This window comes from Carboxydothermus ferrireducens DSM 11255 (genome assembly GCF_000427565.1).
Lineage (GTDB): Bacteria > Bacillota > Z-2901 > Carboxydothermales > Carboxydothermaceae > Carboxydothermus > Carboxydothermus hydrogenoformans.
Map to the genome: position 1 here is coordinate 113,603 of NZ_ATYG01000001.1, position 57,671 is coordinate 171,273.

Here is a 57,671-nt window from a genome sequence, read left to right on the forward strand (position 1 = left end):
GATGATCGAGAAAAATTTAAAGAAACTTACTCCCCGGGAGCGAAAGGTGATTGAAGAAAGGTTTGGACTTTCCCAAACCCCCAGGAAAACCCAGCGGGAAATTGCCAAAAAAATGGGGATTTCCCGGTCGTATGTATCAAGGATTGAAAAAAGAGCCATCTTAAAGCTTTTAAACTGTTTTCCCGAAAATAAGTTAAAATTTTAAGCCGCCTTAAATTTTAGGCGGCTTTTTGAAGTATTAGTCAGTTAGGTGGTAAGGAACGCTGGTTACTAAAACATTTTTTCTAAAAAGCAGTAAAGTCTTTAGCTTAAAACCGGTTTGGTTATGAAGAAGAAAATGCCACCATTTATGAGGGACAAATTCGGGAATAACCACCATAATAAAGCGGCCTTTTTCTACCGCTCTGTGCTCCATATGGTTGATAAATCTTAAAAGTGGGCCGTAAACATCCCGGTAAGCAGAAGTAATGACCAGTAGTTTCGCCGGGACTTTAAATTTTTCCCACTTTTCTTCAATTTTTGCTTTGCTTTCCTCATTAAAAGCAATGTTGATAGCTATTACATCCTCCGAGATAGAGCGGGCGTACTTAATAGCGTTTAAAACTACTTTATTAAAACTTGCTACAGGAATAATTACTAAGGGTGATTGGTTTTCAGTTTTCCAGATATCTTCGGGTATCGAAACCACTCTTAATTGTTCGGCTATAGCTAAATAGTGACGTTTAATTTTGGAAAAGAGAAGAATCATAAGCGGGATTAAAATAACAACAATCCAAGCGCCACCCAAAAATTTAGTGGTAGTAATTATTATTGAGGCAATACCGGTGGCAATAGCTCCGAGACTGTTGATTAAAATATTAACTTTCCAACCGCTTTCTTTTGTTTTATACCAGTGCTTAATCAAACCTGCCTGCATTAAGGTAAAGGAAACAAAAACCCCTACAGCGTACAGAGGGATTAAAGCGTGAGTATCGCCTTTAAAAATAATTATTAACAGAGAAGAAATTACTCCTAAGATTACAATACCATGACTGAAAACTAAACGGGTTCCGAGAACCGAAAGGATTCTTGGCAGATAACCATCTCTGGCCATTAAACAGGAAAGACGAGGAAAACCGTTAAAACTGGAGTTTGCTGCCAAAAACAAAATTATAGCTGTGCTGGCTTGTACTAGGTAATAAAAAAGGGTTTTCCCAAAAATTATCCTGGCGATTTGCGAAACAACTGTTTCGCCAACTTTAGGGATAACATTTAAGTTATAGGCGAGGTAGGTTATTCCGAAGAATAACGTTCCCAATAAAAGGGCCATCCAAACCATAGTGATGCGGGCGTTTTTGTCTTCAGGCGGGAAAAAAGCCGGAACGCCGTTAGAAATTGTTTCAACTCCGGTAAGAGCGGTACAACCGGAAGAAAAGGCTTTTAACAATAAAAAAAGAGTTAAGGGGGCAAAACTTTCTGCCGTTGGAGTAACGGGTAATGGAGTAAGTTGACCAGTAATAAGTTTATAAGTTCCCACTCCTATTAAAATAAGAAAAGTAAAAATAAAGGCATAAGTAGGAATAGCAAAAAAGGTACCGGATTCACGTATACCTCTAAGGTTCATAATAGTGATAAATAATACCGTTAACACGCCTAAAATTACCCGATAGGGGTAAAGGGAAGGAAAAGCTGAGGTAATAGCAGCAATACCCGAACTTACACTAACAGCTACAGTTAAAATGTAATCAACTAACAATGATGACCCGGCAATTAATCCCGGAACCTGACCTAAATTTTCTAAAGATACTACATATGCTCCGCCGCCATTGGGATAAGCTAAAATTCCCTGGCGGTAGGATAAGGTTAATATTCCTAAGAGAAATAAAATAGCAATTGAAATGGGAAGAGATAATTTTAATGCTACGGGACCGGCAGCTATTAAAACGAGTAAAATTTCTTCGGTCGCATAAGCAACCGATGATAAAGCATCAGAGGAAAAAATTGCTAAAGCTTTGATTTTGGTTAAACGTTCTTCAGCAATTTTTTCTGTCCTGAGTGGAGAGCCAATTAATAAGTCTTTTATGCGGTAATTCATAAAACCTTCCTCCTGAAAATTTTTTGTTTCGCTACAACAATTAATTAAACTACTTTCATGTTTAAAAATAAATCTTAAAAATTAAGCAAAATGAACGAAAGATTTTTAAATAACCATCATTTTATTAATGATTAAATTAAGGCCTTTTAAACATTGTTATTTTATGAAATTGCGTGATTTTTAAACTACCGCCTTTTTTTAAAGAACTGATTTAGCCATATTTATGTATTTACAAAAAAACGTTTTTTCGATATTCTTAAATCAGAATATCGGAGGTGGAAACTTGCGTTTAAGAAGCAAATTATGGATTGTAACCGATGAGAGGGAAAAATTGTTTGGTGATGGACCGTATCGCCTGTTATTAGGAGTGCAAAAGACTGGTTCTTTAAAGCGGGCTGCCGAAGAACAAAAGATGGCTTACAGTAAAGCGTATATGATGATAAAAGCCTTGGAACAAAGGCTTGGAATAAAACTTTTAAACTTTTACAAAGGCGGAAAAGGGGGCGGAAGGGCTGAATTAACCGGGGACGGACTTAAGCTTTTAGAAAAATATGGGGAATTTCGCAACCGTGCCCAGGATTATCTGGATGAATTGTTTGCGGCTTATTTTAAGGAGGAGTAAGGTAATGCAGTCAATAATTAATTTATTTTTGGCTTTTTTAAAAGTAGGGGCGTTCTCCTTTGGGGGAGCGTACTCTTTAATTCCCATAATTGAAAGGGAAGTGGTGGAACATTACCGGTGGCTGACCAAAGACGAGTTTATGGAAGTACTGGGAATAACCCAGGCTATTCCGGGAGCAATTTCCGCCAAATTTGCTACCTATACCGGTTACAAAGTTGCAGGTATAACAGGAGTGGTTGTTGCCAATATTGGTAATATTCTACCACCGGTTTTATTAATGCTTAGCTTAATCGGGATACTATTTAAAATTGGCAATCATCCGCTAACTAAAAATTTTATAAAGGGAGTAAAATACGGTACCTTTGCGATGGTACTGGGCTTTGGGGTTTCAATGCTTTTAAAGACAAGTTTTGCCGTAAAAGGATATATAATTGCTGCGCTGGTTTTTACCGCGGTAGCTTTTTTTAATTTTGATCCCGCTTTAACCATTGTTGGAGCAGGAATTTTAGGTATAATCTTATTTAAATAGAGGTGGAGATAATGAAAAAAGTTCCGGTGCAGGAAGCGGTAGGGATGGTATTGTGCCACGATATAACCAAAATCGTTCCGGGAGAATTTAAAGGTCCTGCCTTTAAAAAAGGCCATATTATCCGGGAAGAAGACATTCCCGAACTTTTAAAGTTGGGAAAAGATCACATTTACGTCTGGGAAGTAAAAGAGGGAATTCTCCACGAAAACGAGGCAGCCCAGAGAATTGCCCGGGCAGTTGGTGGAGACCGGTTTATTTTTACCGAACCAAAAGAAGGAAAAGTTAATCTTTTAGTAAAGGAACGGGGACTTTTCAAAGTCGATCGCGAGGCTTTATTTGAGATAAATATGTTGGGAGAACTTATGGTTTCTACCCTTCACACCAACCGGGTGGTAGGGCCCGGTCAGTATGTGGCCGGCACCCGGATTATTCCCCTGGTGATTGAAGAGGAAAAGATAAAAAAAGTAGAAGAGATCTGTCGGGATAAAAAGGTTTTAGAGGTAAAACCCTTAGCCCAACCAAAGGTAGGGGTTGTTAATACCGGTAACGAAATTTTTTATGGCCGGATTGAAGACAAGTTTACACCGGTGTTAGCGGAAAAGTTAAAAGCTTTTGGGTTAACAATAGACATGCATCTTAAAGCGCCCGATGATGTCGAGAAAATCGCCGAAGCCATTTTAAAACTAAAAGAAGCGGGTATGGAGCTAATTTTAGCTACCGGTGGAATGTCGGTAGACCCCGATGACCTGACGCCGGGAGGAATTAAGAGAGCCGGTGGCGAAGTAGTAGTATATGGGTCGCCGGTGCTTCCCGGTGCTATGTTCCTGTATGCTCTTTTGGATGGAGTACCGGTTTTAGGACTTCCCGGTTGTGTCATGTACAGTAAAACCACCATCTTTGATTTGGTTCTTCCCCGGATCTTAGCCGGGGAAGTATTAACCAGAAAGGATATTGCGGCCTTAGGACACGGAGGCCTTTGCCTTGAGTGTCCGGTGTGCACCTACCCCCATTGTCCCTTTGGAAAATAAAGGAGGAAATATGTTAAACTATTTTTGGCCGGATTTATACTTAGAAAAGGTTACTGTACTGGATGAAGAGCTCTTAAAAAAATATAATTTAAAAGGAATAATTCTTGACCTTGATAACACCATTTCCCCCTGGGGGGAGAAAACCATTCCCCGGGATGTGGTTAAATGGGTGAAAAAATTGCAGGAGTTTGGGATAAAGTTTTGCCTGGTTTCCAACAACAGCAACGAGCGGGTGCGGGAAGTGGCTGTTTTTCTGGGTATCCCCTATGTAGCCCGGGCCATTAAACCCCGGCGGCGGGCGTTTTTGCAGGGAGTAGAGCTTATGGGGCTTAAACCGTCGGAAGTGGCGGTGATAGGAGATCAGCTTTTAACCGACATAATTGGAGCCAAAAGAGCGGGGTTAATGGCAATCCTGGTAACGCCTATGGCTTCCCGGGAGTTTATCGGAACGAAAATTAACAGGTTTATCGAAAGTTACCTTTTAAAACGACTTTTACAAAAGGGTCTGAAAATATACGGACCTCAGGGGGGATTAAATGGCCATGCGGATAAACGGTGAAACCAAACTAACGGGGATAATCGGTTATCCTTTAAAACATACCCTTTCCCCTCAGATGCATAATGAAGCTTTTAAGGCCTTAAATTTAAATTACCTGTACCTGCCCCTGGAAGTTGTTGAAGAAAGCTTGCCCCAGGCCATCTCTGGCTTAAAAGCTTTTAACTTTCGGGGAATTAACGTAACCATTCCTTACAAAGAAAGGGTTTTTCCTTTTTTAGATGAAGTAGCAATGGAAGCAAAAACCATAGGTGCGGTAAATACCATCGTCCATGACCGGGGAAGGCTTATTGGTTACAATACCGATGCCCCCGGCTTTTTATTAAGTTTGAAGGAACATGGTGTTGAGGTTTTTAGGAAAAAAGTTTTGCTCTTAGGAGCGGGGGGGGCGGCGCGGGCGGTAGCGTATGCGCTTTTAACCGCCGGAGCTGAGCTTATCATTGCTAACCGCACCAAAAGAAAGGCGGAGGAGTTAGCTAAAGACTTCCGGGGAGTCGGGGAAATATCCGAAATTCTTGAACTTGGCGATAAACCCATTTCCCTTGCGCCTTATCATATGGCGGTTAATACTTTGCCCCTGGGAATGCATCCTTTTGAAAACCAGATGCCGGCGGTGGATTTTACCGGCGTTACTTCCGATTTTGTGGCTTACGACCTTATTTATAACCCTACCGAAACTAAATTCCTGAAAGCTTCTAAAGAAAAAGGTGCCAGGACAATAAACGGCCTTTCCATGCTGCTCTGGCAGGGTGTTCTGGCTTTTGAAAAATGGACCGGGGTTAGCCCTCCGGTTGAGGTGATGAAAAAAGCTATCGGGCTTTCTTGTTAAAGAGCCGGGAATCAAGTAAAATAGAGGTAAATTTTACTGATGGGGGTTGTGCGATGTTTCGGTATTTAACTTCGGGGGAATCCCACGGTGAAGGATTATATGTGATTTTGGAAGGAGTGCCGGCAGGACTTAAGGTTGACCTTGATTACATAAACCACGAACTTTCCCGCCGGCAACTGGGCTATGGCCGGGGGGAGCGGATGAAAATAGAAAAGGATGAAGCGCAAATTTTAACAGGCGTCCGGGGAGGCTTTGCTACCGGAGCACCTATTACCATAAAGGTTAAAAATCGGGATTATGAAAACTGGGAGAAGTTTATGCGGACCACCGGAGAAATCGAACCGGGAAGGGAGGTTACCGTGCCTCGCCCGGGTCATGCCGATTTAGCCGGGGGGTTAAAGTACGGTCATAAAGATTTAAGGAACGTTTTGGAAAGGGCTTCGGCCCGGGAGACGGCGGTCCGGGTAGCTGCGGGAGCAGTTGCCAAACTTTTTTTGGCGGAGTTCGGAGTTCGGATTTACAGCCATGTTTTGCGCATTGGTTCGGTGGAAGTGGAGTATCCCGGAGGTCTTCCGGAAGAAGAGCTAAAAAAAGCCGATGAACACCCCCTGCGTTGTCTTGACGCCCAGGTTGAGGGACGGATGCTCAAATGGGTGGATCGGGCCCGGGAAAACGGGGATACTTTGGGTGGCATTTTTGAGGTGGTGGTGTTTGGGCTACCCCCGGGCCTGGGAAGCTATGTTCACTGGGACAGAAAATTAGATGGCCGTCTGGCCGGAGCATTAATGGCCATTCCTTCGGCCAAAGGGGTCGAGATTGGCGATGGTATAGCTCTTGCCAATATTCCCGGACGGATGGCGGTGGATGAGATTTATTACGAAAATGGCCACTTTTACCGGAAAACCAATAGAGCCGGAGGGTTAGAAGGCGGAGTAACCAATGGCATGCCGTTAATAGCCAAAGTTTCCTTAAAACCCATTCCCACTCAGGTGAAGCCCTTAAAATCGGTGGACATCGTTACCAAGGAAACAAAGCCGGCTCAAGTGGAACGGTCGGACATAACAGCCGTTCCGGCGGCGGGAGTAGTAGGGGAAGCAGTTACTGCTCTGGTATTAATGGAAAGCTTTCTTGAAAAATTTGGCGGTGACCGAATTGAGGAAACAAAAAGAAACTATCAAAATTATCTTCAATCTATAGCCAATTATTAGAAGGAAAAGAGAATTTTATAGCGAAAAGTTATTATTATAGAAAGGTGAAAAAATGAACAAGCGCTTTATAGACTGTCTTGGGGAAATGTGCCCCATACCGGTGATAAAAGCCGAAGAAGAGTTTAAAAAGCTTAATCCCGGTGAAAGCTTTGTTTTAGAAACGGATCATAGCTGTGCTCCTTTATTTATAAAAAAACAGTTAAAAAAATATAAATGCAAAATTAAAGTAAAAGAAGTTGATTTTGGCATCTGGCAGGTTACGGTCGAAAAGTGTTAAGGAGGACTAAATCCTTTGCAGACCGAAAAGAGAGCTTATTATTTATCGGTAATACCGGGTTATTTATTATTGATAGGTCTGGGGATAGCGTTATCTATCGTAAATCCTGCTATGCTTTTGTATTATTTTTTGGGTATGGGCATAGGTTTTGCCATGCAAAAAAGTCGGATTTGCGTGGCATCAGCCTTTAATGATTTATTTTTGTTTAAAAATCCTGTCGGTATGAAAAATCTTTTTTTCTTAATTTTATTTACCACTGTAGTATTTGGTAGCCTGCAGTTTTTTTTACCAACGCATTTCGGTAAGGGATCGATTTACTATCCCGGACCCTTTAACCTGTTAGGCGGTATTTTATTTGGTTTTGGCATGGTCTGGGCTGGCGGTTGTGCCGGGAGTACCCTGGTAAGGATGGGGGAAGGCCAATTGGCGGCCTTTTTAACCTTTATTTTCATGTTTTTCGGTACCTTTTTGGGAACATATCTTTTTAACTTTATCTGGGAAATGGTAATTTCCTTTAAACCCGTTTATTTACCGGAAACTTTAGGATGGTTAAACGCTATTTTATTACAGTTGTTTTTAATAGTCTTAATAATCTTAGTGTTTTATTTTTGGGAAAAAAAACAGGAAGATTTGGCAGAAGTCGAGTTAGAATGGGAAGATACTCCCTTTTGGAAAAGACCCTGGCCTTATCTGGTAGGGGCTTTGTTTTTTGCGGTATTTAGTGGACTCATCTTTTATTTTTCGGTGAAAGTGTGGCGGGTTAATACCGTCTTTTCCTTCTGGGGTTTATGGCTCTTAAAAAGTCTCGGAATAAACATTGAAAACTGGAAGTTTCTTGCTTTATCAAGCCACCGGCAAATTTACGAAAATGGTTTTGGGGCACTTGTTTTTAACTTTGTTAATTTTGGTGTTATCGCCGGAGGCTTTTTAGCTTCTTCAATTTCTGGAGAATTTAGGATTCGCAAAATTCGAAAACCAATCCAGTTCTGGGGGAGCATTTTAGGTGGTTTTTTAATGGGTATAGGTGCCCGTTTATCCTTTGGTTGTTCCATCGGAGCTTTTATCGGAGGAATAGCTTCCTTTTCCCTGCACGGTTGGTTATTTTTTGCTGGCTTACTGGTAGGGGCTTTTTTGGGAACCAGGGGATTAAAATATTATTACCTTAAAGCAGGAAAAAATTAAGATAGCTCGAATATTTATAAGCGTTGCGGATAAAGTGGCTTTTGGAGGGATGGGGTAAGATGAAAATAAAGAAAGTAATTGCCCTTTTAGCTGTGATTGTGTTAACGTTAGCTTTTACTCAGGGTTGTGGTTTAAAGAGAGAAAGTAAGCTTGTAAAGATATATAAGGAGCTTGATTTAAAAGATTTTAAAAGCCAGGAGTTAGTGGGGGATAAAAATAAATCGGAGAAGCTGGCACGGGAAGTTTATGTAGAACCCCAGCTATCCAGGGTTTTAAAGTATTTAGAATTCCTACGGAAAAATGACACGAAGTTTATTTTATATAAAGTTGATTATAAAAAAATTGAAATTAAAGAGCAAAAGGATGATATGGCAAAACTGTTAGTGGAAAGTGAAGTTACCGGCGATTTCTTCACCATAAAATATCCCGAGAAAAAGTTAGATTCGTTAGTGGCGAGACCTCTTAAATACGAAATTACTTTAAAAAAGGTCAACGATAAATGGTACATTTCCGATGCCAAACCTTTAAGTTAAGGGCTGAAGGCAAGCGCTTTCAGCCCTTTTTTAACAGAAACCTCGTTCTTTGGGAGAATTAATAAAAGCTAAAAACTTTTTCTCCAAAAGGGAACGTTTTTTATTTTTTAGCGTAATAGCTACAAAAGGATGAAGCAGTGATATATCTTTAACTTTGATAGACTTTAGACTTCCGGTTCTAAGTTCTTTTTTTACCGCAAACCGTGGGAGCAGCGATACACCTTTTCCCGATTCCACCGCTACTTTAATAGCATCGATGCTGTTTACCTCCATTACGATGTTTAAATCGGAAATATTAAGTCCTTTTTCTGCCAGAGCTTTTTCGATAGTCTGCCTGATACCCGATCCTTTTTCGCGAATGATAAAGGGGAGAGTTCTTAGTTCGTCAAGGGTAAGAATTTCTTTGTTCTTATAAGAATTATTATTGGGGACTACTAAGACAAGCTCATCGTAAGTTAAATGAGAAGAGATAAATTCGTTACTTTCAATGTTACTTTCCACTAAACCTATATCAATTTGCCGGTCTAACAGGGCTTCGATAACTTTTTCGGTATTCATAATGGTTAGCTTAATACGGGCGGATTCGTACTTTTCCTGGAAGATGTAAATGCTACAGGGTAAGGCATAACCGCCTATGGTTGAGGCTGCTCCAATCGATAATTCTTCTTCTTCCAGGTTTTTTAAACGCTCGATTTCTTCGTTTAAATTTTTTACCAGATTGCAGATTCGCTTGGCGTAGTAAAGCAGAGTTTCTCCAGCTTCGGTTAATTCAATCCCACGGTTTGTCCGCTCCATCAGTTTAACCTGCAGCTGATTTTCCAAGGCGGCAATTTGCGTGGAAAGGGCAGGTTGGGACAAATGCATTAACTTTGCAGCTTTGGAGATGCTGCCCTGCTCCACGATATTGCAAAAAGCTTCCAATTGGTTTAAATTCACCCGGATACACCCTCCCCTTATTAAGAAGCCAAATAAGTCTTAAAATTCACAAACCTTTTTATAACTTTTTTCGGCATAAGTTTTTAAATTCCTTCTTTTTCATAAGATTTATTTATATAAAACGGTGGGGTTTATCTATAACGTGAAAAGGTGTAAACCGGATAAGGGGTTGTTACGTTCTATCTAAAAAAATATAAAATCAGATTAAGTTTTCTTGGTAATAAAAAAGCAATGATATAGTTCTTTGAGGGGAAATCGCAGTGGATACGGTAGTTCGCAGGGTTAACAATTCACCTCTTTTTTTATGCAAAAGTTGTTGAATTCAGGTTAAAAAAGGCATATAATGAGTTAAAGATGTTGATTTGCCGGATGTTGCTGTGAAGGCGGTAATTGGCAGGATTGGGGGAGCAACTTCCGGCTTTTTTATATATTTTTTAGGAAAGGGTTTTAAAGATGAACATTATCCTGGTAGGACTTCCTGGAGCAGGGAAAACCCATACCGGTAGGATTTTAGCAAGAAAACTTAAAAAAGATTTTGTAGATCTTGACCGGGAGATTGAAAAAGAGACCGGGCTTACCATTAAAGAAATCTTTGCCCGCTATGGTGAGCGTTATTTTCGCCGTTTGGAAGTAAAGAAACTACAGGAACTTTTTAAACTTCATAATGCGGTGATTGCCACCGGTGGGGGAACGGTAGAACGAATGGATGCGAGAAGAAAGTTAAAAAATCTTGGCTTAGTGGTTTATTTGAAAGCGTCCCCGGAAGTTATAATCCGGCGTCTTATTAATTTAGAAAATAGACCAATACTTACCCAGGGAGACCCTTTAGAAAAGCTTTCGGAGCTTTACCGTCGCCGGGACAAGTTTTACCGGGAAGTTTCCGATATTGCAATTAATACCGAAGCTAAGGACTCAAGCGAGGTCGTTGACGAGATCCTAAAATCCTTGACTATTGATGGTTTACGGTTTCCCCGGAAACTTTACATTAATCTGGCTGAAAATGGTTATCCGGTATATTTTGGCGAAAAAGTGGCGTTAAAAGCGGGTGAGTTTTTAAAAGAAAAGGTTACCGGGAAAAAGATTTTAATTGTTTCCCAGGAAAATATCTTTGGTTTATATGGCAAAACTTTAGAAGAAAGTTTAACAAAAGAAGGCTTTAAAACCGACGTTTTTTTTCTTCCCCAGGGGGAAGTTGCAAAATCTATGGAATATATTTTACAGCTTTACGATAAAGCCATAGAGTTTGGACTACGCCGCCATGATACCGTTATGGCCTTTGGGGGAGGAGTAGTAGGAGATGCTACTGGATTTTTTGCTGCCACCTATTTGCGAGGAATCAATTTTGTCCAGGTACCGACAACTCTTCTTTCTATGGTGGATAGCAGTGTAGGGGGGAAAGTGGGGATAAACCTTCCCCAAGGTAAAAACCTGGTAGGGGCCTTTTACCAGCCCAAAGTAGTGTTAATAGATACTACCTACCTAAAAACTCTTCCCAGAAGGGAAGTGCTGGCGGGATTGGCTGAAATTTATAAAGCGTTTTTAATTGCTGAAGAAAGCCTTGCCGGGTGGCTTTCCGGGGTAAACCTGGATAAGCTTCGTTCAAGGGATTGGCAAAGGATTATTAAGGCGGCAGTAAAAATAAAAGCAAAGGTTGTATCCCTCGATGAACGGGAAGAAGGGTTACGGGCGGTATTAAATTTAGGCCACACCATAGGCCATGCGATAGAAGGTGTAAACGGGTTTTCCGGTATTCTTCACGGCGAAGCGGTAGCTCTGGGAATATTATGGGAAGCCAAGCTCTCTAAAGATTTAGGATATTTAAGGGAGGAGGAATGGGAAAAAATACGGGAGTTTATCGAGAAAAATTATGCTTACTTAAAACTATCCTTAAATCCCGATAGCTTACTTGTTTTTATGGATAAAGATAAAAAAAATCGGGAAGATATCGCTTTTATGCTTTTAAAGAAGATTGGTGAATACCCGGAAAATGTTGAAATAAAGAGAGAATGGTTGCAAAAGTGGTTAACGTTGAATTTTTCTTAAAGGATTTTTGTTTTTTTTGACGAACTCTTAAGGTAAAATCCGATGGGAGTGCGGAGCTAAGATGAGTGAAGCGAAAGATGGCAAAAAAACCAAGAGACTGGGTGATTTTTTAGTAGAAAATGGGCTTATTACCGAAGAACAATTACAGAAAGCTTTGGAGTATCAGAAAAGAACGGGAGAGCGCCTGGGACAAGCTTTGATTAAACTTGGCTATGTTTCGGAACAGGATATCATGGGGGTTTTAGAGTTTCAGTTGGGAATTCCCCAGGTTGCTTTATATAATTATTCGTTAGACCCGGCCTTAATTAAAAGCATACCCGAGTCGCTAATTAAAAGGCATAAGGTAATACCCTTAAAACGCGAGGGCAACCGCTTAACCGTTGCCATGGTTGACCCTTTAAATGTTGTTGCCATTGACGACTTAAGGCTTGCCACCAATTTAGATATTATCCCGGTCATTGCTTCGGAAAAAGAAATTGATGCCGTTATTAACCGTTTTTTTGGCGCTATTGATTTAAACGAAACCATTAAGGACATAGAAAAAGCGGGCGAAGAGCCGGAAGTAATAAAAAATGAAGAGACAGAAGAGGTTTTGGTTGATGAAGCGCCGGTGGTGCGACTGGTGAATTCCCTCTTACTGCAGGCGGTAAACCAGAGGGCGTCCGATGTCCATATTGAGCCTTTTGAAGATATGGTAAGAGTACGCTTTAGGGTAGACGGTTTTTTAAGAGAAGTTATGACTTTGCCCCGGGCGATTAGAAGTTCCCTTACTTCCCGGATAAAAATAATGGCCAATATGAACATTACCGAGAAGCGGCTTCCTCAGGATGGGCGGATTAAGATAAAAGTAGCCAATCGCCAGGTGGATATGCGGGTGGCTACAACTCCGACGTTATTTGGGGAAAAGGTGGTCATAAGACTTCTGGATCAGGAAAATGCTCTTTTAACTTTAGATAGACTGGGACTTTCCAGTAAAAACAGCGAAAGATTTAATAAAATCCTGGCCCAACCCCACGGCATGATTTTAATTGCCGGACCTACCGGAAGCGGCAAAACTACCACCCTTTATGCTGCTTTAAACCAAATTCATGACCCTTCCAAAAATATTATTACCATTGAGGACCCAGTTGAGTATGTTATGCCCGGGGTAACCCAAATCCAGGTTAATCCGAAAGTTGGACTCACCTTTGCGGTGGGCTTGCGCTCAATTCTGCGCCTTGATCCCGATATCATTATGGTAGGCGAAATTAGGGACCGTGAAACTGCAGAAATAGCGGTAAAAGCGGCCAATACCGGGCATCTTGTATTATCTACCATTCACACCAATGATGCGGTTTCTACTGTAAGTCGTCTGGTAGAAATGGGTATTGAAACGTACTTGGTTGCTGCTTCGCTTGTGGGAATAGTGGCTCAACGCCTGGTGCGCAAACTTTGCCCGGAATGCAAAGCTTCTACTAAAATTGGTCCCGATGATCCTGCTTATCATGCCTTAAATCTCGGCCAAGGAGAGACGGTAACCGTTTACCGGCCGGTGGGCTGCCCGGCATGTGAAAACACGGGCTATAAAGGGCGGGTTGGCATCCATGAAGTTTTAATAAATTCACGAAAAGTTAGAAATCTTATTGTCAACGGCGGCTCTTATGATGAAATGTTGGCAACCGTGCGGGAAGAAGGAATGGTCTTAATGTTGGAAGACGGCCGGGAAAAAGTTCTGGCAGGTATTACCGCGCCGGAAGAGATTATCCGGGTGGCCAGTACGGTTAACTAAAAGGGGGCAGGTGAAGTTTTTATGATTAATGAGCTTTTACGGTTAATGGTAGAGTTTAAAGCGTCGGACTTGCATTTAACGGTGAACTTTCCCCCGGCTTACCGGATTCACGGCAATATCCGGCCGCTAACGGAGCTCGCCAGGGAAAACCCTGGTATACCGCAAAGCTTAGCAAGGCTTTTAACCATGAGCGATACCGAAACCATGGCCCGGACGATTATGTCGACTGAGCAGTGGGAAAAATTTGCGAAAATGGGGGAACTGGACTTTGCCTACTCTCTACCGGATGTGGGCCGTTTTCGGGTTAACGTCTTTCGCCAGCGAGGAGCGGTAGCTTTAGTTCTCCGGCATATTAATTCGAAAATATTGTCCTTTAAAGAGTTGGGCCTTCCGGAAGTTATTGCCGATCTGTCCCGGAAAAATCGGGGGATTGTCCTGGTAACCGGTCCCACCGGTAGCGGTAAATCAACCACCCTGGCTTCAATGATTGATTTAATCAATAGTGAGCGAGCCTGTCACATCATAACCCTGGAAGACCCGATTGAATATCTGCATACTCATAAAAAAAGTGTGGTAAACCAGCGGGAAATAGGCAGTGATACCGAGAGCTTTGCCAAGGCTTTGCGGGCTGCGATGCGGGAAGATCCGGACGTCATCCTTGTGGGTGAGATGCGGGACTTAGAAACTATTTCTATCGCGATTACGGCGGCAGAAACGGGACACCTGGTTTTTGCGACCCTGCACACTTCCAGCGCTGCGGAAACCATTGACCGGATCATAGACGTTTTCCCCCCTTCCCAGCAGCAGCAAATTCGCGTACAGCTTTCTACCACCCTTCAGGGGATAATTGCCCAGCAGTTAATTCCCCGGCTGGATGGTAAAGGCCGGGTAGTGGCGGTGGAGGTCATGGTGGCAACTCCAGCAATAAGAAACCTTATCCGGGAGGGTAAAACCCACCAAATCCCTGCCCAGATTCAAACCGGGGCTAAATACGGAATGCAGACGTTAGATATGGCATTAGCAAAACTTTATCAAAATCGGCTTATTTCTTATGAAGAAGCTATTTCCCGGGCCCATGATGCCGAAAGTTTAGCCCGAATGTTATACTAAATTTGGGAAAAGTTTTTGTCGAAGAAAATTACAAAATATATTAAAATATTAAACAAAAGGAATAGTTTATGAAGGTTATAAGGAAAGGAGGAGAGTTATGCCCCAGTACCGGTATAAAGCTAAAGACCTTTCGGGACGAGTGGTTAGTGGTTTGGTAGAAGCGGAATCGGAAGTAGGGGCGAGAAATCTCCTCCGGGAAAAACGCTTTTTTGTCCTGGAATTGAAAAAAAGTGATGGAGCTGTAAATTCCGGATTTTCCTTTAGTTTTCAACGAAAGTTAAAAGCCAAGGATTTAGCCTTAATGGCCAAGCAGTTGGGGACGATGATAGCGGCCGGGGTACCCCTTCTGACGGCGGTCAATGTCCTGTCCCGCCAGGTGGAGAATAAAACTTTGAAAAAAAGCCTCATTAGAATTGAAGAAAAACTTCGTAACGGTAATACCCTTTCCGAAAGCTTGCGGGAGGAGAAAATTTTTCCCGAACTTATGTGCAGTATGGTGGAAGTGGGCGAAGTTGGCGGTGTTTTAGACAACGTCCTTGATCGGCTTTCCCTTCACTACGAAAAGGAAGCCCAGTTAAGCGAAAAAATCCGCTCGGCGATGACTTACCCGATGGTGGTTTTATTTGTTGCCATTGCCGCTGTCTTGGTATTGGTTACATACGTACTTCCGCAGTTTACAGGTATCTTGTTGCAGGCAAATATCGAACTTCCTCTGATTACTCAGGTAGTCATAAAAATAACCAATTTTTTCTCCCAGCATGCGGCAACTATTTTTCTCACTTTAGGTGCAATTATTGGAGGACTTCTTTACTGGTTTTCGACCCCTCCAGGGCGAAAAATCCGGGATCAGTTATCCCTTAATATGCCCCTTATTGGTAATCTGGTTTTAAAAGGGATTATTGCCCGCTTTTCCCGAACCATGGCAACTTTAGTCCAGGGCGGGGTTCCGATGCTTCAGTCTTTAAGGGTGGTGCAAAAAACCCTTGGTAATGGGGAACTGCAAAAAGTACTGGAGTTAGCCGAAGATAAGGTTAGAGAAGGAGAAAGCCTGGCCACTTTTTTAGCCCAGAGCCGTTGGTTTCCGCCGCTTCTAACCCAGATGATGTTAGTGGGGGAAGAAACCGGTCAGCTGGATGCAATGCTTACCAAAGCTGCTGATTTCTATGAAGCGGAAGTAGATGCGGCGGTGGGAAGGCTTTCGTCAATAATCGAGCCGGTTTTGATTTTATTTATGGGTGGCATTGTAGGCTTAATCATTGTGTCCATCATGCTGCCGATGTTTAACATGGTAAATGCGGTTAAATAGTTTTTACCCCCTTTTTTTTCGGGGTAAAAATAATGGGTACTTAATGAAAAAGTTTCATAACTTTGCCGAGAGAGGAGGTGAAAGGGATGAAAATAAGACAAGCCCTTAAGAACCAGAAAGGTTTTACTTTGGTGGAACTGATGGTGGTGGTTATCATCATCGGTATCCTTGCAGCTATTGCTCTGCCGAACTTCTACAAGCAGGCGGATAAGGCCAAAGTAGGAAGAGCAAAGTCGGAGTTGGCTCAGATGAGGAGTATTTTAATTACTTATAAGAGTGAGAAGAATGCATTACCTGCTCAAGATCAATTGGATGAGCTACTAAGTGACAATGGTTTTAATGGTATCCCTAATGACCCTTGGGGAGAACCTTATAAGTATTATGTTGAAAACCCAACTTCTTCTTCAGCTTTCTTTGCTGTTTACTCTTTTGGCGCAGATAAGAAATTAAATGGAAACGATGATATAATTGCAAACGTATATGGAGTTTTTTCTGACAAAAATGCTTCAACCGATTGGAATAAAGAAAAGTAAATTATTTATCGGGCGGGGTTGTCCCGCCCTAATCTCCATTTTTTTCGAGGTGAAGAAGTGGAAGTTTTAATAATCTTTCTTTTTGGCCTTATAATTGGAAGCTTTTTAAATGTAGTTATCTATAGACTTCCCAGAGGGCAATCAATACTGTATCCTCCATCGACCTGTCCAAACTGCGGTCAAAGACTAAAACCATGGCACTTAATTCCAGTAGTAAGCTTTCTCTTGCAAAAAGGTCGCTGTGCTTATTGCGGGGGGAAGATATCTTTTAAATACCCTTTGGTGGAGTTAATCACCGCTTTTATCTTTAGCGTTGTGTACATGAAATTTGGCTTAAGTTTCTTAACTCTAAAACATCTACTTTTTTTTATTTTCCTTATCCCGCTATTTTTTCTTGACCTGGAAAACTATCTCCTGCCGGATAAGCTAACTTACCCTTTATTTCTGGCAGGAATTTTGATAAACCTTATTACCCGGGAGCTTTCCTGGAAAAGCTTAATTTTTGGCGTTATTACCGGTTTTGGCTTACTGTTCCTCCTGGCTCTTATCTCCCGCGGAGGTATTGGCGGAGGGGATATTAAGCTTGCTGCAGGGCTCGGGGCGTTTTTGGGTTTTCCCCTTATTTTAGAGACGCTATTTTTAGCGTTTTTCTTTGGCGGACTTACTGGGATAATTTTGCTTTTGACGAAAAAAAAGGCTCGCGGTGATATGGTACCTTTTGGCCCGTTTTTAATAGGGGCAGCATTTATTACCGTTTTATGGGGAGAAAAAATTATAAAATGGTATTTAAAAATATTTTTCCTGTAACCGAAAAAGGCTTTACTTTAATCGAGCTCATTGTGGTAATAACTATAGCCGGTATAATTTTTTTAACGGCGGCAATTAGCTTAGATTATACTTTAGCAAAGATTACTTTGGCCAATGATGCTTATGCTTTAGCTCAAAATTTACGTCAAACAAAAGAATTGGCCTCAGCGCAGGAAAAGGCTTTTACTTTGTACTTTTTTCAGGAGAATAATAGCTACTTAATCTCGGAAAATTATAAAGCTAATAAACTTTATGTTTTATCTCCTCGGTTAAAATTTATTGCTGTACCGTTGGATCCAGTTACAATTGATTATAAAGGAAGCAGCCGGGCCTTTTCGGTGGAAATGGCTAATAGTTATGGAGTAAAGGTTCGGGTTTATACTACTCCCAGAACCGACCGGATTTGGATTACTCCCTTTTATTAGGTGGGTGGGATGATGAAGGAAAAGGGATTTAGCTTAGTTGAAACAATGGTAGCAGTCCTGCTTTTATTGCTAATTTTAATTCCGTTATTAAATCTTCTTACGGCTAGCAGTTTTTCTTATAATGCTGCTGGCAACCAAACTAAAGCCTTAAATGCGGCCCGGGAAATAATTGAAGAGCTTCGGCTTAAAAGTTACGAGCAAATTAACAATACTTCCGGGGTAACTCCGGACGGTTTTAAATACAGCATAAGTGTTGTAAATAAATCCACTAATCTGAATTTTGCTATTCCCTATAAAGAAGTGTCGGTAACCGTTTATTACCCTACTGGTACGGGGGAGAAGATGGTAGTTTTAACTACTGTGTTCACCCCGCGAAACAGGTGATTTTATGAAAGATAAGGGTTTTACGTTAGTAGAGCTGCTGGTGGTTTTAGTTATAGGCAGTATAATTATGCTGGTTGTTTTTAATTTATTTGTCTTTACCTATAACCTGTGGTTTAAGGGCCAGAAAGCCATTGATTACCAGGAACAGCTGCGCTTTGCAATGGATCGGATGGCCCGGGAAATTCGAACAGCCTCGGCGGTATATAATCCGTATGTAAACCCTCCGTCGCCTGGCACTGCTTATACCCAGGTTTATTTAGTAAATACCGTAAACAACGAGACCTACCGGGTTTATTACTATTTAAACTCTCTTAATAAAACTTTATACCGCAAGGTTTACTATCCAAATAACAACCAAACAACGGACCCTCTGATAAGTGATGTCAATTTTACCGTATATTATTTAGGCTATGATGCGGTTACCAACAAAATTTATAACTTAAAACTCAATCTTAGTTTAATTAATAAACCTTCTGCTACCCTTTCCACTTCGGTGGTAACCAGGGTAACGAGATAGGTGGTGAAATTTTGTTAAAAGATGATAAAGGTTATATTTTATTAACGGTTTTAGTTATTGGTATTATTTTTGCTATTTTAGCCACCGGATTGTTTAACTTATCTTTAAACGAAAAAAGTATTTCTAACATAAATTTAGGAAAGGAACAAGCCTACTATTGTGCAGAGGCCGGACTGGAGCTGGCGTTATACGCTTTAGAAAAAGACCCACAAAAGTTTCTTAGGCAAAATTTAACATTAGACGAATTTAGCAATTTGCCGGTAGGGAATGGTAAAATTGAGCAAGTAACTTCCCAAATCAGTTCGGTGAGTGGAAGTGTATATACAATATTGCTAGAAAGTAAGGGTATTGTGCCTAATGGGGCAAAAAAGACCGTTCAAGCAAGGGTAAAGGTAAGTTTAGGTGCAGCGCAAAATTTAAACCTCAACAATTTTACTTTATTCTTAAATAATAATGAGCCTAATTTAAATTTCAACAAAAAATCCGAAGTTATTGGTAATCTTGTTGTTCCGGGAGATATTGTGTTAGAGGCGGATGATATTACCGGCGCGGTTTATGGTCAAAACGTTACCGTGTTAAGGGGAAAAGGCAAAAGTTCTATTACGATTACTAAAATTTATTACACCAATTCCGTTAATACCAACGGTCTTAATATTCCTACGGAAAAAATTAATAATTTATTTTCAACTTTAAACTTAAATTTTGACGATAGTTATCTGCGATCGTTACCCAATATTGTGGTTTTAGAGACTAATAAGTTCACCTTATCTTCAAGCTATAGCGGAAAAATTGTCTATCTTATTCCAGCTGACCCTGATGATGAGGTAGAAATAGATAATAACTCATCTTATCAGTACAACGGAAACTATTTAATTATCTCTCCCAATACAATTGAAATTGAAAGTAGCTATAGTAGAGCGAACAACAATTCAAATCTTACAATAATATCGGTAAATGGGGATATAAAGTTAGAAAAGAAAATAGATGTCACCGCTAATCTGATTGCCTTGAATGGTAGCCTTGAATATCACGACAATAGCGGAAAAGCAACGGTTACCGGGGTTGTGATGGTAAACGATATTAATAAAAAGGAAAATAACAACAATGTGAAAGCAATGCTAACTTACGACCCGTATAATAATTTAACCAATATTTTACAACCATTTTTAAATAAAAATAGTGAAATTAAAATATTAGAGTGGAAAGAGCTTTACCAAGTTTTTTAGAAAAGGATGGAGGGCTAAGTGCAAAGTTTTATCGGGAAATTTATGGGGAAAAACCGGTATATTTTAGCTTTTGACGCGGGAGTGCGGTATTTTAAAGCTGTTTTACTTAAAGCTGACAAAAAGCAGCCGGAATTATTAAAAACGGTAACTTATCAGATGCCAGTGGAATTTCAGGAGAATACGGTTCGGGATTATATTCCCAAATATTTGCTGGCAGCCAAAAAAGAATTTAACATAGGCAAGGCTAAAGTTATAACTACTCTTCCTGGCAATAAAATTATTTCCCGCATCATCAAAGTTCCTTTAATGAACCAAAAAGAGTTAAATGCCTATCTTGACTTAGAAGCAGAGCAGTATTTACCAGTTCCCGTTAAAGATAGCGTTTTGGCTTCGGTAATTTTGGAAAATGCCGAGGCGGATGATGGAACCAGACAGATGAACGTTTTACTTTCCGCCGCTTCCCGGGAAATTATTATGGATCTTTACGATACGGTGGTTTCTACGGGCTTAAACTTGGATGTAGTCGATCTTCCTTTTCTGGCCTTATACCGGGCGGTATTTTCCCAAATAAATCTGGAAATACCGGTAGCGGTAGTGGATATTGGTGCTGGTAATACCTTGCTAATTATCGTTAAAGACGGAATTTTAAAATTTGTCCGTTCAATTAAATGGGGGGCCAATGCCATCACCCAGATGATTGCAACCAATATGAACCTTGACTTTGTCAAAGCGGAACAATTAAAAGAAGAAAAAGGTGAACTTTTGGCAATTGATGAACACGTAGTTGATCAGGAAAAATTAACTATTGATATAAGCATTCGCCAGGCAATATCAGAACTTATTAACGAAATCCGCCGCAGTATAGATTTTTACCGTACCCAGGAGCGGGGGAATAACGTTGAGCGAATTTTAATTACCGGAGGAGGGAGTAAGTTAAAAGGACTAACCGAACTTTTTGAAAGCCAGCTTGACCTTGAAACCTTTACATTTGCCCCGATGGTGGAGGAAAAACTTGACCCGGCTTTTACTTTAGCCTACGGCCTGGGACTCTGGGGGGTGGAAAGGGATGTATAAAGCTAACCTCCTTCCCCCGGAATTGCAGAAAGATGTCGAAATTAACACGAAAAAACTTGCCCTTTTGGCGGGGATTACTGCTTTAGTTACCATTATAATCTTTTCTTTAATTGGTTTTATGGTTCGCGTTTATTATTTAAAAAAAGATTTGGAAGTTAAAAAGGCCAATATAGTCCAACTGCAAAAAATTGCCCAAAAGGTAAACGAAACGAAAAACGAAATTTCGTTATTGAATAAAGAAAAAGAGGCGTTTTTGGAACTAAAACAAAAGCGACTGGTTTTTACGGTTATTTTAACGGATATTAACTTAAACATTCCTAAAAATACCTGGCTTACCGAAATAAAATATGATCCGGCAACCAGGGAATTATCTTTAACCGGTTCTACCCGGGATTCGGAAGAAGCAGGAATATTTGTTTACAATTTAAACAATTTACCGCATTTCTCCAAAGTACTTTTAGTGCAGACGGTAAGAAACAATACGGGAAATTACGACTTTTCCATAAAGGCAATTTTGAAATAAGGGGATGGTTAAATGCCATTTTGGGAAAAACTTGCCCCGCGGGAACGAATATTGGTGGGAATCGCTCTGGGACTTACAGTTTTTTATTTGTTATACAATTACGCTATTATGCCCAACTGGCAAAAATACCAGGAACTGAAAACCGAGCTTAATACCGTTAACGCCGAATGGGAACGCTTGCAGGGAATTGAAAATGTCTTAGCGACTGAGGTGAAAAATAAGGAGCAGCTGGAGAAGGAGCTCAAAAATATTCGAGCGGAGTTTGATTTTAACGTAGAAGATGGGGCGGGTTTTACCAAACTCCTTGCTTCGGCCAAAGAGAAAAATATAAGACTCCTGGAGTTTAAACCTGGATCGGTAGTGGACAAAAGCTATTATTTTGAATTTCCCGTTGAGATTAAAGTTCAAGGATATTATCCACAAGTGCTGGAGTATGTGGAGTCTCTGGAAAACTTTCCGGACCTTGCGGAAATAAAAAATTTAACTATTTCCTCGGTTCCCGGGGATGTAAGGGGAAATGTGGAAGCCGCTTTTACTCTGGCAATTTACTCAGCTAAAAACCCTGCGGGGTCCCTTATCATTCAAAACTACGAAAAGTTATCTACCGGAAAGTATAATCCCTTTAGGCCCATGTATATTCCGCCGGTAGCTACTACCCCGGCAACTAATAATAACCCGCCTGGGAATAATACTGGTTCTGGGGCAACGGTATCCGGAGATATTTACAACAATAATACCGATGAGGAACCTTTAGTAAAATAACCTTGACCTCGCCTTACTGCGGGGTTTTTATTTTATTTCTTGGAAAAAAAGGATATAATGTTAGTTAAGGAGAATTTCTCGGCATTAGAGATAATGAGGGGGAAAGCCAATGGATAACTTCACAATAAACGAAGTGTTACGGGAAGCTGCCCAAAGAGGTGCGCCCTTTGCGGAAATATATTTTGAAGAAAAAAATAACTTTGGCCTTGTTTTAGAAGACGGAAAAATTGAAAAGGTAACTCAGGGAGTTGAAGCTGGTGCCGGTATCCGGGTCATAGATGCTAACGGAAGAACAACTTACGCCTATACCAATGATTTATCTTTGGAAGCTCTTTTAAAGGCCGTTCGGGTAGCCACTCTGGGCTTAAATGGTTTAAAGGACAGTGTGAGCCTGGAAAATCCCGAAGTCACCTCCGGTAACGTGCAGATTAAGCCGGGAGAAGTGGCAGCGGAAGAAAAACTAAACCTTTTAAAAGTTGCCGATGAAGAGATCAGAAGACTCGGTCCTGAAATTCGCCAGGTGCAGGCGAGTTACGGGGAGTTGGAAGCCAAAGTAGTTATTGCCAATACCGAAGGCACTTATGTTGAGATGAACAAAACCCGGGTGCGGTTTGCGGTCCAGGCGGTAGCGGAAAAAGATGGGGTTATTCAGACCGGCTACGATGCCATAGGTACTACCAAAGGTTTTGAGACTTTTAAGGAGCAGCAGGTGGATGTTGCGGCCCGGGCAGCGGGAGAACGGGCCATTAAAATGCTTTCGGCCGAGCCTGCCCCATCGGGGGAAATGCCGGTGGTGATGGCCGGGGAAGCCGGCGGCACCATGATTCACGAAGCTTCGGGGCACGGCCTGGAGGCGGACATAGTCCAGAAGCGAATGAGCGTTTATGCCGGAAAAAAGGGCCAGAAGGTGGCCTCGTCATTGATTACTGTGGTGGATGATGGCACAATCCCCGGAAAATACGGGACCGTACCGTACGATGATGAAGGAAACAAAACGAAGAAAAATGTTCTCATTGACCGGGGGATTTTAACCGGTTATATGTATGACCGGCTAACTGCTAAAAAAGATAACGTTGAGCCTACCGGAAACGGAAGAAGGGAGTCGTATCAGCATAAACCGATTCCCCGGATGACCAACACGTATATAGTTCCCGGCGAAGACGACCCGGAAAAGATTATCCGGGAAGTAAAAGAGGGTTTACTGGTTAAAAAAATGGGTGGCGGACAGGTGGACACCAATACCGGCGATTTTGTTTTTGAGGTATCCGAAGGGTACCTGATTGAAGACGGCCAGGTCACCGTTCCGGTAAGAGGAGCTACTTTAACCGGCAACGGCCCCGAAGTTTTAAACAATGTGCTGGCCGTAGGTAAAGACCTGGGCTGGTCTATTGGTACCTGCGGCAAAGACGGCCAGGGCGTTCCCGTTTCCGACGCCCAGCCTACTCTCTTAATTGGTAACCTGGTGGTAGGTGGCACCGGCCGCATCCGCCGTAAATAGCAAAAAGAGGTATAATTTTTATAATTTTAGGGACTGTCCCCAAATTTATACTTGAGGAGGTAAAAACTGTTTAAAATAAAAGTACAAAATGATATAATTTTGATTGGGTGAATATAGATGTTATTGAGTATCAGCAGAAGTACATTTATAAACTGGGAAAGGGAAGGCTTAATAACCCCGGTTAGAACGCCAAAAGGAAGAAGAAGTAAAAATTTACGGACAAAGAGGAGCTAAAAAAGATGCAAACAATTCAAACCAAGCTAGTCTTTGTGAGTTTTGAAGACAAACAGGAAGTATTAGATTTGATGAGAAGATGGTCTTCCTGTGTAAGATTTGCCTACAACAGGCTTTTAGAAGGTTACGATAGAAACACACTTAAAAGAGAACTTCAAAAGATTTTTAATTTAAACTCAAGATATGTAGATGATGCAATAATGAAAGCAAAAAGTACTTTAGAAGCTAATATAGAACTGGGGACCAATCCGGGGAAAGTTATTTTTGGCGGGAGAGACTTATTTGAGAGACTTAGAAAACGCCATATAAACGGCAAGGCATATGAAAAATTAAAAATTAAATGGCAAGAGAAAAGGAAAGGAAATCTCTATTCCAGGGGAGATAAAAGCAAAAAAGGAAATCTTAACACAAGAATAGAGATAGATAAAAATGGTACTTTCTTGAGAATAAATGCAGGTAAAAGAAAGTACGTATATGCAAAAGTGCAGGCAGGATGGAAAAGAGGTAAAAACAGAGAGGAATTAATACAGGCAATTTGTATTTCTGGTGAACCTTACTCTGTCGAGCTAAAACTTAAAAATGGCAGTATATACGCCAATTTTATTGTTGAAGAAAATTTTCCGGAAACAAAAATAACAGGAGAAAAAGGAGTAATAGGAATAGATGTAAACGCCTGTCCCAGCAACATATCATGGGCAGAAACCGATGAAAAAGGGAATCTAATAAATTATGGAGAAATACCGATGCCAGAGCTTGAAAGTGGCAATTCAGATAAAAGAGAATACTTTAGATGGCAGTACGCCTATGAGATGGTAAAAATAGCAGAACAAAAAGGGAAAGCCCTTGTGATTGAGAAATTAGACCTAAAGCACAAAGGGAAAAGAGGAGATTTTTCAGGTAGAAAATCAAGAAGAATAAGACATAACTTTAGTTATAAATCGCTTTTAGAAAAAATAAAAACTTTAGCAAAAAGGAAAGGAATACAAGTAATAGAAGTAAATCCGAAAAACACATCAATAACAGGGATGCTGAAATACGCACCGCAGTTTATGGTGACAAAAGACGTAGCAGCAGCCTACGTAATAGCACGAAAAGGGCTTGGGTTAGAAGAAAGAATCCCGGCCAATTATATAAAGCTTCTCAACACATTGACTGTAGATGAATTAGAAGAACTAAAAGAGCATGTAAAGAAAACGGTCAAGAACCAGCAGTTAAAGAAAAAACACTTAAAAGAGATAAAGAAAGCAAAAAAATTTATCCAAAGCCTTGAGAGTAAGCCAGAAAGGGTACCAAGACCTCTGGATGGAACAAGTTTTAGTGCCCGTGATTTCTGGCGAGTTCTCAAGGTAGCGGTGGTAACACCACTCTCTCCTGAGAAGGTGCGAAGAGACTTCTCTGTCCTGAAGGGGTTGTTAATTCAGGGCAAGTGGGGAGACCGGATGTTGGCGTGAGTTCCTGCTTCTTGGGGCAGGGGCTATGGTTGTCCTGAATACCGCCTGCTGGGGCTGGGACAACCTGAAAGGCGGACTACAAATACCCCAGCTGTCTGAACTGATGCAGTTTTGCACAGTTTAGATAACCAGGGAGTAGTATATGCCGGCGTATGATTTTCGCTGTAACGATTGTGGTGAACTTTTTACCGTAAGATGCTCCATTTCCGAAAAGGAAAATGTCACTTGCCCCACATGCGGTGGCAAAAATTTAACCCAGCGGTTAACCGGGTTTATGGTAATGGGTAAGTCTTCCTCAAATGGAGAGGGAGCCATGGCATCCGGTTCAAGCTGCAGCGGCAAAAGCTGTTCCGGCTGTGCTGGATGTTAATACCCCTGAGTTAAAATCAAAAGAAAGATGTTAATATGACTTTTACGGAAAAAGAAAGAGAATATACTTTTGCTGATTATTTAAATTGGCCGGAAAATGAAAGAATAGAATTAATTGATGGGAAGATAAAGTAGAAAAATTTAACCTATATGAACAATTTGGCGTAAAAGAATACTGGATCGTGGAGCCTTAAAGTAAAATTGTAAGTGTTTTTACTCTGCAGGAAAACAAAAGATACGGAAGGCCGGAAATATACACCGATGAGGACATAATTAAAGTATCTATTTTTGAAGATCTTAAAATCGAATTAAAACATGTTTTTACGTATTAAGGGTTTCAAAAGAGTCGGCTTTTGCCGACTATTTTTTTGCCTGTTAAAAAATTCTTACCAGATTGAAGTAATATCCTGAAAAATTTCTCAATATATATACTCTCGGGTAAAAAATTTGGCAATAGATAAGGCACCGGGGGAAAAGGGGGTGAAAAAGGACACCCCCGGTGCCAAAACCCGAGAGGAGGAGTTTTTTTGCGAAATTTTATGTTTTTTCTTTTCTTCGGACTCATCCTGGGGGTTGTAACATCGACTGCCTTTGCTGCCCAGATAAGGGTAGGCCAGGATTACGGACCAACTCCCAAGTACTTTAATGCCGATGATAAAGCCTATTACCCAGCGGAAATTTACCTGCCCAATGAAACCAATCCTGCCCGGTACCGCATCCACTCCAATTATAGCCGGAATACCGATGCCTGTGCTGCCTGCCACGCCACCCACACGGCAGTGGGGGAAACCCTGCTCCAGTGGGGAACGGTATATGATACCTGCATGGCCTGCCACGACGGCACCATTTCCACCACTTATAATGTGCAGGAAGGGGAAATAGGCGCCAACGGTAAACCCACTTACGGCGGTATGTTTGGCATAGGTAATGAACCTTTTCTTTCCAACCACCTGGTGACCGGAGCGGTAAAAATCTTTGCTGCACCCGGTGGAAATATCACCGGAAATTATGAAACCTATGATGTACCGGACCAGGGGCAGGGAAAAATGTGGGATATAACCTTTGGCTGTGAGTCCTGCCACAGCCCCCACGGCTTGGGCGGCAACGCTCGCATCTTAAACCCCAATGTTAATGCATACAGCCTGGTAAATTATAAGACTAATTTTTCCCTTAAAAAAGTTACTGAAGGGAATGAGACTTTCTGGGTAGCCTTAAGTAGCGGCAACAGTTTTGATTCCACTGCAAAAAATGCTTACCAGTGGGTAAGAAGTTATCCGTATCTTAAAGGAACGAAAGTTTATTTTGATGGTACTGAAAAAGTCGAGGGAGTGGACTATGAACTTAGTAACTCCCAGGGATATACAAAAATAAAAGTTTTACAGGGTAATCCTGCCACCATTACGGCGTCCTTTTATCCCGCCCTGCAAGTAGCCATGACCATTACCAACTATCTTGATGGTGATAACACTTCCCAGTCTCCCGACTCCGAAACGGTCATTCACGTAAAAGGCATCAATGCTTTCTGCGGGGCTTGCCATACCGACTACAATACCGAAAACGTTTATAAGGATAGTACGAAATTAGAACCCAACGGCTCTTCCGACCTTTTAAACGGGAAATACACGGAAGCTTACCGGCACCAGGTTGGTTTTAACGTGGCCGATTTTGAACAGTATCTTCCAAACTCCAATATGGCTTATGAGCTCCGGGATGGTAAAAAATTCATGACCTGTCTTACCTGCCATTACGCTCATGGTGTAAGTCAAAGTTTTTGGCAGAAGACATTAGAAGGAAACTGGTTCACGGAAGCAAAAAGTTACTGGGGTACCTTGACGTTAGTTGAAATTGCCGGATCTTCTGCTCTAAAACGGGCTCCCAACATGGCGACCTGCGAAACCTGCCACCGTAAAGGTCCTGCTTCCGAAGGATATACGGCCAATTCTTCCGGAAGTACGCCGGGAAATAATCGTGAGACTTCTGTAAATCCTTCCTTCCCCTTGACCCGGGTAGACAACACCCTCTGCCAAAAATGTCACGAAAAAATCTATACCGGCTGGCTGCAAACTAAACACGCAAATCTAAGGGGAGATAGGGTAGACTGTCAGGATTGCCATACCGGCGGCAGTGAACACGTAAAGTCGCCTTCAGGGGCGTATATGGATAGCATTTCTGAGCTAAATTACCAGGCGCAAGTAGCAAAATGTGCAGGTGCCAATTGTCACGGAAATACCAGTGATAGTTTAGCAAACATGGATTATAACAGCGATACCATAAGCTTTGTAGACAGCAGCACTCCCCAGGTAAGAGAACATGTCAGCAGTAAGCACTACAACGTAGGTGCGATGACCTGTACTACTTGCCATAATCCTCACGGAGTAATTAAGCACAACAATCAAACCTATGAGTTAAAATACCAGCCCAATTCCCTCTGTGCCTTTTGCCACGATTTAGGCGAATTTGCCGGTGCCTTTAGCTGGGAAGATTATATGCCCCCGGTTCCAAGGACAGCGGTAAATGGTGCTGTCTATCATCTCCACTCTTTTACCTATAAAGAAGCCAATTTTCCCGGGTGGTTGGATAGTGATCATTAAAAAATAATGTGAAAGTAGCGGGGATAGTTCCCCGCTTTTTTGTGGTAAAAATAACAAATCGAAATATTACATATAAAAAAATAGAATTAATACTGCGAAAATAAAAGAAAAATTTGCAAAAGCTTGATAATTAAAGAAAAATAGCATTTACGGAATTTTTGCTGCAATAAATCTAACTTATCGATATAAATAACATTTAAAACAAAGATAAAGGAAATATTTACCAAAACATCTAATTAATAGCATAAAAATAATAATGCCTGTCCGGATAAACCGCCGGGAAAGGAGGGAAGGAGAAATACGGCGCATCCGGAATTAAAGGAAAGGAGGAGGAAGTATTGAAGGGGAAGATTAAGGTATTGTGTTTACTGATTTTAGCCCTGCTGATTTTAGGGTCCAACGCTTACGCCGCCCAGCTTTTGACGGGCGACACCTACGCCCCCACGGTAAAGAAAGTATATGACGAGCAGAGGGGCATGGTAAGTAAGTTTAATGCCGATGATAAAACCTATTACCCCAATGAAATTTATTTACCCAATGAAGCCAATCCTGCCAATTACCGCATTCACACCAACTATTCCAAGAACACCGACGCCTGTGCGGCCTGCCACGCCACCCACACGGCGGTAGGTCAAACCCTTTTACAGTGGGGAACGGTGTACGACACCTGTATGGCCTGCCATGACGGCACCATCTCGACCACCTATGATGTGCAAAGCGGAACCATCGCCGGTACCGGCAAGCCCACCTACGGCGGAATGTTTGGTAGCGGCAATGAAGATTCCCTCTCCAACCACCTGGTCACCGGAGCGGTTCAGATTTTCGCTGCCCCCGGGGGAAACGTCACCGGCAACTATGAAACCAACGACACTCCCGACAAAGCCGGTGCCACTGCCTGGGATATTACCTTTGGCTGTGAATCGTGCCATAGCCCCCACGGCTTGGGCGGTAACGCCCGAATCCTAAACCCCAACGTCAATGCTTACAGCTACCTGAACTACAAGTCCAATGTGGCGTATGTTTATAATTCTGCTACCGGTTATTACGAAAACAGCCAGAAATATCAGTGGGTCAGAAGCTATCCTTACAACAAAGGCACCCAGGTCTGGGTACAAGGTCAGTTAAAGACCGAAGGGGTGGACTACCTTTTGGACGGCACCAGCGGCGAAACCAGGATTAAATTACTCCAGGAAAACGGCAGCGTACCGGTAGTATATGCCTACTTCTATCCCGCTTTGCAGGTAAAAATGGAAGTAAAAAATTATCTGCAGTCCGGCGAATCCGTCCAGCACACATCCGGAATCAACCAGTTCTGCGGAGCCTGCCACACCGACTACAACACCGACACCGGGGATATCAACACCAGCACCGGCTCTTCGGATAAATTAACCGGCCAGTACACCGAAGCCTACCGGCACCAGGTTGGCTTTAAGGTGGACGAGTTTAAAGCGTTCTTACCCTTGACCAACATGGTTTACGAAAAGCGGAGTAACGGCGATGTCATGACCTGCCTTACCTGCCACTATGCCCACGGTGTAAGCAAGGAATTCTGGAAGAGAACGTTGTTAGATACTACCAATCAGAAAGTATACGGCTACTGGAGCGAGGTAGGAGAGAATGGTTTAAAAGAGCTTGCCGGGTCTTCGGCGTTAAAGCGGGCGCCCAACATGGGGACCTGTGAGACCTGCCACCGGAAAGGCCCCGCGGCTGAAGGCTACAACGCCAATACCGGACAAAGCGTAAGTGTAACCGCTACCACTTACGAAAGCCAGACGGGAGCTACGGCGGTGGGCAGCGGCAAATGCCAGTCCTGCCACCCGAAATATTATACCGGCTGGAGTAAAACCGCCCACTTTGACAACGGCGTAGGCTGCGAAGCCTGCCACGGAAACGGAAGCCTTCACGTCAAAGCCCCCAACAGCCGAAACATCATCAACCCTGCTACAAAGAACGTAGAAGGGAAGGTTGACACCTGCGGTACCGCAAACTGTCACGGTAAAGGAGCAACCAAGAGAACAGAAATTTATGATTTTGGCGGTGTAAGCGAAAGCATAATTTACTACAGTGAAGCCATGAGTCAGGTGCAGGAATTTAAGGAAAGCAAGCATTACAGTAAAGGCGGTGTTTACTGTTCCACCTGCCACAACCCGCACGGCATGATAGCGGATAAGAACGGAATCGAAAAGCAGCTAAAATACCTGCCGAACGCTTTATGCGGCAGCTGCCATGATACCGGAGCGGCCTTTGACTGGGCAACCTTTATGCCGAAGATAGCAAGAAGCGATGGAAGCGACCAGGCTTTACACAGCTTTACGGCCTTTGAATCGGAAATGCCGGGTTTAAGATAAGAGGGGAGGGAAAATAATTGAGGAAAAGGTATAAATTAAGTTTAATTGCCGTCATTACCTGCCTGGCCCTGCTGCTTACCGCAGCAGCGGCCTTCGGCTACCGGCAGTTTGCCAAAGACCCGATGACCCAGCAGTCGTTAAATTGTGCAACTACCTGCCACTATACCCAAAAAGCCTCGGATATCGGTAGCCTTCCCTATGCCAAGGTCGTTAACTACGCTATAGTGAAAAATATATTCTCCTTGGCCAAAGGGAAATTTTACCCCAAAAAACCGATTACCAATAAAGAGTTCCACGCTGCAGTGGAAAAAGCAGCAGGAAACACCACTTTGGCCGATGGCATAATTCCCGAAGATAACAAAAATTTTAACCGTTCCAAACTTGCCGATTACCTGGCAAGATTGACCGGAGCTACTACTTCCGGATACTTAGGACAAAGAATTAAGGACTTCAACGGCAATCGCAATTTAGCCTGGGCAATCTATAATGGTTACATTCCTATTTCAAAGACCGACAGCAATAATAATTTTTACGCCTATCCCTCCGCAATAGTCACCCGGGCGGAAGCAGCTTATGCTATCGTAACTGCAGGACTAATCAGGGCTAATGCCGATTCCAAGCCCACGCCTGTTGCCAATAATTCTAAACATGGTGAATTAACTTCATATTTTCTTACCTGGGTCCAGAATAATCCAACTGGTACCTCGGCTGAGTTTTGCCTGACTTGCCATGGACCGGGTACAGGTAAATGGAACTCCATCAAGAACATCGTTTACACCAACCACTATTTAAACCGCACCTTCACCAAAAACGGCGATACGATTTTCTGGATGGCCTACCAGTTTGGGCAAATGGGCAATCCTAAACTGCCTTTAGACCTCTACATGAATCAGGATAATCTTCACAATGCGGCCCGGCAAAATCCTGGCCTCGCCCAAATCGAAGGCTTCAGGGAAGTGGGCTTTGGTCCGGGACAGCTGCAGTTTGGCATGTACAACCGCCTCTGCGGTGCTCCGGAAACCTTCGGCTACCAGAGTTTCCTGGGCCGCTGGGTTGGAACCAGTGGTTCCCGGGCTGCCGGTTGCGGCCGCTGCCATATCGGTTACGGCATTAAATCCGGGCCGGCCGACCCCAACTACAACACCGGCCTCTTTAACCAGCTTTCCGGTGATATTGATACTGCTATCCTTGAATATGTCAAAGATATCGACTGCCTCCTCTGCCATGCCGACCAGTACTATGTCAGTAAGGGAGCGGCCCGAAATGTCAAAGTGGTAAATGGCAAGGCAACCATCTATACCGTAGGGGAAGTTTATAACGGCCAGGATCCGAGCATTACCAATCCTCAGCAAAAAGTCTTAACCGCGATAGCTTCCGTTTACAAAAAGCCAACCGCCAACGGCTGTGCGGTCTGCCACGACTTTCCGGCGGACGGTCCGGCCTATAAACGCGGCTTCTGGCACGACCTTGATGTTCACTTAAAAGATGATAAGCTTTCCTGTGTGGACTGCCACCCTGGTGGCGCCTGGACACCGGCTTTAGGTGATACCACCGGACAGGGAGTCTATAATAAGCACCAGTTCGTCATCGGCCCGATGCCCGACCTTTACACTCCTAACGATGGTCAGCGGGCCAAACAGTGCGGTGAGTGCCATACCGGCACGGTGCATGCCAATCAGGTTATAAACGACCACGGGCGGCGTTTGGACTGCCGCACCTGCCACATCAGTAAAGACTATGGCTTGGATTTCAGAGACTTTAGCAATCCCGCGAGAGAAGCAGCGGATGGAATATATGAACCCAAAGATTATGTGTTTAACAACTGGAGCGATTCCTCGTTATACAACAATAATTCCCATGAATACCGCGGAAATTACGGTACACCTGCTTTAAACTTCAAACGGCAGGATTACGAACACATGATGCGGTTTGGCGTCCGGCCCATTGGGGACATCTTTGATGAAGGGAAACTTTTAGGAAATATGGGTAAAATGAATTATCCGCAAAACCCTGCGGCCAAGATTCAGCCTTTCCACCGGGTAAACATCAAGATACCAATGGCCTTTGGCGATGTTTACTTTAAGGCAATTGGCAAGGACTTTGCCAACTTCCCCTTCATGCTGCCCTTTGATAAGAAGTATTATGCCGAAACCGGCGATATCATCCAGTCGGTTTATCAGGGAATTTACAAGCTTAAGACCTCCTTTAAGCCGGCTTATGATATGAGCAATCAAATTTATTTTGGCGAGCAGAAAGTACCTAAATATGACGGCTATACCGCGCAGATGATTTACTTCAACATGTTAAACGAAAATATCATGACCAATCCGCGGATGTCTATGACTCCAACTTCAAAAGGTAACAAACCCTTTAATATGAGCGGTTACTTTGAGTTTTACGGCTTAATGCAGATGGACCACACGATACTTCCGGCAAGCGAAGCTTTAACCTGTGTTGACTGCCACAGCGCTACCGGCCGGGTAGCAATAGCTACTGATAGTTGGAAAAGCCTTGGCTATTCCGCAAAACGCAGCCAGCTTTTAATCTTCACCAAAAAATAAGATGGCTTTAAAAGGACTAATTTAGCCCTCGGAATAAATTTTCCGGGGGTTTATTTTTTGATTTTTAACCGTATAAAAGTAAAATATCAGCAGATGGTGGTTTAACCAAGGATTTAGAAAATGGTGCAAAAGAATAATTTTTAGAAACATTTCGGCAAAAAAGATTAAAATTTCTTTTAATACCCCAAAAAATCTTATACGATAAAAAGGGGGAGCTAAAAAATGAAAAAAAGAAAAAACATTAAATTGCTTTATTTTGTAGTTTTTGGAGCTTTACTTATCTTACTCTTCTACCAACAAGGTTTTCGCCTGCCCAGACTTTCCAGTATCAAGCATCTAATTGTTTATTTAATGGGGGTTCTGGGAATAATCCTTATTATGATTGGCCTGCGCCGGCAGATGGAGAGAAACCATCCCGATGATGACGAAGATGAATTATAGGGTGCAATTAAATTGGTGGTAGGTGGTTGGTGGTTGGGAAGGTGATTCTAACCTGGGAAGACAAATGCTGGTTATAGCCGACACTGCATTAAAGGCGAAGGTATTTAAAATCCCCTTGACTCGGTAAATTTACAGGTATAGATTAATTTTTAGATAGGAATAATTACGATGTAGGTGGGAATACGATGAATGTAAGAGAAGCATATAAAATTTTACGGGATAAGGGCATAAAGATTACACCGCAGCGGCAGGCGCTTTTAGAGCTTTTTGCCGATGAAAAAAGCTATACCGCCCGGGAGATTGCCGAAAAATTGCGCCGGCATTACCCTGGTTTTAGTTTCGATACCGTTTACCGTAACTTAAAGCTTTACTGCCGGTGCGGGATTTTAACCGAGACCATGGCGCCGGACGGGATTGCCCGCTTTTCCTTAAATACCGGACAGCACCGCCATTATTTCACCTGCCTTGCCTGCGGGGAGAAAGTGGCCCTGGAATCGTGTCCTATTGAAGAAAATAAATTTAACCTTCCGGGAAAAGTGGGGACGATAACGTATCACCGGATTGAACTTTTTGGAAAGTGTGCAGCCTGCGAGGAGGGGAAAAAGTGAAGCGAGTCCTTGTGCTGGTCTTAGTCTTTACTTTATTTGTACTTTCGGGCTGTTCCAATGCCCGGACGGCTTCTACTACCGATAGCGGTAAGCCTTTGATTGTTACTTCAATTTATCCCTATGGTGAGCTTGCCCGGGAGATTGCCGGGGATAAAGCTGAGGTTACGGTTTTAGCCCCTCCTGGAGCCGATGCCCATGATTTTGAACCAAAACCTTCCGACCTTTTTACCCTGAGGAAGGCCGATTTAATCATCTTAAATGGTGGAGGGCTGGAGCCCTGGGCCGGAAAGATAATCAAGCTTTTAGGAAAAGATAAGGTTATTGAAGCGGAAAAAATTTTGGAAGGCAAAGTAAAAAAAGACGATCCCCATTACTGGCTATCTTTGATATTTGCCCGCAAAATAGCCGAAGCTATTAAGGATAATTTAGTAACGCTGGATCCGGGAAATAAAAGCTACTATGAGGAAAATTACCGCAAACTTGCCGATAAACTTTATGAGCTGCATTTGGCGATGGTGGATCTTACCTCGGACCTAAAAACCCGCAAGATTTTTACCCTGCACCGGGCCTTTGGTTATTTTGCAGCCGATTACGGTTTACAGGAAATTTCCCTGATGTCCGGAAAGGAAGCGGAAGCAACCATTGGCGATATTGAAAAGTTTATGAAGGAGTTTTCGGCGGAAGATGCTGAATACGTGTTTTTTGACCCGGTTTTTGGTAAAAAGGTGGCGGAAAAGGTTTCTGAAAGCTACAGGGTGAAGTTTATGCCCCTTTATACTTTAGAAGGGGTTGATGAAACCTTAAAAGGTAAAAGCTATTTGGAATTAATGCAGGAGAATATTGAAACATTGCGCCTTGCTTTAGGAGGAGATGATTAAACTTGGGGCTAATAGTTGAAAACCTCTCTGTAACATACGGCGGTGAGCCGGTATTAGAGGATATAAATTTTTCATTAAAGGAAGGGGATTTTCTTTTGGTTCTGGGAAAGAACGGGGCGGGTAAGTCTACCCTGTTAAAAGCGATTGTCGGGGAGATTCCTTACTCCGGGATTATAAAGACCTTTAACCATAAAATTGGTTATGTGGCGCAGAAAATTCCCGGGACCATCCCCTTTCCGGTTACCGTGGAAGAATTGGTGCTGGCCGGAACGCTGAAGGGAAAACCAAAATTATTTTACCGTAAGGAAGACCGGGAAGTTGCCGTAGAAGCGCTTAAGGCTACCAACCTTCTTAAGAAAAGGAATAAACTTTTAGGAAACCTTTCCGGAGGGGAGCTAAGGCGGGCGTTTATTGCCCGGGCGCTGGCGGGGAAAGCCGATTTGTTATTGTTGGATGAACCCACCAGTGGTCTTGACCAGATGAGCCGTGAAGAATTGTATCAGGTGCTAAATACTTTTTTCAGAGAAGACACCATTATCTTAATGGTTACCCATGATCCAAAGGAGATAAAAATTTTAGGGAATAAAGTGCTGCACATAGATAAAAAAGCGTTGTATTTTGGGGATAAAGACGGCTATCTTGCAGGGGAGGAAAGGGAACTTGGATTTGAATGTTGTCCAGAATAGCCTTTTAATTGCCCTCCTTTTGGCCATTGAGGGAAGCCTTGTGGGGGTTTTTTTACTGGTAAGAAGGTACAGCCTTTTAGCCGATGCTTTAGCCCACTTTTCTTTGGTCGGGGCCGCATTAGGGGTGTTTTTCGGCTTTTCTTCCCTTTTAGGCGGAGTTTTTGCGGCTTTAACCGGCGGCGTTATCTTGGAGACGCTACGCTACAAAGAAAATGCTTTTAACGATGCAAACCTTGCCTTGATTTCGGCGGGAGGTTTGTCTTTAGCGCTCATTATTGCTTCTTTAAAAGGAGAGGTCTGGCAAAGTTTGGGTCAGTATTTGTTTGGCAGTATCCTCTTTGCCGGGAAAAGGGATTTAATCTGGGCCTTTGTTACTTTTCTCGGGGTCTTATTATTTCTTTTGTTTTATAGCCGGCATTTGCTGCTTCTTTCCATAGACCAGTCCGGGGCCAAAAGCCAGGGGATAAAGGTAAGGTTTAGCGAGTTTTTCCTGATCATTTTAGCTACCATAGTGGTTTCTTTTGGTATTCAAGCGGTGGGGGCATTACTTACCGGTGCTTTTTTGGTACTTCCGGCTTTAATTGGCATTGAACTCGCCCGTTCCTTTACCGGATTAATTGTCTGGGCGGTGACGATTAGCTTAATTATGGCCGTGGCGGGGATAATTATTACATTTTTCTTAAACTTGCCGCCGGGTGCTACCATTGTGGCCACCGGTGTATTAATATATATTTTGGTAGTATCAGGGAAAAAACTTGGGCAAAGGGGGAATTAAGATGTACCAGTACCGTATGGATGAGCCGAGAGGACACCGGCCTTCGTGGTTTACGGTAATAGTGGTGGCGGTAATTGCCGGTTTAATTGGGAGCATGGCCGGGATTTATGCCTATCCCAAACTTTTTCCCGCGGAGAATACCAAGATTAAATATACACTACCCCAGGCTCCCGAAGTAAAAACCGGCGAATACAGCTATACGCCGGTGGTGGCGGTGGCCAAGAAGGTATCACCGGCGGTGGTGGGGATATCCAATATTGCGCCGGGGGGCTTTTTTGGCCTGGGAGGGCTTGAAGAAAAAAGCTCTGGATCTGGCTTTATCATTTCTCCCGATGGCTACATCGTTACCAACAACCACGTGGTAGAAGGAGCTTATGAGCTGTATGTGAGTTTGGCCGATGGCCGGCAGATGAAGGCCAAAATCATCGGTACCGACCCGCGGGCGGACCTGGCGGTGATAAAGGTAAATGCCAAAAATTTACCGGTAGTAACCCTGGGTCATTCCAGCACTTTGCAGGTAGGAGAGCTGGCCATTGCCATCGGAAACCCTCTGGGTAAAGAATTTGCCCGAAGTGTCACCGTTGGGGTAATAAGTGCCCTTAATAGAACGTTAACTTATGAATCGGGAGAAAAAAGTCTTAGGCTGATTCAAACCGATGCGGCTATTAACCCTGGCAATTCCGGTGGACCTCTTTGCAACGCCAAAGGAGAAGTGGTAGGGATAAATTCGGCCAAAATTTCCATTCCGGGCTTTGAGGGAATGGGCTTTGCCATCCCGATCGATGAGGCAAAACCGATTATTGAGCAGCTAATTAACAAGGGTTACGTTACCCGGCCGTGGCTGGGCATTGCCGGTGCGGAAATTTCCGAACAGGAAGCCCAGTATTACGATATACCCCAGGGAATTTATATTGAAGGGGTTGTCGAAGGTGGACCGGCGGATAAAGCCGGTATTCAGGCTAAAGATATTATTACCGCCATTAACGGTACGAAAATTACCACCATGGCGGAACTAACCGATGAACTGTTTAAACACAAGCCTGGAGAAAAAATAAAAGTAGAAGTATACCGGCTAAAGGAAGGCAAAAAATATACCTTAGAAGTAACCTTGGGCGAAAAACCAAGAGAATAACGCTGGAGGGACGGTTCTGAGAACCACCATTTTCGACGATGAATAGAAAATGGTGGCTGTAAGAACCGTCCCTGGAGGAGGTATTTTGGTGGAGATTCTGGAACTGGCGTTAGCGGAAATTAAAGCGAAAAAGGCGGCCGGGGAAGTTTGTTATACCCGGGGCGAAGAGCTTTCGGTGGAAGTGCGGGAAGGACAGGTGGAAACGGTTAAGCAGGCGGTAGAAGAAGGGGTAGGGGTACGGGTCTTTTACGAGGGAAGGCTTGGCTTTGCCTATACCACGGTAATGACTCCGGAAAAAATCAAGGAAACGGTGGAAAAAGCAGTCCAGGCGGCAAAGATTACCGATAGCGATCCTTACTTACGTTTGGCAAAACCTTCTACCTACCCAACGCCGGAATTAACCGACCCGGAAATAACCACCGCTTCCTTGGGGGAAAAGGTTAATTTAGCCCTTACCATGGAAAGAGAAGCGTTAAATTTCAGCCCCAAAATTAAGGGGATTGAAACTGCGGCCTATGATGACTACCATTATCAATGGCATTTAGCCAATACCGAAGGTTTTTTCGGAAGTTTTTCGGGAAATTATGCTTCTATTTATATTTTTTTAGCTTCGGAAGATGAATCGGGCTCGGAGACCGCTTTTTCCTATAAAGTAACCCGCAAGTTTAAGGAAATAGACCCGAAAGCTGTAGGTCGGGAAGCGGCAGAAAAAGCGGTAGCCAAACTTGGGGCCGGTAAGGTTCCCTCCGGACGGTATATGGCACTTTTAGACCCGTATGTGGCCGTAAATCTTTTAGGGGTGTTAAAAGCATCGTTCTTAGCGGAAAATGTGCAAAAAGGTAAAAGCCTTTTAAAAGGGAAACTTGGCGAAAAAGTGTTTAGCCCCGTTTTCAGCTTAATTGATGATGGTACCCTTAAAGATGGCCTGGCTACTGCACCGTTTGACGGGGAAGGGGTGCCTACCCGGAAAACCGTTTTGGTAGAAAACGGTACTGTTAAAAGCTTTCTTTATAATTTATACACCGCTGCCAAAGAAGGAGCGGTTTCAACCGGCAATGCCGTTCGCTCTTCCTTTAAAGCTTTACCGGAGCTGGGGACCACTAATTTCTACATTCCTCGAGGAGGAGTTAGCCGGGAAAGTTTATTTAAACAAACCAGCCGGGGGGTTTATATTACCGAAGTGCTCGGGATGCATACCGCAAACCCCGTTTCCGGAGATTTTTCAGTAGGAGCGACCGGCTTTTTAGTAGAAAATGGCGAAATTACCCGGCCGGTCAGGGGGATAACCATTGCCGGGAATATAAAAGATTTATTTGGAAAGTTAATTGCTGTGGGCGATGACCTGAGCTTTTACGGAGCTAAAGGAAGTCCGACCCTGTTAATTGAAGAGGTGGCGGTAAGCGGAAGTTAGAGGGTTAAAACCCTCTTTTTTTCTTAACTTCTTTCCCGGTATAAAAATTTGTTTTTTCCTCAAAAAAAATGCATATTTATTTTTTTAAATTTTAAATTATAATAATATTAAGAAAATTTTGACGGGGTGGGAGTTTGGAACCCTTACTAAAGCTTTTTCTTTTAGCGGTGATAATGACAGCTTTTGAAGGGTTTTTTGGATTTTATGTTTTTTTTCCGGAAGGCTTAAAGCTTTTACTGTCCGTTATTCTCCAGTTTTTAATTAATTTTCTTGGAGTATATATCGCCAGCTACTTTTTTCGCTCTTTCCGGGTGATTACTTTAAAAAAAGAAGTGCAGGACCAATTAAATCCTCTCATGCTGGCCAATGAAGCTTTGCCGATTATCAAGCAGGGATTAAATGTGGAGACCGCCGGAAAAATTGCCGAAATAATTCAGCGGATTAGCGACATGGAAGCGGTAGCAATTACGGACCGGGAAAAAGTGCTGGCGTATGTGGGGGTTGGTTGTGAACGGCATAAGATAGGGGACCCTATCCGGACCTTTGCCACCAAAGAAGCCATCCGCACCGGGGAGCTTAAAATAATTGACCACAGTTTAAAATACATTTGCTCGGTAAAAGACTGCGACTGCCCCCTCCAGGCGGCGGTGGTTGTTCCTTTGAAAATTCGCGGGCAGGTGGTGGGTACCATAAAGCTTTACCAGACGAAAAAAGGCGAGATGCCGGCCCAAACTGTAAAACTTGCGATGGGGATTGCCCAGATCTTAAACCTGCAAATGGAAATAGCCGAGCTTGACCGCCAGGCGCAAATGGTGACCAAAGCCCAGTTAGAAGCGCTGCAGGCCAAGATAAATCCGCACTTTCTTTTTAATACCTTAAATACCATCATTATGTTTAACCGGACTAACCCGGAATTAGCCCGAAAGCTTCTAATTCATCTGGCAAAATTTTTCCGGCAAACTTTAAAAAAACAGGGGATGTTTGGCACGTTAAAGGAAGAGCTTGATTACGTCAATACTTATTTAGTTCTGGAAAAAGCCCGGTTTCGGCAAAAGCTTAGAATTATAAGGGATATTGACCGGGAATTACTGAATTACCAATTTCCGGTATTAACATTACAACCACTAGTGGAAAATGCGGTTAAACACGGTATTACCCCTAAAGAATCCCAGGGTACGGTTTTAATCCGGATTAAGAGGGATGGGGAAAAAATTAACGTGGAAATAAAGGATGATGGAGTGGGGATTTCTCCCAGTATGGTTGGCCGGGTTTTGGAACCGGGATTTGGTTCGGGAAACGGGGTCGGGATGTCCAACGTTCACGAACGTTTGCTCAGTTTGTACGGCCGGGAGGCGGGCCTTAAAATAGAGTCGAAGTTAGGGGTGGGGACTACCGTGAGTTTTTCCATCCCGGCGTTAAAAGTTGAAGAAGAAGGGGAGAGGGAAAATGAAAATTAGGACGCTCATTGTGGATGATGAGTATCCTGCCCGGCAGGAACTGCGTTTTTTGTTAGCGGAGATTCCGGAAATTGAAGTGGTGGGGGAGGCGGCAACGGCCAGCGAAGCCCTTGCTCTAATCCGGGCGGTGGATTATTCTTTGTTGTTTTTGGATATTGAAATGCCGGGACTTTCCGGGCTTGAGCTGGCCAAGGAAATCAATGCCCTGCCCCACCCGCCGTATGTGGTTTTTGTTACCGCTTATGACGAGTATGCTTTAAAAGCGTTTGAAGTTAATGCGGTGGATTATTTACTAAAACCTATTGAGCCCAAAAGGCTAAAAAAAGCCGTAGAAAAGGTAAAGAGGCTAATCCAGGAAAACGGCTTACCAAAAGGGGAGGAAGTTTTTAACTCGTACCGGATGACGGGAAGACTTGACCGCATACCGGCCGAAAAAGGCGGGAAAACGGTTTTGGTGGGGGAGCAGGAGATTATTTATGCCTATACCGAACAGGATTATGTTTACCTGAAAACCTATCAGGATAAATACTTTACCCGTTTTACCCTGAAAGAATTAGAAGGACGGTTAAATCCCACGGTGTTTTTCCGCTGCCACCGCTGTTTTATTGTCAATCTTCAAAAGGTAAAAGAGATAATACCCTTTTTTAACGGCACCTATACTTTAGTGGTGGATGATAAAGAGAAAAGCGAAGTTCCGGTAAGTAGAGCCCAGGCGAAAAAATTAAGAAAAATTCTCGGACTTTAAACCGTTAAAAGCAGAAAAAATGCTTTTTAACGTTTTTTTTTTACCTTTCACAATCAAAAACTGGATTAATAACCGTTGCCAAATTATTATATAAAAAAAAGGAAAAAGGAGGGGGCTTATGAGCGATAATTTTGAAGCGCTCTTGCAGGAAAGCCGTATTTTTGAACCGCCGGCAGAATTTAAAGAAAAAGCCAAAGTTGCGGACTTATCCCTTTATGAATGGGCCGAGCGGGATTTTTTAGGTTTCTGGGCGGATGCGGCCAAAGATATCGAGTGGTTTTCGCCCTTTGAGAAAGTATTGGATGATTCCGATGCACCATTTTACAGATGGTATACCGGTGGAAAGTTAAACGTTTCCTACAATTGCGTGGACCGGCACACCAAAAGCTTTCGCCGCAACAAAGCAGCGTTAATCTTTGAAGGCGAACCGGGGGATTCAAAAATTTTAACCTATCAGGAGCTGTACCGGGAAGTAAATAAATTTGCCAATGTTTTGAAAAAGTTGGGGGTGCAAAAGGGAGACAGGGTTACCATTTACATGCCGATGATTCCCGAAGCGGTAATTGCGATGTTAGCCTGCACCCGCATTGGTGCACCCCACAGCGTTGTGTTTGGCGGTTTTAGTTCGCAGGCGTTGAAAGACCGGATTGATGATGCCAAGGCCAAGCTTTTAATAACTGCCGACGGTGGTTACCGCCGGGGAAGTATTGTTGAACTAAAGAAAAATGCCGATGCTGCTTTAGAAGGGGAAACCACCATTGAAAAGGTGGTGGTGGTGAAAAGAACCGGGCAGGAAGTGCCGATGACCGAGGGCAGGGACTACTGGTACCACGAGTTAATGGCCGATGCGGCTCTATACTGCGAGCCGGAGCAGTGCGATGCGGAAGATATGCTTTTTATCCTTTACTCTTCCGGTACTACCGGTAAACCCAAAGGCATTCAGCATACCACCGGCGGTTATCTGGTAGGGGTCCATACCACCTTTAAATACATCTTTGATTACCGGGAAGAAGATATTTACTGGTGCACCGCCGATATAGGCTGGATTACCGGGCACAGCTACATTGTTTACGGACCACTGTCCAACGGTGCTACCGTTGTTTTATATGAAGGTGCCCCCGACTGGCCGCAAAAAGACCGGTTCTGGGAGATTATTGAAAAATACCGGGTAAATATCCTTTATACCGCTCCGACGGCCATTCGAACCTTTATGCGCTGGGGAGAAAAGTGGCCGAAAGGACGGGATCTGTCCAGCTTACGGCTTCTGGGGACGGTGGGTGAACCGATTAACCCCGAGGCCTGGATTTGGTATCACCAACATATCGGCGGCGGCCGCTGTCCGATAGTCGATACCTGGTGGCAAACGGAAACGGGAATGATTATGATTACTCCTTTACCCGGCGTGATTCCCACCAAACCCGGTTCGGCTACCAAGCCTTTCCCCGGGGTGGAAGCGGATGTGGTCAATGATAAAGGCGAACCGGTACCTCCCGGACAGGGTGGCTATTTGGTGCTGAAAAAACCGTGGCCGGCAATGCTTCGCACTTTGTATGGCGATCCGGAACGGTATAAAAACACCTACTGGAACAAGTTCCCGGGCTGGTATTTTACCGGTGATGGGGCGAAAAAAGATGAAGATGGCTACTTCTGGATTTTAGGACGGGTAGACGATGTCATTAACGTTTCCGGCCACCGGATAGGTACCATGGAAGTGGAAAGTGCTTTAGTGGAACATCCTTTGGTGGCGGAAGCAGCGGTAATCGGCAAGAGCCATGAAGTAAAAGGCCAGGCGATAGCTGCTTTCGTCACCCTGAAGGAAGGGGTAGAGGGTACTCCCGAATTGGTGCAGGAGTTAAAACAGTTTGTTGCCCAGAAAATTGGTGCTCTTGCCCGGCCGGACGACATCTTCTTTACCGCCGAGCTTCCCAAGACCCGAAGCGGTAAAATTATGCGCCGCCTGTTAAGAGATATTGCCGAAGGCAGGGCTCTGGGCGATACCACTACTTTAACCGATCCTGCGGTTATCAATAAGATTAAGGAACAGTATAAAGACGAAGGTTAAAAAAGCCAGGGAAAAACTTCCCTGGCTTTTCCTTTTCGGCAGTTAGACATTTAACCCTAACTTAAGGTAAAATACTGGTAAGAAAAACTTTGGCAGTAAGGTGTGGTGTTGTGTACGCTACCGGTATTGACCTGGTGGAAGTGGAAAGGATTAAGAAGATTTACGAGCGTTACGGTGAGCGTTTTTTACATAAGGTTTTTACCGAGCGGGAAATTAATTACGCTTTTTCGGGAAGAGAACCGTTCGGGCGGCTTGCTGCCCGCTTTGCGGCCAAGGAAGCGGTAGCCAAAGCTTTAGGGTGTGGCCTGGGCAAAGTAAGCTTTAAAGATATTGAAGTCTTATCCAGGCAGGGAACTTCCCCCGAAGTGGTTTTACACGGCCATGCGGCAAAAATTTTTCGGGAAAAGGGTTTTACGGGAAAAAGCTTAAGTTTAAGCCATGAAAAAAAGGTGGCGGTAGCAATTTGCGTGATGTGGAGGGGTTAAAATGCTTCTTTTAACCGGGCGGGAGATGGCGGAGTTTGACCAGAAAGCGATTAATGAATACGGGATTCCGGGAATTGTTTTAATGGAAAATGCGGCTTTAAAGACTTTTTATAGAATTAAAGAGATTTTGGGAGATGTTAGCGGCAAAAAAATTATCATCTTAGTGGGAAAGGGAAATAACGGTGGTGATGGTCTGGCCCTTGCCCGGCACCTGGCCAATGCCGGGGCTAAAATCCGGGTGTTTTTACTGTTTAAAGATAATTTTAAAGGAGATGCTTTAATTAATTTTAATATTTTAAAGAAAATGAGTGAAAAAATCTATGAAGGGATTACCGAAAATTTAAACCTTTTAAAAATCTCCCTGATTGATGCCGATATGGTGGTGGATGCGATATACGGCACCGGTTTTCGGGGGGCGCTACCGCCGGAAATCCGGGAAGTGGTGGAGATTGTCAACCAGGCGGATGCAGTTAGGCTGGCGGTGGATATCCCTTCGGGGGTAGACGCCAGCACCGGCCAGGTCGAAGGCGTTGCCTTTCAGGCCGACTATACGGTAACCTTCGGGTTACCCAAAGTGGGACAAATCCTCTTTCCCGGGCGAAAATACTGCGGGGAAATTTACGTGGAGGATATTTCATTTCCGGAAAAACTAAAAAAAGAGTTTTCTGTTCGGCGCTGGCTTATTGAAGAAAAGCTAATTAAAAAAATCATAAAGCCGGTGGCAGCGGATACCCATAAAGGCCGGCAGGGTTTTACGCTGGTAGCAGGAGGGTCGCGTGCTTACTCTGGAGCTCCTCTTCTTTCTGCAAGAGGATGTTTAGCGTCCGGGGTGGGAGGGGTTTACCTTGCGGTACCGGAAGAGTTGTTTGAACCTTTAGCGGGTAAGGTACCGGAAATTATTTTACGGGGATTACCGGCAGCATCCGGGCAACTGGCGGCGGAAGGTTTTTTTATGCTCAATGAACTTCTTTCTAAAGTAAAGGCGGCGGTTATAGGACCGGGAATGGGGGAGTTAACCGGAAGTAAAGAAGCTTATCTTAATTTTTTGGAAAGTTGTCCTTTGCCGCTGGTGATTGATGCCGACGGTTTAAATAATCTTGTTGGTTATCTGGAGGTTTTAAAAAGGCGAACGGCTCCTACGGTTTTAACTCCCCATTTGGGCGAAATGGCAAGGCTTCTTGGGCTGAGTGTTAACGAAGTAAAGGTAAAGGGTGAAGAAATTAGCAAAGAGTTTACAAAAGAATATAAGGTTTACCTGGTTTTAAAAAGTGAAACAACTTTAATTGCCGCGCCAACTGGGGAAGTCTGGTACCTGGCCGGGGGCAATCCCCTTTTAGCCAAAGCCGGCAGCGGCGATGTTCTGTCTGGCTTAATTGCCGGCTTTTTAACCCAGGGTTACGGTCCGGAGGAAGCAGCGATTTTGGGGGTTTATTTTCACGGAAGAGCTGGAGAACTGGCATTAAAGGAACGGGCGGTAAACAGCTTTTTTATTTCCGATATTTTTTCTTATTTAAATGAAGTTTTCCGGGAAGCAGGGGGTAATGGTGGAAAGAAAAATATCCATATGGAAAGATAATTTTCCACGATTTATAAAGTTTTGTTTGAACTTATAACAGACTGGAAAGTTTTATTTCCAGTCTGTTATTTTTTTAGGGAATTTTCGAGGTTTTTTAACGCCAACTGATATTGGTACGAAAATTGCTTAAAATAAATATAGCATTTTTAAAAATAGCATTTGTTTTAACATAAAAAATTTGGGGGTGAATTTTGCATGATTATTGGTGTACCAAAAGAAATTAAAAATAATGAAAACCGGGTGGCGATTACTCCTGCCGGAGTTGAGGCTTTGGTTGCGGCGGGGCATAAAGTGGTGATTGAAAATAACGCCGGTCTTGGCAGCGGGATAACCAATGAAGAATACATAAAAGCTGGGGCGGAAATTCTTCCAACTGCTGCCGATGTCTTTGCTGCTGCCGATATGATTATGAAGGTAAAGGAGCCACTGCCGCCGGAATACCCGTTATTTAAGGAAGGGCAAATTCTCTTTACTTATCTTCACCTCGCGCCGGAGCCGGAACTTACCCGGGCTTTAATGGAGAAAAAGGTTGTAGCTATTGCTTACGAAACCATTCAGCTTCCCAACGGCAGCCTGCCATTACTAACTCCAATGAGCGAGGTTGCCGGGCGGATGGCGGTCCAGATCGGTGCTCGTTTCCTGGAAAAGCCTCAGGGCGGTCGGGGTATGCTATTGGGGGGCGTTCCCGGAGTTCCACCGGCCGAAGTGGTGATTATTGGTGGCGGTGTCGTCGGTACCAATGCCGCCAAGATGGCTATGGGCATGGGAGCTCACGTGACCATTCTTGATAAGAGTGCCGACCGGCTTAGATACCTGGATGATATCTTTTTCGGCAAAATAACCACCATGATGTCCAACAGCTACAATATTGCCGAAGCGGTGAAAAAAGCTGACTTATTGATCGGCGCCGTCTTAATTCCGGGAGCCCGGGCGCCCAAATTGGTAACGGAAGAGATGGTTAAGACCATGAAACCCGGTTCGGTTATCGTTGACGTGGCTATCGACCAGGGTGGTTGCGTCGAAACTATTGACCGGGTAACTACCCACCAGGATCCGATTTACGTTAAACACGGAGTTGTCCATTATGCTGTAGCCAACATGCCCGGTGCCGTACCGAGAACTTCAACTTTTGCTTTAACCAACGTGACCTTGCCGTATGCTTTGGCTATTGCCAATAAAGGGTGGGAGCGGGCGGTAAGGGAAGACCGGGCTTTAGCTTTAGGCGTTAACGTTTTAGACGGAAAAGTTACCTGTAAGGCGGTAGCCGATTCTTTGGGCTTACCTTATACTCCGCTGGAAGAAATCCTCGGTTAGAGGTAAAAGGGGTGGAATTATCCACCCCTTTGCTATATCATTACATTAAAAAAGAAAAGTTTTCTGGTAGGTGGAAAAAATGCGTCCGGTATGGGCAGAGGTTAACCTGGAAAATATTCGGCATAATTTCCGGGAAGTAAAAAGACTTGCTCGGCAGGCGGAGGCAATGCCGGTAATAAAGGCCAATGCTTACGGTCACGGAGCGGTGGAAGTGGCAAAAGCTTTAATTGCCGAGGGGGCTAAACGGTTTGCGGTGGCCATTCTTGATGAAGGAATAAAGTTGAGAGAAGCGGGAATCGAGGTACCGGTTCTTATTTTGGGTTATACTCCTCCCGAAGAGGTGGAAAAGCTTTTATTTTATAACCTGACTCCTACCCTTCACCACCGGGAATTGGCTTTAGCGTATCAGGAAAGACTTGAGAGGCTTAAGAAAACCCTTTTCTATCATCTAAAAATTGATACGGGAATGGGGAGAATCGGGTTCTGGTATGAAGAACTCGAAAAGATTGAGGAAGTATTAAAATTAAAAAATTTAGAAGCGGAAGGAGTTTATACCCATTTTGCCCGGGCGGATGAGAAAGATTTAAGTTTTTCCAAGCTGCAAATAGAGAGGTTTAACATTGTGCTAAAACACTTAGAAGCCAAAGGGATTGAGGTAAAATACCGCCATGCTGCCAACAGTGCTGCAATAATGAGGCTTCCCGAAGCTCACTACGATTTGGTGCGACCGGGGATTATGCTTTACGGCGAGTACCCCTCCAGGGATGTACCCCGGGAACTTGCCCATTTAAAGCCCGCTTTAACCTTAAAAGCCAGGGTTTCTCAGGTGAAAAAAGTACCGGCAGGCTTTCCGGTGAGTTACGGTAGCACGTACGTAACTTCCAAATCTACCCTGATTGTTTCGCTACCGTTAGGTTATGCCGATGGTTATTTTCGCCGCCTTTCCAATCGAGGGGTGGTTTTGATAAACGGCAAACGCTGGTCCATAGCCGGTCGGGTTTGCATGGATCAATTGATGGTAGCGGTGGATGAAAACGAAAGGGTAAATCCCGGGGATGAGGCTGTTCTCTTAGGAAAGCAGGGAGAAGAAACGATTACCGCTATGGAAATGGCAGACCTGGTGGGAACTATAAATTATGAAATTTTGACCAATATAAGTTACCGGGTTCCGCGAATTTATGTGTAAAATTCATTTATAAAAAATATTTATGGATTTTGAGGCTGCAAGCCTCTTTTTTTATGTATTTGAAAAAAAAAGTCGAACATGGTATAATTTTATCGAAGCACTTCTTTTTTCCTGCAAATTATCCCCTCATAAATTCTGCCACTTCAACATAAACTTTTAAGGAAGCGGTTTTCTTTAATTAGCCAGAAATAACCAATAAAAAATGGGAGGTGATAGTATTTATACAATTGCCAAGCTCCACTGGGCTTTTCCGCCAATTATCGGTGGGGTTGAGACGCACCTGACGCTTTTGTGCCCGGAATTAATCAGGCGCGGCTATAATTTACACCTTTTAACCGGTGCGGTTAATGGTGAACCCGAAGAGTTCGATTTCCACGGTATGCGGGTTCGAAGGCATAGATTTTTAGATTTAAACTCTCTTTCACCGCAAATTATTAAAGAAAACCGCAGGCAAATAAAGGATCTCCTTCACTCCTTTCTCGATGAAGTCAATCCCGAAATAATCCATCTCCATAATATGCATTATTTTAGCCCGGACCATTTGGAGTTTTTGGTGGAGTATAAAAACCACCGGAAAAAGCCTTTGGTTTTAACCGCCCATAATGTCTGGGAAGATGAACTTTGGCAGGAAATGCTTACTTTTAAAGACGAGTGGGATTACGTCATAGCGGTCAGCGATTTTATTAAAAAAGAGCTTATCCGCTTTGGTTTTGATGGTGAGAAAATTATCACCGTTCACCACGGAATTGATACCGAAAAATTTAAACCGGGTATATCGCCGGATAATCCTTATGCTAAGATGGAGTTTTTTGCCGGGAAAAAAGTTATCTTTCATCCGGCCCGGATGAGTTTTGCCAAGGGTTCCGATTATGCGGTGAAAGCCTTTGCCGAAGTGCAAAAACTATTTCCCGATACCGTCCTGGTGATGGCGGGTACCAAGAAAACGGTGGACTGGGGTGGAGTCCAGCAAAAAGAAGTACAGGAAATTATGAAGCTTGTGGAAGAATATGGTCTTTCTGATAAAGTTTACGTCCAATTTTTCAACTGGCAGGAAATTCACTGGATGTACGAAATCGCCGACATCTGCATTTATCCCAGCTCCTTTGAGGAACCCTTTGGTTTGGTAATGCTTGAAGCTATGGCTTCCGGGAAACCCATTATTGTTACCAATTCCGGGGGTATGCCGGAAGTTGTGCAGGACGGAGTAAACGGTTTTGTTATTCCCAAGAAAGATGCCAGTGCCCTTGCCCGAAAACTAATCTTACTTTTAGAGGACGACGAATTACGCCGGAGGATGGGTGAAAGCGGCCGGAAACTTGCTGAAGAGAAGTTTACGGTTAAAGTTATGACCGATAATACCGAAAAAGTTTACCAGAAGATGTTAAAACATTAAGGGATACGGGAGTGGTGTGGATGGCGCTTGATCGGCAGTTAGACGAAGACCGGTTTCGAATTGCTCCCAAGGAATTTCAACCCCGGGTGGAAGTTTTAAAAGAAGGAGAAATGTTTTTAACCGCTTTACCCGATGGTTCAATCTGGGAAGGTGACTTAAGCGGTCTCGGTTTATTTTACCGGGATACCCGGTTTTTAAATCGGCTATTAATGTATTTAGAGGAGTTTGAACCGTTACTTCTCTCCTCTTTAATTCGGGAAAGCCATTTTGCCCAGATTGAACTTACCAACCGGGAGTTCCATCTGCCGGATGGGGTCTTACTGCCGCTTCAGACCATCCACTTTCGTATTACTCGAGTTTTAAAAGATGGCCTGTATCAGCGTTTGCGAATTATTAATTTTAATTCTTTTCCGGTGACAATTAATCTAACTTTTTCCGCCGGTGCAGATTACGTTGATATTTTTGAAGTCAGGGGGACAACGAGAAAAAACCGGGGGCGCTTTTTACCGGTTTGTCAGAAACGTAACGGTTTTACCTTTGCTTACGAAGGTCTTGATCATTATTATCGCTCTACTGACCTTACCTTTTATCCGGAGCCAAATCTGGTCTGGGTGGAGGGAGATAAGGGTTTTGCCCGTTTTACTTTAACTCTTGAACCTCATAAAAAGTACTTTCTTTATCTCCAAATTATTCCCTGCATTGCCCAAAAGATTGAGTGCGAAGACGATATATACGTCAAAAAAGAAATGAGCGTTGGGTTTTCCAAAGCGGCAATAAATCTCAATAAGGATTACCTCAACTGGCAGCGTCAGTGTACGAAAATAGAAACCAATAATGAAATAATAAATCAGATGATAAACCAGGCGGTAACGGATTTGCGGGCGTTAATTTCCGAATACCCGGAAAGCGGAAAAATTATCGAAGCGGGAATTCCCTGGTTTGCCGCTCCCTTTGGCCGGGATTCTTTAATTACTTCCTGGCAGACGCTTATTTTAAATCCGGAAATTGCCAAAAATACGCTCAGGTTTTTAGCCCATTATCAGGGCAAGGTCCATGACCCCTGGCGGGAAGAACAGCCGGGGAAAATTTTACATGAAATCCGGCGGGGAGAAATGGCGTTAAATCATGAGGTGCCCCATACTCCTTACTACGGGACTGTTGATGCAACTCTCTGGTTTATCATTCTTTTGGGCGAAGTGTTTCGCTGGACCCATGATGAAAAGCTTTTGCAGGATTTAGCGGAACCTTTGAAAAAAGCTCTGTACTGGTGTGAAAACTACGGAGATATGGACGGCGATGGTTTTATAGAATATTTGCGGCAGTCGGAAAGCGGCCTTTTAAACCAGGGGTGGAAGGATTCCTGGGATGGAGTTATTGACCGGGATGGCTCTTTACCGGAAGGACCTATAGCACTGGTAGAAGTGCAGGCTTATTATTATTTGGCGTTACTCCGGGGTAGTGAACTATTACAATTTTTAGGAGAAATTGAAGAAGCATTGAGGCTACGCCGCAAAGCTTTAAAACTTCAAGCCAAATTTATCAAGGCGTTCTGGATTGATGACGAAGATTTTCTCGGTTTTGCTTTAGATGGAAAAAAGAGGCTTATTAAAACCACCGTATCAAACCCGGGCCATGCGTTATTTACCGGAATTCTGCCGACAAAGTTAGCCCACAAAGTTGCGGAAAGATTGTTTCGCCAGGACATGTATTCCGGCTGGGGTATCCGGACCATGAGTGCCAAGGAGAAACCTTATAACCCCATGAGTTACCATAACGGTTCAGTCTGGCCCCATGATAACTCCATCATTGCCCGGGGGTTAAAGGAGATTGGCCAGGAATTTTTGTTGGAAAAGCTTGTGACCGATTTGGTGGAAGCAGCCAGGTTCTTTAATTACTACCGCTGGCCGGAATTATTTTGCGGGTTTACACGCCGGGCCAACGGCGGTCCGGTCCGGTATCCGATAGCCTGCGACCCGCAGGCCTGGGCGGTTGGAAGCGTATTTATTTTGCTGCAAAGCATTCTCGGTATATTTTGCGATGGCGGTGATATCAGGATAGTAAGACCAAATTTACCCGGCTGGCTAAGCGAAGTGTATTTAGAAAACCTCAGGGTTGGAAACGGTACCGTTGATTTGGAGTTTAGCCGGAGCCGGGGTAAAACTTACTGTAACGTTGTGAAAAGGGAGGGAGAGGTGAAAGTTTTGATTGAACCGTAGGAGGTGGATAGATGAGAGGTAATCTTTTGGTGGTATCTAACCGGGGACCTTTTACCATTGAAGAAAATAACGGTAGTTTAAAATACCGTCCGGCGGTAAGTGGACTTGTATCGGCGGTCCTTCCCGCCGTAAAAAAAATCGGGGGAACCTGGTTAGCCTGGGCAGGGAGAATTGCGGAGAAGCCTGCGGAAGTTCAGGCGGTAATTAAAGACGAGTTTCAATTTGTGGAAATCCTCCTATCCAGGGAAGAAGTAGAGGGGTATTATGAAGGTTATGCCAACGGAGTGCTCTGGCCGCTCTGCCACCTGATGCCGGAAAAAGTTAGGATGTACGAAGAAAATTACCGAATTTACCGGGAAGTTAACCAGAAATTTGCCCAAAAGGCTGCTACCTTATTAAGAGCCGGGACGCTTTTATGGATTCATGACTACCACTTAGCTTTAATGCCCCACTTTATTCGCCAAAAAAATCCCTGGCAGCGAATTGCCTTTTTCTGGCATATACCCTTTCCGCCGGTAGAACTGTTTACCATTCAGCCCTGGGCGGAAGAAATTTTACGCGGCCTTTTAGGTGCGGATATCATTGGTTTTCTTATTGATGACTACCGGGAAAACTTTTTACGGGCGGTGGAGCGAGTTTTAAGGCTTCCGGTAAATTACGAGTGGGGTACAGTTTATTATAATGGACGAGAAATCCTGGTTAAGGCAGTACCGATTGGTATTGAAACGAAAAACTTTCAAAAGGAAGTGCCAGAAATTCCGGAAATTAAGGAAGAAATAGCAGGACAAAAGGTCTTTTTGGGTGTTGAAAGATTAGATTATACCAAAGGGTTAAAAGAAAAAATCCAGGGGTTTGCCCGCTTTTTGGAAAATAATCCCGAGTACCGGGGCAAAGTTAAGCTTTTACAGGTGGCGGTACCGACCCGGGAAAATATTGACCAGTACCAAACTTATGCCCGGGAGGTTTTAGCCGAAGCTTCCAGGGTAAATGTACGTTTTGGCAATAACCACTGGCAGCCCGTAAAGATTTTAAAGCGAAATTATAGCCAGGAAGAACTTATTTACTTATACCGCATTGCCGATGCGCTGGTTATTACCTCCCTGGAAGATGGGCTTAACTTGGTGGCTAAAGAATATATTGCTTCCAGGAAAGAGCCGGGAGTGCTTATTTTAAGTAAACGGACGGGAGTTGCCCGGCAACTGGGAGCTGCTCTTTTGGTCAATCCCTACTCGCCGGAAGAAATTGCCTTGAAATTGAAAGAAGCTTTAGAAATGCCGGATAACCTTAAGAAAAAGAGTTTTTCTTTATTAAAGGAACAGGTTATCTTAAAAAATAATGAATGGTGGCTGGAAAATTTCCTGGGAAAAGAACTACGGTTGATGGATACAGGTTTTGGCAAATACTACCGCAAACGGGGTGAAAAGAAAGTTGGAGCTATTGACTAAACTTTCTGGTCGAAAAATACTGCTCATGACCGATTTTGACGGAACGATAGCGGCTTACAGAAAAGACCCGCGCAAGGTAAGTTTAGCCAAAGATATGGTGGCAATCCTGCAGAAATTTACCAGGCAGCCAAATCTTAAATTAGCGGTGGTTTCCGGACGGGGGCTTCAGGATTTAGAAAAAATGGTAAATATCCGGGGAATTATTTTAGCCGGCTGTTTTGGAGGAGTATTTCGGGATGAACAGGGAAAAGTTCATACCTGGGAAAAGGCCCCCGACTATTTTGGACCGGTGGAGGAGTTAGCGGAATTTTTTTCCCGTTCTCCCGTTTTTAAAGGAGTTTATATTGAAAAAAAAGAAATTGCCCTGACGTTGCATTACAAAGATTTGGGAGTAAAGAAACGGCGGGAGGTTTTAAAGGTAATTGAAGAAGCCCGGGATAAAAACCCTATCTTTAACTTTCACGTGGGAGATAAAGGAACCGAAATTATCCCGCAGGGATTGGGCAAAGGATGGTTTATTCAGGAAATGTTAAAAAAATACCCGGACTTTTATCCGGTGTTTTTAGGGAATGACTGGGTAGACCTTGAGGGAATTGAAGTTTTAAGGGGGCAGGGTTTAGCATTTTACGTAGGGGATACCCCGCCCCCGGGAAGTCACGGGCTTTCGGGGTTAAAAGAGGTGAAAAAGCTTTTTAAGAAGCTTTTGGCAGTAAACCAAGCCGCTTTAAATGCATCTTAATGCCGATGATTTCCCACATCCGTACCCAGGGGTCAATTTTTTGAAACTTTAAAGGATAAAAAATTGAATTATCGGCTATTTCTTCGATGGTGTACCCCTTTTGCCACAATGTTTTAATTTTTTCTTCCCGCAGGGCGATTATCTCTAAAAAACGGTCTAACCCGGGTAAAAAGCTTTTCTTTTCCACCATTCCTTTTTCGTGCCCCGTTATGTAGTATTTGACATCAACTTCCCGTAAAATTTTGGAAGAACTGATAAACTGGTCGATATCACCGTCGGGAGCCATATAAAAGGGGCCAAAGGAAGTTAAATCGTAATCCCCGGTGTAAATTATCCCGAGGTCCGGGAAATAGGGAAAAACATAGCCAGGGGTGTGGCCGGGAGCTTTAAGAAAAATGGTTTTAATTCCGACAATTTTAATTTCTTCCGAAGTTGGATACGCTTCTTTGGTTTTTTCGATAACCGTTACAATATCGGGACGATTGTACGGCGAAAGGGAAGGACTTTTAAAACCCTTTTTTATTTCTTGAGCCCACCAGTTCGGGTAATCTTTGCCGAAATAATGTCCGGTTCCAAGACGCCGAGCGAATTCCCTTAAATCCGCAAGGGCCGGTAAGTCTTCCGCATTTATAAAAACGGCCGTGGTTTTTGGAAAAAAATTAATACCCCAGACGTGGTCGTAGTGATAATGGGTTAAATAGATTTCCTGCACAGATAGATTTTTAAGAATATTTCCTGCACCGGGATCGATTAAGGCCTGTCTTCCGTTACCTTCGAGGAGCAGGCTGGTGCAGTAGGGAAAACGGCTATTGTTTTCTCCGGGAATAATTTTAAGTGGTCCCCAATCTTCCATTTTTCTCCCCCCTCTTCTTTACTATCTTAACAGAAAAGAATTAATCCGGCTATGCCGGATCAGGGAGTAGAGGGTGATATTTTTATTATCATTGACAGGAAAAATGGCAAAATTACCGAATTCTTAAAGTAGTAAATAAAATATGTAGGTTTTTCAGAAAAGGTGCAGGGAGGAAGGCAGATAAACAAAAATTTTTGGGCTTGTTTCTTTTTATGACTTTCCTTTTTATGCAGCCTTTGGCAATAAAGCAAAGCAGGCTTTCCTGGATGAGCTGTGGGGCGAACGGAAGAAATGCTAACCGTTTAGCGGTTGTTTTTGGCGTTTTAACGTTAAATTCATGCCACTTAAAGTTTTGTCATTCCGTAACCTCCAATTACATGTGTAAAATAATGTAAGAAAAGGAGGGAGCGGGATGACTCCTCGGGAAATCGAAGATGTTTTTTACGAAAGTCCGGAAGTTTTAGATGTGGCTGTAGTAGGGATAAATGAGCCTTTAGCTACCGAAAATGCTGTGGCTTTTGTGGTGTTAAAAGATAAAGCTAAAATTGAAACTTTGTTTGAGCTGTGTAAAACAAAACTTCCCCCCCGGTATATCCCCAAAAAAATTATTCCGGTAGATTTTATTCCCAAGACCAAAACCGGAAAGGTAATTTTTAGCGAACTAAAAGAAATGGCATTATGAAAAAACGCGGCTTTTAGCCGCGTTTTTTATCTTACCCTGACCGCACCAGCATAACGGCTGGCATAATAACCTTCCCTTAAGGAGGAGATAATTACCCGGTCTTTGCCGGAACTGGCATGGATAAACTGTCCGTCTCCTATATAAATTCCCACGTGATTGATAACCGATGAGCCCTGAGTTTTAAAGAAAACTAAATCTCCCGGAGAAAGTTCGCTTTTATCAATCTTTTCGCCCACTTCATACTGGGCGAGGGAATTGTGCGGAAGGTTGATGCCTACCTGGCGGTAAACAAAAGCGGTAAAACCGGAACAGTCAAAGGCCGAACCGGAACTTGCCCCCCACTGATATGGGGTGCCGAGATAACTCAGTGCGATTTTTACCACATCTCCCCGCCCTTCACCCCGGGAAACTTTTTTAGTCGTTCGGGCTTTCGGGCGGGGGGAATTGCGGGAGGTGGTTTTCTTAACCAGGAGTTTTTGCCCGATACTCAGTTTTTCGGATTTTAAATTGTTTAAACGCTTAAGCTCATCTACCGTTAAGTTAAACTTTTTAGCAATATCCCAGAGGGTATCGCCGGCTTTAACTATGTAAACCGAACTACCGCTGCTGGAGCGGGAAACTGCCGTAGCTGTTGACTTTCCGGGAATCACTAATTTTTGGCCGGGCTTTAAAGCTTCCGATTTTAAGTTATTGGCTTTTTTAATCGCTTCAACGGTAGTGTTGTACCGCCGGGCAAGTAACCAGAGATTGTCGCCGCTTTTTACGGTAATAGTTGTTGCCCAAGCCGATGATTGCAGTAAGAAAACCGATAAAGTTAAAGTTGCAAGGGATTTTTTCAGGTTCATGGCCACACTCCTTAAAAGTTATTAAAAACGCACCTAAAACGGATTATTCTACAAAAAAGCCAAAAATCCTGCATAAAATGGCCAAAAATTAAAAAAGGAATTTTACGAGGTTTGGTTGTATAATAAGTAAGACGACAAATAAATTCTGGCGGGGGGTTTTGTGGTGAAATTAACAGAAAATGCTCTAAAAGTTTTGGAAGCAAGGTATTTGGCGCGCAATGAGAAGGGGGAGGTAATTGAAACCCCGGAAGAAATGTTTTGGCGGGTGGCTCGGGCGATAGCGCAGGCGGAAAAAAATTATGCGGAAAATGATGAAGAAGAAATTGCCCGAGAATTTTATAATCTTATGACCGCGCTTGACTTTTTGCCCAATACGCCGACCCTGGTTAATGCCGGCCGGCCATTAGGACAGCTTTCGGCCTGCTTTGTTTTACCGGTGGGCGATTCGATGGAAGAAATCTTTGATGCGGTAAAGTATTCCGCTTTAATTCATAAAAGTGGCGGAGGTACCGGTTTTAGCTTTTCCCGCCTTAGGGCCAAAGGGGCCCGGGTTCGCTCTACCGGCGGTATTGCCAGCGGCCCGGTAAGTTTTATGAAGGTATTTAATGCCGCTACCGAAGCGGTTAAACAGGGGGGTGTTCGGCGCGGGGCAAACATGGGGGTGCTCCGGTGCGACCACCCGGATATCCTGGAATTTATTACTGCCAAAGAAGACAACAGGGATATTACTAACTTCAACATTAGCGTGGCGCTGACCGATAAGTTTATGAAAGCATTGGAAGAAGATGGGGAATACGAATTAATTGAACCATCCACCGGAGAGGTAGTAGGTAAACTTCGGGCCCGGGAAGTTTTTGAAAGAATAGCGAAAAATGCCTGGAAAAATGGCGAGCCGGGGGTTATTTTTATTGACCGGATTAACGCGGCAAATGTTGTTCCGGAGCTGGGGGAAATTGAATCAACTAATCCCTGCGTAACCGGAGATACCCTTGTCTTTACCGATAAAGGGTTAATTGAAGCAAGAAAGTTAGAAGTGGGAATGAAAGTTTGGAGCGGTGATGGCTGGAACGAAATTAAAGAAGTAATTAACAATGGCGTGAAACCGGTTTTAAAACTTAAACTGAAAACTGGGTTGGAAATTAAAGTAACCGAAGAACATAAAATTTTTACCGGTGAGGGCTGGAAAGAAGCCAAGGATCTAAAAGTAGGCGATAAACTTTATTTACCGGTTTCTTATCCTGAACTGGATTTCCCGGTAAAAGAAGAAAATGATTTTTATGAGTTTTTAGGGTATTTCCTGGGAGATGGTTCGTTAAGCGTTTCCAATCATGTTAGTTTACATGTGGGAAATGATAAGGAATTAGCTTTATACTTCAAAGAAAAGGTAGAGAAGTATGCTGGTGCAGCTTATTTAATTGAAAGAGACGGGCAATATATC

53 protein-coding genes and 2 pseudogenes (2 of these 55 running past the window's edge) are annotated in these 57,671 nt (G+C 43.4%); 51 read left to right on the forward strand and 4 right to left on the reverse strand.

What is annotated here, in order from left to right:
- Positions 1–205, forward strand: the 3' portion of a protein-coding gene (sigK, locus tag CARFE_RS13750) for an RNA polymerase sporulation sigma factor SigK (RefSeq protein ID WP_034541354.1). 500 nt of this gene lie to the left of the window's left edge; only the last 205 of its 705 coding nucleotides appear in the window; its start codon lies beyond the left edge, outside the window; the stop codon is at positions 203–205.
- A 33-nt stretch (positions 206–238) separates the two neighbouring features.
- Here sigK and CARFE_RS0100665 read toward each other — a convergent pair whose 3' ends face one another.
- Positions 239–2,074 carry an APC family permease gene (locus CARFE_RS0100665; RefSeq protein ID WP_028051376.1) on the reverse strand — a complete coding sequence of 612 codons (1,836 nt, stop codon included), beginning with the start codon at positions 2,072–2,074 and terminating at the stop codon, positions 239–241.
- A gap of 283 nt (positions 2,075–2,357) precedes the next feature.
- Between CARFE_RS0100665 and CARFE_RS0100670 the strand changes: the two genes are divergently transcribed.
- From CARFE_RS0100670 to CARFE_RS0100710, 9 genes are read left to right on the forward strand one after another with little or no spacing between them, the layout of a single operon-like run.
- Positions 2,358–2,696, forward strand: a complete 339-nt coding sequence (locus CARFE_RS0100670) for a winged helix-turn-helix domain-containing protein (protein WP_028051377.1) — start codon at positions 2,358–2,360, stop codon at positions 2,694–2,696.
- Between the two features lie 4 nt (positions 2,697–2,700).
- Positions 2,701–3,225, forward strand: coding sequence for a chromate transporter (locus CARFE_RS0100675; protein ID WP_028051378.1), 525 nt, complete (start codon positions 2,701–2,703; stop codon positions 3,223–3,225).
- 11 nt (positions 3,226–3,236) lie between these two features.
- Positions 3,237–4,253, forward strand: coding sequence for a molybdopterin-binding protein (locus CARFE_RS0100680; RefSeq protein WP_028051379.1), 1,017 nt, complete (start codon positions 3,237–3,239; stop codon positions 4,251–4,253).
- 10 nt (positions 4,254–4,263) lie between these two features.
- On the forward strand, positions 4,264–4,812 hold the full coding sequence (locus CARFE_RS13755; RefSeq protein WP_011343554.1) for a YqeG family HAD IIIA-type phosphatase: 549 nt from the start codon (positions 4,264–4,266) through the stop codon (positions 4,810–4,812).
- Positions 4,790–5,638, forward strand: a complete 849-nt coding sequence (gene aroE / locus CARFE_RS0100690; RefSeq protein ID WP_028051380.1) for a shikimate dehydrogenase — start codon at positions 4,790–4,792, stop codon at positions 5,636–5,638. The genes CARFE_RS13755 and aroE overlap by 23 nt, the downstream gene beginning before the upstream one ends.
- A gap of 53 nt (positions 5,639–5,691) precedes the next feature.
- Positions 5,692–6,846 (forward strand): chorismate synthase, encoded by a 1,155-nt coding sequence (gene aroC / locus CARFE_RS0100695; protein WP_028051381.1) that lies wholly within the window; start codon positions 5,692–5,694, stop codon positions 6,844–6,846.
- Between the two features lie 52 nt (positions 6,847–6,898).
- Positions 6,899–7,123, forward strand: a complete 225-nt coding sequence (locus CARFE_RS0100700; RefSeq protein WP_011343557.1) for a sulfurtransferase TusA family protein — start codon at positions 6,899–6,901, stop codon at positions 7,121–7,123.
- A 15-nt stretch (positions 7,124–7,138) separates the two neighbouring features.
- The gene (locus CARFE_RS0100705) at positions 7,139–8,305 is read left to right on the forward strand and encodes a YeeE/YedE family protein (protein WP_028051382.1); all 1,167 of its coding nucleotides are present in this window, start codon (positions 7,139–7,141) and stop codon (positions 8,303–8,305) included.
- Positions 8,306–8,364: 59 nt separating this feature from the next.
- Positions 8,365–8,838: a hypothetical protein gene (locus CARFE_RS0100710; RefSeq protein ID WP_028051383.1), complete on the forward strand. Its 474-nt coding sequence runs from the start codon at positions 8,365–8,367 to the stop codon at positions 8,836–8,838.
- Positions 8,839–8,868: 30 nt separating this feature from the next.
- Here CARFE_RS0100710 and CARFE_RS0100715 read toward each other — a convergent pair whose 3' ends face one another.
- On the reverse strand, positions 8,869–9,774 hold the full coding sequence (locus CARFE_RS0100715) for a selenium metabolism-associated LysR family transcriptional regulator (protein WP_011343560.1): 906 nt from the start codon (positions 9,772–9,774) through the stop codon (positions 8,869–8,871).
- A gap of 453 nt (positions 9,775–10,227) precedes the next feature.
- Here CARFE_RS0100715 and aroB point away from each other — a divergent pair, with 453 nt between their 5' ends.
- The 39 genes and pseudogenes from aroB (at position 10,228) to otsB (ending at position 53,853) form a co-directional block, all read left to right on the forward strand.
- The gene (gene aroB, locus CARFE_RS13760; RefSeq protein WP_051250063.1) at positions 10,228–11,817 is read left to right on the forward strand and encodes a 3-dehydroquinate synthase; all 1,590 of its coding nucleotides are present in this window, start codon (positions 10,228–10,230) and stop codon (positions 11,815–11,817) included.
- A gap of 61 nt (positions 11,818–11,878) precedes the next feature.
- Positions 11,879–13,585, forward strand: a complete 1,707-nt coding sequence (locus CARFE_RS0100725; protein WP_028051384.1) for a GspE/PulE family protein — start codon at positions 11,879–11,881, stop codon at positions 13,583–13,585.
- A 21-nt stretch (positions 13,586–13,606) separates the two neighbouring features.
- Positions 13,607–14,695 carry a type IV pilus twitching motility protein PilT gene (locus CARFE_RS0100730; RefSeq protein WP_028051385.1) on the forward strand — a complete coding sequence of 363 codons (1,089 nt, stop codon included), beginning with the start codon at positions 13,607–13,609 and terminating at the stop codon, positions 14,693–14,695.
- Between the two features lie 97 nt (positions 14,696–14,792).
- Positions 14,793–16,001, forward strand: coding sequence for a type II secretion system F family protein (locus tag CARFE_RS0100735; RefSeq protein ID WP_028051386.1), 1,209 nt, complete (start codon positions 14,793–14,795; stop codon positions 15,999–16,001).
- Positions 16,002–16,087: 86 nt separating this feature from the next.
- Positions 16,088–16,534, forward strand: coding sequence for a type II secretion system protein GspG (locus CARFE_RS16640; RefSeq protein WP_051250065.1), 447 nt, complete (start codon positions 16,088–16,090; stop codon positions 16,532–16,534).
- Between the two features lie 57 nt (positions 16,535–16,591).
- Positions 16,592–17,341: a prepilin peptidase gene (locus tag CARFE_RS0100745; protein ID WP_028051387.1), complete on the forward strand. Its 750-nt coding sequence runs from the start codon at positions 16,592–16,594 to the stop codon at positions 17,339–17,341.
- Positions 17,314–17,766: a pilus assembly FimT family protein gene (locus tag CARFE_RS13770; protein WP_011343567.1), complete on the forward strand. Its 453-nt coding sequence runs from the start codon at positions 17,314–17,316 to the stop codon at positions 17,764–17,766. Before CARFE_RS0100745 ends, CARFE_RS13770 begins: the two co-directional genes overlap by 28 nt.
- 9 nt (positions 17,767–17,775) lie before the next feature.
- Positions 17,776–18,150, forward strand: coding sequence for a type IV pilus modification PilV family protein (locus CARFE_RS0100755; protein WP_154652692.1), 375 nt, complete (start codon positions 17,776–17,778; stop codon positions 18,148–18,150).
- Positions 18,151–18,154: 4 nt separating this feature from the next.
- Complete coding sequence (locus tag CARFE_RS0100760; protein ID WP_011343569.1) at positions 18,155–18,667, forward strand: PilW family protein; 513 nt, start codon at positions 18,155–18,157, stop codon at positions 18,665–18,667.
- 11 nt (positions 18,668–18,678) lie between these two features.
- Complete coding sequence (locus tag CARFE_RS0100765) at positions 18,679–19,893, forward strand: hypothetical protein (RefSeq protein ID WP_028051389.1); 1,215 nt, start codon at positions 18,679–18,681, stop codon at positions 19,891–19,893.
- 18 nt (positions 19,894–19,911) lie between these two features.
- The gene (gene pilM, locus CARFE_RS0100770; protein ID WP_028051390.1) at positions 19,912–20,967 is read left to right on the forward strand and encodes a type IV pilus assembly protein PilM; all 1,056 of its coding nucleotides are present in this window, start codon (positions 19,912–19,914) and stop codon (positions 20,965–20,967) included.
- Positions 20,960–21,490: a PilN domain-containing protein gene (locus CARFE_RS0100775; protein ID WP_028051391.1), complete on the forward strand. Its 531-nt coding sequence runs from the start codon at positions 20,960–20,962 to the stop codon at positions 21,488–21,490. Before pilM ends, CARFE_RS0100775 begins: the two co-directional genes overlap by 8 nt.
- A 12-nt stretch (positions 21,491–21,502) precedes the next feature.
- Positions 21,503–22,252 (forward strand): type IV pilus inner membrane component PilO, encoded by a 750-nt coding sequence (locus CARFE_RS0100780; protein ID WP_028051392.1) that lies wholly within the window; start codon positions 21,503–21,505, stop codon positions 22,250–22,252.
- 109 nt (positions 22,253–22,361) lie between these two features.
- Positions 22,362–23,750 (forward strand): TldD/PmbA family protein, encoded by a 1,389-nt coding sequence (locus CARFE_RS0100785; protein WP_028051393.1) that lies wholly within the window; start codon positions 22,362–22,364, stop codon positions 23,748–23,750.
- 117 nt (positions 23,751–23,867) lie between these two features.
- Positions 23,868–23,954 (forward strand): annotated as a pseudogene (locus tag CARFE_RS16105) (MerR family DNA-binding transcriptional regulator); the annotation flags it as partial.
- A gap of 35 nt (positions 23,955–23,989) precedes the next feature.
- On the forward strand, positions 23,990–25,435 hold the full coding sequence (locus CARFE_RS0100790) for an IS200/IS605 family accessory protein TnpB-related protein (protein ID WP_028051394.1): 1,446 nt from the start codon (positions 23,990–23,992) through the stop codon (positions 25,433–25,435).
- A gap of 142 nt (positions 25,436–25,577) precedes the next feature.
- Complete coding sequence (locus CARFE_RS0100795) at positions 25,578–25,805, forward strand: FmdB family zinc ribbon protein (protein ID WP_028051395.1); 228 nt, start codon at positions 25,578–25,580, stop codon at positions 25,803–25,805.
- Between the two features lie 121 nt (positions 25,806–25,926).
- A pseudogene (locus CARFE_RS16510) lies at positions 25,927–26,136 on the forward strand (Uma2 family endonuclease); the annotation flags it as partial.
- 195 nt (positions 26,137–26,331) lie between these two features.
- Complete coding sequence (locus tag CARFE_RS0100805; RefSeq protein WP_028051396.1) at positions 26,332–28,395, forward strand: cytochrome c3 family protein; 2,064 nt, start codon at positions 26,332–26,334, stop codon at positions 28,393–28,395.
- A gap of 338 nt (positions 28,396–28,733) precedes the next feature.
- On the forward strand, positions 28,734–30,743 hold the full coding sequence (locus CARFE_RS0100810; protein ID WP_028051397.1) for a cytochrome c3 family protein: 2,010 nt from the start codon (positions 28,734–28,736) through the stop codon (positions 30,741–30,743).
- A 17-nt stretch (positions 30,744–30,760) separates the two neighbouring features.
- Positions 30,761–33,304, forward strand: coding sequence for a cytochrome c3 family protein (locus CARFE_RS0100815; protein WP_028051398.1), 2,544 nt, complete (start codon positions 30,761–30,763; stop codon positions 33,302–33,304).
- 222 nt (positions 33,305–33,526) lie between these two features.
- The gene (locus CARFE_RS0100825) at positions 33,527–33,745 is read left to right on the forward strand and encodes a hypothetical protein (protein ID WP_011343581.1); all 219 of its coding nucleotides are present in this window, start codon (positions 33,527–33,529) and stop codon (positions 33,743–33,745) included.
- 185 nt (positions 33,746–33,930) lie between these two features.
- The gene (locus CARFE_RS0100830) at positions 33,931–34,353 is read left to right on the forward strand and encodes a Fur family transcriptional regulator (protein WP_011343583.1); all 423 of its coding nucleotides are present in this window, start codon (positions 33,931–33,933) and stop codon (positions 34,351–34,353) included.
- The gene (locus CARFE_RS0100835; RefSeq protein WP_028051399.1) at positions 34,350–35,231 is read left to right on the forward strand and encodes a metal ABC transporter substrate-binding protein; all 882 of its coding nucleotides are present in this window, start codon (positions 34,350–34,352) and stop codon (positions 35,229–35,231) included. The genes CARFE_RS0100830 and CARFE_RS0100835 overlap by 4 nt, the downstream gene beginning before the upstream one ends.
- A 2-nt stretch (positions 35,232–35,233) precedes the next feature.
- Positions 35,234–35,917 carry a metal ABC transporter ATP-binding protein gene (locus tag CARFE_RS13775; protein ID WP_034541355.1) on the forward strand — a complete coding sequence of 228 codons (684 nt, stop codon included), beginning with the start codon at positions 35,234–35,236 and terminating at the stop codon, positions 35,915–35,917.
- A complete protein-coding gene (locus CARFE_RS0100845) occupies positions 35,892–36,692 on the forward strand; it encodes a metal ABC transporter permease (RefSeq protein WP_028051400.1) in 801 nt (266 codons plus the stop codon). The genes CARFE_RS13775 and CARFE_RS0100845 overlap by 26 nt, the downstream gene beginning before the upstream one ends.
- A 1-nt stretch (position 36,693) precedes the next feature.
- A complete protein-coding gene (locus CARFE_RS0100850; RefSeq protein ID WP_028051401.1) occupies positions 36,694–37,824 on the forward strand; it encodes a S1C family serine protease in 1,131 nt (376 codons plus the stop codon).
- Between the two features lie 88 nt (positions 37,825–37,912).
- The gene (locus tag CARFE_RS0100855) at positions 37,913–39,235 is read left to right on the forward strand and encodes a TldD/PmbA family protein (protein WP_051250067.1); all 1,323 of its coding nucleotides are present in this window, start codon (positions 37,913–37,915) and stop codon (positions 39,233–39,235) included.
- A gap of 134 nt (positions 39,236–39,369) precedes the next feature.
- Positions 39,370–40,692: a histidine kinase gene (locus CARFE_RS13780; protein ID WP_245570737.1), complete on the forward strand. Its 1,323-nt coding sequence runs from the start codon at positions 39,370–39,372 to the stop codon at positions 40,690–40,692.
- The gene (locus CARFE_RS0100865) at positions 40,682–41,437 is read left to right on the forward strand and encodes a LytR/AlgR family response regulator transcription factor (RefSeq protein WP_028051403.1); all 756 of its coding nucleotides are present in this window, start codon (positions 40,682–40,684) and stop codon (positions 41,435–41,437) included. Before CARFE_RS13780 ends, CARFE_RS0100865 begins: the two co-directional genes overlap by 11 nt.
- 118 nt (positions 41,438–41,555) lie before the next feature.
- The gene (gene acs, locus CARFE_RS0100870) at positions 41,556–43,499 is read left to right on the forward strand and encodes an acetate--CoA ligase (RefSeq protein ID WP_028051404.1); all 1,944 of its coding nucleotides are present in this window, start codon (positions 41,556–41,558) and stop codon (positions 43,497–43,499) included.
- Between the two features lie 110 nt (positions 43,500–43,609).
- Positions 43,610–43,984, forward strand: a complete 375-nt coding sequence (gene acpS, locus CARFE_RS0100875; RefSeq protein ID WP_028051405.1) for a holo-ACP synthase — start codon at positions 43,610–43,612, stop codon at positions 43,982–43,984.
- Between the two features lies 1 nt (position 43,985).
- A complete protein-coding gene (locus tag CARFE_RS13785) occupies positions 43,986–45,560 on the forward strand; it encodes a bifunctional ADP-dependent NAD(P)H-hydrate dehydratase/NAD(P)H-hydrate epimerase (protein WP_051250069.1) in 1,575 nt (524 codons plus the stop codon).
- Between the two features lie 195 nt (positions 45,561–45,755).
- On the forward strand, positions 45,756–46,874 hold the full coding sequence (gene ald / locus CARFE_RS0100885; protein ID WP_011343597.1) for an alanine dehydrogenase: 1,119 nt from the start codon (positions 45,756–45,758) through the stop codon (positions 46,872–46,874).
- A gap of 79 nt (positions 46,875–46,953) precedes the next feature.
- On the forward strand, positions 46,954–48,060 hold the full coding sequence (gene alr / locus CARFE_RS0100890) for an alanine racemase (protein ID WP_028051406.1): 1,107 nt from the start codon (positions 46,954–46,956) through the stop codon (positions 48,058–48,060).
- 202 nt (positions 48,061–48,262) lie between these two features.
- Positions 48,263–49,453: a glycosyltransferase family 4 protein gene (locus tag CARFE_RS0100895; protein WP_028051407.1), complete on the forward strand. Its 1,191-nt coding sequence runs from the start codon at positions 48,263–48,265 to the stop codon at positions 49,451–49,453.
- A 20-nt stretch (positions 49,454–49,473) separates the two neighbouring features.
- On the forward strand, positions 49,474–51,669 hold the full coding sequence (locus tag CARFE_RS0100900; protein WP_011343600.1) for an amylo-alpha-1,6-glucosidase: 2,196 nt from the start codon (positions 49,474–49,476) through the stop codon (positions 51,667–51,669).
- Between the two features lie 11 nt (positions 51,670–51,680).
- Entirely contained in the window at positions 51,681–53,114 is a 1,434-nt protein-coding gene (locus CARFE_RS13790; RefSeq protein WP_051250071.1) for an alpha,alpha-trehalose-phosphate synthase (UDP-forming), read from the forward strand.
- Positions 53,098–53,853 carry a trehalose-phosphatase gene (gene otsB, locus CARFE_RS0100910; protein WP_028051408.1) on the forward strand — a complete coding sequence of 252 codons (756 nt, stop codon included), beginning with the start codon at positions 53,098–53,100 and terminating at the stop codon, positions 53,851–53,853. Before CARFE_RS13790 ends, otsB begins: the two co-directional genes overlap by 17 nt.
- Here the strand turns inward: otsB and CARFE_RS15400 are convergent.
- Positions 53,807–54,706, reverse strand: a complete 900-nt coding sequence (locus CARFE_RS15400) for an MBL fold metallo-hydrolase (RefSeq protein ID WP_051250073.1) — start codon at positions 54,704–54,706, stop codon at positions 53,807–53,809. The genes otsB and CARFE_RS15400 overlap by 47 nt on opposite strands.
- A 412-nt stretch (positions 54,707–55,118) precedes the next feature.
- Here CARFE_RS15400 and CARFE_RS0100925 point away from each other — a divergent pair, with 412 nt between their 5' ends.
- Positions 55,119–55,388 (forward strand): long-chain-fatty-acid--CoA ligase truncation, encoded by a 270-nt coding sequence (locus CARFE_RS0100925; protein ID WP_011343604.1) that lies wholly within the window; start codon positions 55,119–55,121, stop codon positions 55,386–55,388.
- Between the two features lie 26 nt (positions 55,389–55,414).
- On the opposite strand, the gene CARFE_RS0100930 is transcribed toward CARFE_RS0100925, so the two are convergent.
- On the reverse strand, positions 55,415–56,233 hold the full coding sequence (locus CARFE_RS0100930) for a C40 family peptidase (RefSeq protein ID WP_051250075.1): 819 nt from the start codon (positions 56,231–56,233) through the stop codon (positions 55,415–55,417).
- Between the two features lie 163 nt (positions 56,234–56,396).
- Between CARFE_RS0100930 and CARFE_RS0100935 the strand changes: the two genes are divergently transcribed.
- Positions 56,397–57,671 carry the start of an adenosylcobalamin-dependent ribonucleoside-diphosphate reductase gene (locus CARFE_RS0100935; RefSeq protein ID WP_028051411.1) on the forward strand. 2,028 nt of this gene lie beyond the right edge of the window, so 1,275 of the gene's 3,303 nt are visible here — the first part of the coding sequence; the start codon lies at positions 56,397–56,399; the stop codon falls past the right edge of the window.

Coding starts and splice junctions, on each gene's coding strand:
- CARFE_RS0100665 (WP_028051376.1), bottom strand. CDS start 2,074: ATGAATTACCGCATAAAAGACTTATTAATTGGCTCTCCACTCAGGACA.
- CARFE_RS0100675 (WP_028051378.1), top strand. CDS start 2,701: ATGCAGTCAATAATTAATTTATTTTTGGCTTTTTTAAAAGTAGGGGCG.
- CARFE_RS0100680 (WP_028051379.1), top strand. CDS start 3,237: ATGAAAAAAGTTCCGGTGCAGGAAGCGGTAGGGATGGTATTGTGCCAC.
- CARFE_RS13755 (WP_011343554.1), top strand. CDS start 4,264: ATGTTAAACTATTTTTGGCCGGATTTATACTTAGAAAAGGTTACTGTA.
- aroE (WP_028051380.1), top strand. CDS start 4,790: ATGGCCATGCGGATAAACGGTGAAACCAAACTAACGGGGATAATCGGT.
- aroC (WP_028051381.1), top strand. CDS start 5,692: ATGTTTCGGTATTTAACTTCGGGGGAATCCCACGGTGAAGGATTATAT.
- CARFE_RS0100700 (WP_011343557.1), top strand. CDS start 6,899: ATGAACAAGCGCTTTATAGACTGTCTTGGGGAAATGTGCCCCATACCG.
- CARFE_RS0100710 (WP_028051383.1), top strand. CDS start 8,365: ATGAAAATAAAGAAAGTAATTGCCCTTTTAGCTGTGATTGTGTTAACG.
- aroB (WP_051250063.1), top strand. CDS start 10,228: ATGAACATTATCCTGGTAGGACTTCCTGGAGCAGGGAAAACCCATACC.
- CARFE_RS0100725 (WP_028051384.1), top strand. CDS start 11,879: ATGAGTGAAGCGAAAGATGGCAAAAAAACCAAGAGACTGGGTGATTTT.
- CARFE_RS0100730 (WP_028051385.1), top strand. CDS start 13,607: ATGATTAATGAGCTTTTACGGTTAATGGTAGAGTTTAAAGCGTCGGAC.
- CARFE_RS0100735 (WP_028051386.1), top strand. CDS start 14,793: ATGCCCCAGTACCGGTATAAAGCTAAAGACCTTTCGGGACGAGTGGTT.
- CARFE_RS16640 (WP_051250065.1), top strand. CDS start 16,088: ATGAAAATAAGACAAGCCCTTAAGAACCAGAAAGGTTTTACTTTGGTG.
- CARFE_RS13770 (WP_011343567.1), top strand. CDS start 17,314: ATGGTATTTAAAAATATTTTTCCTGTAACCGAAAAAGGCTTTACTTTA.
- CARFE_RS0100755 (WP_154652692.1), top strand. CDS start 17,776: ATGATGAAGGAAAAGGGATTTAGCTTAGTTGAAACAATGGTAGCAGTC.
- CARFE_RS0100760 (WP_011343569.1), top strand. CDS start 18,155: ATGAAAGATAAGGGTTTTACGTTAGTAGAGCTGCTGGTGGTTTTAGTT.
- CARFE_RS0100775 (WP_028051391.1), top strand. CDS start 20,960: ATGTATAAAGCTAACCTCCTTCCCCCGGAATTGCAGAAAGATGTCGAA.
- CARFE_RS0100780 (WP_028051392.1), top strand. CDS start 21,503: ATGCCATTTTGGGAAAAACTTGCCCCGCGGGAACGAATATTGGTGGGA.
- CARFE_RS0100785 (WP_028051393.1), top strand. CDS start 22,362: ATGGATAACTTCACAATAAACGAAGTGTTACGGGAAGCTGCCCAAAGA.
- CARFE_RS0100790 (WP_028051394.1), top strand. CDS start 23,990: ATGCAAACAATTCAAACCAAGCTAGTCTTTGTGAGTTTTGAAGACAAA.
- CARFE_RS0100795 (WP_028051395.1), top strand. CDS start 25,578: ATGCCGGCGTATGATTTTCGCTGTAACGATTGTGGTGAACTTTTTACC.
- CARFE_RS0100825 (WP_011343581.1), top strand. CDS start 33,527: ATGAAAAAAAGAAAAAACATTAAATTGCTTTATTTTGTAGTTTTTGGA.
- CARFE_RS0100830 (WP_011343583.1), top strand. CDS start 33,931: ATGAATGTAAGAGAAGCATATAAAATTTTACGGGATAAGGGCATAAAG.
- CARFE_RS0100850 (WP_028051401.1), top strand. CDS start 36,694: ATGTACCAGTACCGTATGGATGAGCCGAGAGGACACCGGCCTTCGTGG.
- CARFE_RS0100865 (WP_028051403.1), top strand. CDS start 40,682: ATGAAAATTAGGACGCTCATTGTGGATGATGAGTATCCTGCCCGGCAG.
- acs (WP_028051404.1), top strand. CDS start 41,556: ATGAGCGATAATTTTGAAGCGCTCTTGCAGGAAAGCCGTATTTTTGAA.
- CARFE_RS13785 (WP_051250069.1), top strand. CDS start 43,986: ATGCTTCTTTTAACCGGGCGGGAGATGGCGGAGTTTGACCAGAAAGCG.
- ald (WP_011343597.1), top strand. CDS start 45,756: ATGATTATTGGTGTACCAAAAGAAATTAAAAATAATGAAAACCGGGTG.
- alr (WP_028051406.1), top strand. CDS start 46,954: ATGCGTCCGGTATGGGCAGAGGTTAACCTGGAAAATATTCGGCATAAT.
- CARFE_RS0100895 (WP_028051407.1), top strand. CDS start 48,263: ATGGGAGGTGATAGTATTTATACAATTGCCAAGCTCCACTGGGCTTTT.
- CARFE_RS0100900 (WP_011343600.1), top strand. CDS start 49,474: ATGGCGCTTGATCGGCAGTTAGACGAAGACCGGTTTCGAATTGCTCCC.
- CARFE_RS13790 (WP_051250071.1), top strand. CDS start 51,681: ATGAGAGGTAATCTTTTGGTGGTATCTAACCGGGGACCTTTTACCATT.
- CARFE_RS15400 (WP_051250073.1), bottom strand. CDS start 54,706: ATGGAAGATTGGGGACCACTTAAAATTATTCCCGGAGAAAACAATAGC.
- CARFE_RS0100925 (WP_011343604.1), top strand. CDS start 55,119: ATGACTCCTCGGGAAATCGAAGATGTTTTTTACGAAAGTCCGGAAGTT.
- CARFE_RS0100930 (WP_051250075.1), bottom strand. CDS start 56,233: ATGAACCTGAAAAAATCCCTTGCAACTTTAACTTTATCGGTTTTCTTA.